General features: G+C 63.9%; 53 protein-coding genes, 1 other RNA gene and 1 pseudogene (1 of these 55 cut by a window edge). 17 read left to right on the forward strand and 38 right to left on the reverse strand.

Annotated elements, in window-relative coordinates; all coding sequences use genetic code 11:
- The 3 genes and pseudogenes from VJS90_RS00780 to VJS90_RS00790 form a co-directional block, all read right to left on the reverse strand.
- Positions 1-220, reverse strand: a pseudogene (locus VJS90_RS00780) (spermidine/putrescine ABC transporter substrate-binding protein PotF); the annotation flags it as partial.
- A gap of 170 nt (positions 221-390) precedes the next feature.
- A complete protein-coding gene (locus tag VJS90_RS00785; protein WP_324118151.1) occupies positions 391-1,752 on the reverse strand; it encodes an aspartate aminotransferase family protein in 1,362 nt (453 codons plus the stop codon).
- A 48-nt stretch (positions 1,753-1,800) separates the two neighbouring features.
- A complete protein-coding gene (locus VJS90_RS00790; RefSeq protein WP_324118152.1) occupies positions 1,801-3,159 on the reverse strand; it encodes a glutamine synthetase family protein in 1,359 nt (452 codons plus the stop codon).
- 577 nt (positions 3,160-3,736) lie between these two features.
- On the opposite strand from VJS90_RS00790, the gene VJS90_RS00795 reads away from it, so the two are divergent.
- A complete protein-coding gene (locus VJS90_RS00795; protein WP_324118153.1) occupies positions 3,737-5,113 on the forward strand; it encodes a glutamine synthetase family protein in 1,377 nt (458 codons plus the stop codon).
- A 50-nt stretch (positions 5,114-5,163) separates the two neighbouring features.
- Here the strand turns inward: VJS90_RS00795 and argA are convergent, their stop codons facing one another.
- Both argA and argE read right to left on the reverse strand, forming a co-directional pair.
- A complete protein-coding gene (gene argA, locus VJS90_RS00800; RefSeq protein WP_324118154.1) occupies positions 5,164-6,462 on the reverse strand; it encodes an amino-acid N-acetyltransferase in 1,299 nt (432 codons plus the stop codon).
- A gap of 113 nt (positions 6,463-6,575) precedes the next feature.
- A complete protein-coding gene (gene argE / locus VJS90_RS00805; protein ID WP_324118155.1) occupies positions 6,576-7,733 on the reverse strand; it encodes an acetylornithine deacetylase in 1,158 nt (385 codons plus the stop codon).
- A gap of 127 nt (positions 7,734-7,860) precedes the next feature.
- Between argE and VJS90_RS00810 the strand changes: the two genes are divergently transcribed.
- A complete protein-coding gene (locus tag VJS90_RS00810) occupies positions 7,861-9,240 on the forward strand; it encodes an inorganic triphosphatase (protein WP_324118156.1) in 1,380 nt (459 codons plus the stop codon).
- Here the strand turns inward: VJS90_RS00810 and VJS90_RS00815 are convergent.
- Entirely contained in the window at positions 9,229-9,699 is a 471-nt protein-coding gene (locus VJS90_RS00815; RefSeq protein WP_324118157.1) for an Lrp/AsnC family transcriptional regulator, read from the reverse strand. The two genes, VJS90_RS00810 and VJS90_RS00815, sit on opposite strands and share 12 nt — an antisense overlap.
- A 126-nt stretch (positions 9,700-9,825) precedes the next feature.
- Here VJS90_RS00815 and VJS90_RS00820 point away from each other — a divergent pair, with 126 nt between their 5' ends.
- From VJS90_RS00820 to VJS90_RS00830, 3 genes are all read left to right on the forward strand, one after another.
- Entirely contained in the window at positions 9,826-10,161 is a 336-nt protein-coding gene (locus VJS90_RS00820) for a hypothetical protein (RefSeq protein WP_324118158.1), read from the forward strand.
- Between the two features lie 136 nt (positions 10,162-10,297).
- The gene (locus VJS90_RS00825) at positions 10,298-11,947 is read left to right on the forward strand and encodes a GspE/PulE family protein (RefSeq protein WP_324118159.1); all 1,650 of its coding nucleotides are present in this window, start codon (positions 10,298-10,300) and stop codon (positions 11,945-11,947) included.
- A 68-nt stretch (positions 11,948-12,015) separates the two neighbouring features.
- Positions 12,016-12,330 (forward strand): DUF2388 domain-containing protein, encoded by a 315-nt coding sequence (locus tag VJS90_RS00830; protein ID WP_324118160.1) that lies wholly within the window; start codon positions 12,016-12,018, stop codon positions 12,328-12,330.
- Positions 12,331-12,533: 203 nt separating this feature from the next.
- On the opposite strand, the gene gcvP is transcribed toward VJS90_RS00830, so the two are convergent.
- The 9 genes from gcvP to VJS90_RS00875 form a co-directional block, all read right to left on the reverse strand.
- A complete protein-coding gene (gcvP, locus tag VJS90_RS00835; RefSeq protein ID WP_324118161.1) occupies positions 12,534-15,407 on the reverse strand; it encodes an aminomethyl-transferring glycine dehydrogenase in 2,874 nt (957 codons plus the stop codon).
- Positions 15,408-15,485: 78 nt separating this feature from the next.
- The gene (gene gcvH / locus VJS90_RS00840; RefSeq protein WP_324118162.1) at positions 15,486-15,869 is read right to left on the reverse strand and encodes a glycine cleavage system protein GcvH; all 384 of its coding nucleotides are present in this window, start codon (positions 15,867-15,869) and stop codon (positions 15,486-15,488) included.
- A gap of 46 nt (positions 15,870-15,915) precedes the next feature.
- Positions 15,916-16,998, reverse strand: a complete 1,083-nt coding sequence (gene gcvT, locus VJS90_RS00845) for a glycine cleavage system aminomethyltransferase GcvT (RefSeq protein ID WP_324118163.1) — start codon at positions 16,996-16,998, stop codon at positions 15,916-15,918.
- A 124-nt stretch (positions 16,999-17,122) separates the two neighbouring features.
- Positions 17,123-18,640 (reverse strand): iron ABC transporter permease, encoded by a 1,518-nt coding sequence (locus VJS90_RS00850; protein ID WP_324118200.1) that lies wholly within the window; start codon positions 18,638-18,640, stop codon positions 17,123-17,125.
- A gap of 101 nt (positions 18,641-18,741) precedes the next feature.
- Positions 18,742-19,743, reverse strand: a complete 1,002-nt coding sequence (locus VJS90_RS00855; RefSeq protein WP_324118164.1) for an extracellular solute-binding protein — start codon at positions 19,741-19,743, stop codon at positions 18,742-18,744.
- 105 nt (positions 19,744-19,848) lie between these two features.
- On the reverse strand, positions 19,849-21,066 hold the full coding sequence (locus tag VJS90_RS00860) for a 2-octaprenyl-3-methyl-6-methoxy-1,4-benzoquinol hydroxylase (RefSeq protein ID WP_324118201.1): 1,218 nt from the start codon (positions 21,064-21,066) through the stop codon (positions 19,849-19,851).
- A 9-nt stretch (positions 21,067-21,075) separates the two neighbouring features.
- Complete coding sequence (gene ubiH, locus VJS90_RS00865) at positions 21,076-22,314, reverse strand: 2-octaprenyl-6-methoxyphenyl hydroxylase (RefSeq protein WP_324118165.1); 1,239 nt, start codon at positions 22,312-22,314, stop codon at positions 21,076-21,078.
- Complete coding sequence (pepP, locus tag VJS90_RS00870) at positions 22,311-23,645, reverse strand: Xaa-Pro aminopeptidase (protein ID WP_324118166.1); 1,335 nt, start codon at positions 23,643-23,645, stop codon at positions 22,311-22,313. The genes ubiH and pepP overlap by 4 nt, the downstream gene beginning before the upstream one ends.
- A gap of 20 nt (positions 23,646-23,665) precedes the next feature.
- Entirely contained in the window at positions 23,666-24,220 is a 555-nt protein-coding gene (locus VJS90_RS00875) for a YecA family protein (RefSeq protein ID WP_324118167.1), read from the reverse strand.
- A 167-nt stretch (positions 24,221-24,387) separates the two neighbouring features.
- Here VJS90_RS00875 and VJS90_RS00880 point away from each other — a divergent pair, with 167 nt between their 5' ends.
- The 4 genes from VJS90_RS00880 to VJS90_RS00895 all read left to right on the forward strand — a co-directional run bounded on the left by VJS90_RS00880 (position 24,388) and on the right by VJS90_RS00895 (position 25,799).
- Positions 24,388-24,597 (forward strand): TIGR02449 family protein, encoded by a 210-nt coding sequence (locus VJS90_RS00880; RefSeq protein WP_324118168.1) that lies wholly within the window; start codon positions 24,388-24,390, stop codon positions 24,595-24,597.
- Positions 24,594-24,911, forward strand: coding sequence for a cell division protein ZapA (locus VJS90_RS00885; RefSeq protein ID WP_158461549.1), 318 nt, complete (start codon positions 24,594-24,596; stop codon positions 24,909-24,911). The genes VJS90_RS00880 and VJS90_RS00885 overlap by 4 nt, the downstream gene beginning before the upstream one ends.
- An 18-nt stretch (positions 24,912-24,929) precedes the next feature.
- Positions 24,930-25,108: non-coding RNA, 6S RNA (gene ssrS, locus VJS90_RS00890), on the forward strand.
- Positions 25,109-25,190: 82 nt separating this feature from the next.
- On the forward strand, positions 25,191-25,799 hold the full coding sequence (locus VJS90_RS00895) for a 5-formyltetrahydrofolate cyclo-ligase (protein ID WP_324118169.1): 609 nt from the start codon (positions 25,191-25,193) through the stop codon (positions 25,797-25,799).
- A gap of 19 nt (positions 25,800-25,818) precedes the next feature.
- Here VJS90_RS00895 and VJS90_RS00900 read toward each other — a convergent pair whose 3' ends face one another.
- Complete coding sequence (locus tag VJS90_RS00900; RefSeq protein ID WP_324118170.1) at positions 25,819-25,965, reverse strand: hypothetical protein; 147 nt, start codon at positions 25,963-25,965, stop codon at positions 25,819-25,821.
- A gap of 183 nt (positions 25,966-26,148) precedes the next feature.
- On the opposite strand from VJS90_RS00900, the gene VJS90_RS00905 reads away from it, so the two are divergent.
- Together VJS90_RS00905 and VJS90_RS00910 are read left to right on the forward strand one after the other, a co-directional pair.
- A complete protein-coding gene (locus VJS90_RS00905) occupies positions 26,149-26,601 on the forward strand; it encodes an EVE domain-containing protein (protein ID WP_324118171.1) in 453 nt (150 codons plus the stop codon).
- Between the two features lie 192 nt (positions 26,602-26,793).
- The gene (locus tag VJS90_RS00910; RefSeq protein WP_324118172.1) at positions 26,794-26,970 is read left to right on the forward strand and encodes an MbcA/ParS/Xre antitoxin family protein; all 177 of its coding nucleotides are present in this window, start codon (positions 26,794-26,796) and stop codon (positions 26,968-26,970) included.
- 18 nt (positions 26,971-26,988) lie between these two features.
- Here VJS90_RS00910 and VJS90_RS00915 read toward each other — a convergent pair whose 3' ends face one another.
- From VJS90_RS00915 to trxA, 6 genes are all read right to left on the reverse strand, one after another.
- Positions 26,989-27,396 (reverse strand): flagellar basal body-associated protein FliL, encoded by a 408-nt coding sequence (locus tag VJS90_RS00915; protein WP_324118173.1) that lies wholly within the window; start codon positions 27,394-27,396, stop codon positions 26,989-26,991.
- A gap of 103 nt (positions 27,397-27,499) precedes the next feature.
- On the reverse strand, positions 27,500-28,150 hold the full coding sequence (locus VJS90_RS00920; RefSeq protein ID WP_324118174.1) for a gamma-glutamylcyclotransferase: 651 nt from the start codon (positions 28,148-28,150) through the stop codon (positions 27,500-27,502).
- Positions 28,151-28,414: 264 nt separating this feature from the next.
- Positions 28,415-29,383 carry a CDP-6-deoxy-delta-3,4-glucoseen reductase gene (locus VJS90_RS00925; protein ID WP_324118175.1) on the reverse strand — a complete coding sequence of 323 codons (969 nt, stop codon included), beginning with the start codon at positions 29,381-29,383 and terminating at the stop codon, positions 28,415-28,417.
- Complete coding sequence (gene ubiD, locus VJS90_RS00930) at positions 29,383-30,849, reverse strand: 4-hydroxy-3-polyprenylbenzoate decarboxylase (protein WP_324118176.1); 1,467 nt, start codon at positions 30,847-30,849, stop codon at positions 29,383-29,385. The genes VJS90_RS00925 and ubiD overlap by 1 nt, the downstream gene beginning before the upstream one ends.
- A 121-nt stretch (positions 30,850-30,970) precedes the next feature.
- Positions 30,971-32,230, reverse strand: coding sequence for a transcription termination factor Rho (rho, locus tag VJS90_RS00935; protein WP_023532437.1), 1,260 nt, complete (start codon positions 32,228-32,230; stop codon positions 30,971-30,973).
- Between the two features lie 229 nt (positions 32,231-32,459).
- A complete protein-coding gene (gene trxA, locus VJS90_RS00940) occupies positions 32,460-32,789 on the reverse strand; it encodes a thioredoxin TrxA (protein WP_324118177.1) in 330 nt (109 codons plus the stop codon).
- A 244-nt stretch (positions 32,790-33,033) separates the two neighbouring features.
- On the opposite strand from trxA, the gene ppx reads away from it, so the two are divergent.
- Positions 33,034-34,536 carry an exopolyphosphatase gene (ppx, locus tag VJS90_RS00945; RefSeq protein WP_324118178.1) on the forward strand — a complete coding sequence of 501 codons (1,503 nt, stop codon included), beginning with the start codon at positions 33,034-33,036 and terminating at the stop codon, positions 34,534-34,536.
- Here ppx and ppk1 read toward each other — a convergent pair.
- Together ppk1 and hemB are read right to left on the reverse strand one after the other, a co-directional pair.
- Positions 34,523-36,754, reverse strand: a complete 2,232-nt coding sequence (ppk1, locus tag VJS90_RS00950) for a polyphosphate kinase 1 (RefSeq protein ID WP_324118179.1) — start codon at positions 36,752-36,754, stop codon at positions 34,523-34,525. The genes ppx and ppk1 overlap by 14 nt on opposite strands.
- 19 nt (positions 36,755-36,773) lie before the next feature.
- Positions 36,774-37,784 (reverse strand): porphobilinogen synthase, encoded by a 1,011-nt coding sequence (gene hemB / locus VJS90_RS00955; protein WP_324118180.1) that lies wholly within the window; start codon positions 37,782-37,784, stop codon positions 36,774-36,776.
- Positions 37,785-37,990: 206 nt separating this feature from the next.
- On the opposite strand from hemB, the gene VJS90_RS00960 reads away from it, so the two are divergent.
- Together VJS90_RS00960 and elbB are read left to right on the forward strand one after the other, a co-directional pair.
- On the forward strand, positions 37,991-38,632 hold the full coding sequence (locus VJS90_RS00960) for a DedA family protein (protein ID WP_324118181.1): 642 nt from the start codon (positions 37,991-37,993) through the stop codon (positions 38,630-38,632).
- Positions 38,633-38,717: 85 nt separating this feature from the next.
- A complete protein-coding gene (gene elbB, locus VJS90_RS00965; protein ID WP_324118182.1) occupies positions 38,718-39,386 on the forward strand; it encodes an isoprenoid biosynthesis glyoxalase ElbB in 669 nt (222 codons plus the stop codon).
- A gap of 209 nt (positions 39,387-39,595) precedes the next feature.
- On the opposite strand, the gene VJS90_RS00970 is transcribed toward elbB, so the two are convergent.
- The 3 genes from VJS90_RS00970 to VJS90_RS00980 all read right to left on the reverse strand — a co-directional run bounded on the left by VJS90_RS00970 (position 39,596) and on the right by VJS90_RS00980 (position 41,079).
- Positions 39,596-40,057, reverse strand: a complete 462-nt coding sequence (locus tag VJS90_RS00970; protein WP_324118183.1) for a YaiI/YqxD family protein — start codon at positions 40,055-40,057, stop codon at positions 39,596-39,598.
- A gap of 499 nt (positions 40,058-40,556) precedes the next feature.
- Positions 40,557-40,808 carry a DUF3077 domain-containing protein gene (locus VJS90_RS00975; protein ID WP_324118184.1) on the reverse strand — a complete coding sequence of 84 codons (252 nt, stop codon included), beginning with the start codon at positions 40,806-40,808 and terminating at the stop codon, positions 40,557-40,559.
- Positions 40,809-40,833: 25 nt separating this feature from the next.
- Entirely contained in the window at positions 40,834-41,079 is a 246-nt protein-coding gene (locus VJS90_RS00980; protein ID WP_324118185.1) for a hypothetical protein, read from the reverse strand.
- A 958-nt stretch (positions 41,080-42,037) separates the two neighbouring features.
- On the opposite strand from VJS90_RS00980, the gene VJS90_RS00985 reads away from it, so the two are divergent.
- Together VJS90_RS00985 and VJS90_RS00990 are read left to right on the forward strand one after the other, a co-directional pair.
- Positions 42,038-43,027, forward strand: a complete 990-nt coding sequence (locus VJS90_RS00985) for an RHS repeat-associated core domain-containing protein (protein WP_324118186.1) — start codon at positions 42,038-42,040, stop codon at positions 43,025-43,027.
- 47 nt (positions 43,028-43,074) lie between these two features.
- Entirely contained in the window at positions 43,075-44,016 is a 942-nt protein-coding gene (locus VJS90_RS00990) for an RHS repeat-associated core domain-containing protein (RefSeq protein ID WP_324118187.1), read from the forward strand.
- Positions 44,017-44,038: 22 nt separating this feature from the next.
- Here the strand turns inward: VJS90_RS00990 and VJS90_RS00995 are convergent, their stop codons facing one another.
- The 6 genes from VJS90_RS00995 to VJS90_RS01020 form a co-directional block, all read right to left on the reverse strand.
- Positions 44,039-45,454 (reverse strand): TolC family protein, encoded by a 1,416-nt coding sequence (locus VJS90_RS00995; RefSeq protein WP_324118188.1) that lies wholly within the window; start codon positions 45,452-45,454, stop codon positions 44,039-44,041.
- A complete protein-coding gene (locus tag VJS90_RS01000; RefSeq protein WP_324118189.1) occupies positions 45,451-46,326 on the reverse strand; it encodes an HlyD family secretion protein in 876 nt (291 codons plus the stop codon). The genes VJS90_RS00995 and VJS90_RS01000 overlap by 4 nt, the downstream gene beginning before the upstream one ends.
- On the reverse strand, positions 46,323-46,535 hold the full coding sequence (locus VJS90_RS01005) for a DUF1656 domain-containing protein (protein ID WP_324118190.1): 213 nt from the start codon (positions 46,533-46,535) through the stop codon (positions 46,323-46,325). Before VJS90_RS01005 ends, VJS90_RS01000 begins: the two co-directional genes overlap by 4 nt.
- A complete protein-coding gene (locus tag VJS90_RS01010) occupies positions 46,532-48,622 on the reverse strand; it encodes an FUSC family protein (protein ID WP_324118191.1) in 2,091 nt (696 codons plus the stop codon). Before VJS90_RS01010 ends, VJS90_RS01005 begins: the two co-directional genes overlap by 4 nt.
- On the reverse strand, positions 48,619-49,071 hold the full coding sequence (locus VJS90_RS01015) for a MarR family winged helix-turn-helix transcriptional regulator (protein WP_324118192.1): 453 nt from the start codon (positions 49,069-49,071) through the stop codon (positions 48,619-48,621). Before VJS90_RS01015 ends, VJS90_RS01010 begins: the two co-directional genes overlap by 4 nt.
- A gap of 125 nt (positions 49,072-49,196) precedes the next feature.
- Entirely contained in the window at positions 49,197-50,009 is an 813-nt protein-coding gene (locus VJS90_RS01020) for a tetratricopeptide repeat protein (RefSeq protein WP_324118193.1), read from the reverse strand.
- A gap of 207 nt (positions 50,010-50,216) precedes the next feature.
- On the opposite strand from VJS90_RS01020, the gene VJS90_RS01025 reads away from it, so the two are divergent.
- On the forward strand, positions 50,217-50,774 hold the full coding sequence (locus tag VJS90_RS01025) for a WYL domain-containing protein (protein ID WP_324118194.1): 558 nt from the start codon (positions 50,217-50,219) through the stop codon (positions 50,772-50,774).
- Here VJS90_RS01025 and VJS90_RS01030 read toward each other — a convergent pair.
- The 5 genes from VJS90_RS01030 to VJS90_RS01050 form a co-directional block, all read right to left on the reverse strand.
- Positions 50,771-51,634 (reverse strand): ABC transporter permease, encoded by an 864-nt coding sequence (locus VJS90_RS01030; RefSeq protein WP_324118195.1) that lies wholly within the window; start codon positions 51,632-51,634, stop codon positions 50,771-50,773. The genes VJS90_RS01025 and VJS90_RS01030 overlap by 4 nt on opposite strands.
- A 15-nt stretch (positions 51,635-51,649) precedes the next feature.
- Entirely contained in the window at positions 51,650-52,513 is an 864-nt protein-coding gene (locus VJS90_RS01035) for an ABC transporter ATP-binding protein (RefSeq protein ID WP_324118196.1), read from the reverse strand.
- A gap of 5 nt (positions 52,514-52,518) precedes the next feature.
- Complete coding sequence (locus VJS90_RS01040; RefSeq protein WP_324118197.1) at positions 52,519-53,538, reverse strand: ABC transporter substrate-binding protein; 1,020 nt, start codon at positions 53,536-53,538, stop codon at positions 52,519-52,521.
- An 18-nt stretch (positions 53,539-53,556) separates the two neighbouring features.
- The gene (locus VJS90_RS01045; RefSeq protein WP_324118198.1) at positions 53,557-54,456 is read right to left on the reverse strand and encodes a TauD/TfdA family dioxygenase; all 900 of its coding nucleotides are present in this window, start codon (positions 54,454-54,456) and stop codon (positions 53,557-53,559) included.
- A 484-nt stretch (positions 54,457-54,940) separates the two neighbouring features.
- Positions 54,941-55,750, reverse strand: partial view of an immunoglobulin-like domain-containing protein gene (locus VJS90_RS01050; protein ID WP_324118199.1) — the 3' end only. 3,849 nt of this gene lie beyond the right edge of the window; only the last 810 of its 4,659 coding nucleotides appear in the window; its start codon lies off the right edge, out of view; its stop codon occupies positions 54,941-54,943.

The following is a 55,750-nucleotide window of genomic DNA, read 5'->3' on the forward strand; positions in this document are numbered from 1 at the left end:
CGGACTTGCCTGCCAGCAGCTTGGCCTCGAGGGTTTCGTTGCTGTCGAAGACGTCGTAGACCACCTTGATCCCGGTCTGCTTCTCGAACTTGGCCACGGTGTCGGCGGCGATATAGTCAGACCAGTTGTAGACGTGCAGCACCTTGTCATCCGCCTGAGCTGCGGTGGCCAGGCCCCCGATCAGGGCCGCGGCCAGCAACGTCTTGCCCATTTTCATCATGCGTCATGCTCCAGAATTTTTTGATTAGCCCTCTGCTCAGCAGCCAAGGCCCGCGGTACACGCCTCGAGCGACTGAAACAGCCGCGTAGTCTGGCAAGTTACAAGGCGCTGTTTCAAGGAAAGCAGGGCCTTGTAACCGCTTAATGTCACAACGCTAGCCTAGCAGGCGGTCAACGGACCGCTTCGAGGGTCAGGTCCAGGCATTTGCGAGCCTTTTCAACCAGCTCGTCGATCTCCTCGAAACTGATCACCAGCGGCGGCGCGATGATCATCGTGTCGCCTACCGCGCGCATCACCAGCCCGTTTTCGAAGCAGAAGTTGCGGCAGATCATGCCCGCGCCCTTGCCCTCGAAGCGGCTGCGGCTTGCCTTGTCCTTCACCAGCTCGATCGCGCCGAGCAGGCCCAGGCCACGTACCTCACCCACCAGCGGGTGATCGCTGAGCTCGCGCAGACGCTTTTGCAAGTATGGTGCCGTTTCAGTGCGGGCCTTCTCGACGATCTTCTCGTCCCGCAGGATGCGCAGGTTTTCAAGGCCCACCGCCGCTGCCACCGGGTGGCCGGAGTAGGTGAAGCCATGGTTGAAGTCACCGCCTTCGCTGAGCACCTTGGCCACGGTGTCACGAACGATCACGCCGCCCATGGGGATGTAACCGGAAGTCAGCCCCTTGGCGATCGTCATCAGGTCGGGCTCAAGGCCGTAGTAGTCGGAGCCGAACCACTCGCCGGTGCGGCCAAACCCGCAGATCACTTCGTCGGCGACAAAGAGAATGTCGTACTTGGCCAGGATCGCCTTGATCCGCGGCCAGTAGGTGTCTGGCGGGATGATCACCCCGCCCGCGCCCTGGATCGGTTCGGCAATGAACGCCGCGACCTGGTCCTCGCCGACTTCGAGAATCTTCTTCTCCAGCTGATCGGCCGCCCAGACACCGAACTCATCCGGGGTCATGTCGCCGCCTTCACCAAACCAGTAGGGCTGCGGGATATGCACGATGCCCGGGATCGGCAGGCCGCCCTGCTCGTGCATGCCGCTCATGCCGCCAAGACTCGCGCCCGCCACGGTGGAGCCGTGGTAGCCGTTGACCCGGCCGATCAGTGTCTGCTTGCCCGGCTTGCCCTTGAGCGCCCAGTAGTGACGCACCATGCGCAGCACGGTGTCGTTGCCTTCGGAGCCGGAGCCGGTGAAGAACACATGGCTCATGCCCTCGGGCGCGACCTGGGTGATGGCCTTGGCCAGCTCCAGCGCCGGCGGGTGCGCGGTCTGGAAGAACAGGTTGTAGTAGGGCAGCTCGCGCATCTGCTTTTCGGCCGCCTGCACCAGCTCTTCGCGGCCATAGCCCACCGCCACGCACCACAGCCCGGCCATGCCGTCGAGGATCTTGTGGCCCTCGCTGTCCCACAAATGCACGCCCTGGGCCTTGGTGATGATGCGCGGGCCTTTTTCCTTCAGCTGCTTGTAGTCGCTGAAAGGTGCCAGGTGGTGCTCGCCGCTCAGGGCTTGCCATTCACGGGTTTGCGGGTTGGTGGCGCTCATGTGCTTCTCCGGTTTCGGACGGCCGCGCTTGCGCGGCGTGGGGATTGCTCAGACGGCGAACAGCAGGAACTCGCGTTCCCAGGAACTGATGACCCGTTTGAAGTTTTCATGCTCGGCACGCTTGGTCGCGACATAGCCTGCGATGAATTTCTTGCCCAGGTATTTCTCCAGGGACCGGCAGTTTTCCATGCGCTCCAGGGCATCCTCGAGGGTCAGCGGCAGGCGCAGGTTGCGGCGCTCGTAGCCACGCCCCTGTACCGGCGCGCTCGGATTGAGTCCCTCGACCATGCCGATGTAGCCGCACAGCAGGCTCGCGGCGATGGCCAGGTAAGGGTTGGCGTCGGCGCCCGGCAGGCGGTTCTCGACGCGGCGGTTCTGCGGGCCGGCATCGGGCACGCGCAGGCCGACGGTGCGGTTTTCCTCGCCCCACTCCACGTTCACCGGCGCCGAGGTGTCGGGCAGGAAGCGGCGGAACGAATTGACGTTGGGGGCGAACAGCGGCAGGACTTCGGGGATGAACTTCTGCAGGCCGCCGACATGGTGCAGGAACAGTTCGCTCATGCCGCCGTCTTCGTTGGAGAAGATGTTCTTGCCGGTGTTCACGTCGATGATGCTCTGGTGCAGATGCATGGCACTGCCCGGCTCACCGGTCATGGGCTTGGCCATGAAGGTGGCGGCGACGTTGTGCTTGAGCGCGGCCTCGCGCATGGTGCGCTTGAACACCAGGATCTGGTCGGCCAGGTGCAGGGCGTTGCCGTGACGGAAGTTGATCTCCATCTGCGCCGTGCCGTCCTCGTGGATCAGGGTGTCGAGGTCCAGGTTCTGCAGTTCGCACCAGTCGTAGACGTCCTCGAACAGCGGATCGAATTCGTTGGCGGCCTCGATGGAGAACGACTGGCGGCCGGTCTCGGGCCGGCCGGAGCGGCCAATCGGCGGCTGCAGCGGGAAGTCCGGGTCTTCGCAACGCTTGGTCAGGTAGAACTCCATCTCTGGCGCGACGATCGGCTGCCAGCCCTTCTCGGCATAGAGCTTGAGCACCTTCTTGAGCACGTTGCGCGGCGACAGCTCGACCGGGTTGCCCATCTTGTCGTAGGTGTCGTGGATCACCTGCGCGGTCGGCTCGATGGCCCAGGGGACGAGATACACCGCGTTCTCGTCAGGCCGGCAGATCATGTCGATGTCGGCCGGGTCGAGCAGTTCGTAATAGATGTCGTCGTCGACGTAGTCGCCGGTCACGGTCTGCAGCAGCACGCTTTCAGGCAGCCGCATGCCCTTTTCGGCGATGAACTTGTTGGTCGGCGAGATCTTGCCACGGGTGATACCGGTCAGGTCGCTGATCAGGCACTCGACTTCGGTGATCTTGTGTTCTTTCAACCAATCGGTGAGCTGGTCGAGGTTGCTACTCATAAATACCTCAGGAGGTAATACCCTAGCCCGGTCGGGTTCAGGCGCTGTGCGCCGCGATTGCAGCGCGTTGTACCGCCCACAGGGCAGTGCCTGTCATTCTGGCCGCCATTGCGGTCCCGTGGCAAAGGCTCAGGGACAACAAAATACGACCTTCGGCAGTCACGCTATATTGAAGAGGCAGGCATTGAACAGAAGGGATGGAAAGCGGTGCGCCCGGGCCGTCAATTATTGCGGCCAGGCTGGACATTTTTGCCGGCCAGAGGCTGGCGGCAGCGCCGATCGATGACGGGCGAGGCATGTAACCCCCGATATTCTTATGCTGTTCTGGGTTGCTACCGAGCTTAGCCTTGTTCATTTTTTTTCACAACACCCCTGTAAAAAATAAAAGACGGCCTGCCTGGATAGCCCTTTTCAGACAAAATAGCGGATAATGGCTTGCCCTGATTTGCAGCAAAAAGGCCGTAGCAGTGCCATTTCGGGGCATCAATGGGCTGACTTGACTTCACGAGGCCTTTCCGATTGACTGGCACTGCAAGCCCCCCTTGATTGATATTTTTAACAACAAAGGTGTTGCATCATGTCGGTACCCCCGCGTGCCGTTCAGCTTAACGAAGCGAACGCGTTCCTTAAGGAACATCCTGAGGTTCTCTACGTTGACCTTCTGATTGCAGATATGAATGGTGTGGTGCGTGGCAAACGCATCGAACGGACCAGCCTCCACAAGGTTTACGAGAAAGGCATCAACCTGCCGGCCTCCCTTTTCGCCCTCGACATCAACGGCTCGACCGTCGAAAGCACAGGCCTGGGCCTGGACATCGGCGATGCCGACCGCATCTGCTACCCGATCCCGGACACCCTCTCCAACGAGCCTTGGCAGAAGCGCCCCACCGCGCAGCTGCTGATGACCATGCACGAAATCGAGGGCGAGCCGTTTTTCGCCGATCCGCGTGAAGTGCTGCGCCAGGTGGTGAGCAAGTTCGACGACATGGGCCTGACCATCTGCGCCGCGTTCGAGCTGGAGTTCTACCTGATCGACCAGGAGAACGTGAATGGCCGTCCGCAGCCGCCGCGCTCGCCGATCTCGGGCAAGCGCCCGCAGTCGACCCAGGTCTACCTCATCGATGACCTCGACGAATACGTCGACTGCCTCCAGGACATCCTCGAAGGCGCCAAGGAGCAGGGCATCCCTGCCGATGCCATCGTCAAGGAAAGCGCCCCGGCGCAGTTCGAGGTCAACCTGCACCACGTCGCCGACCCGCTCAAGGCCTGTGACTATGCGGTGTTGCTCAAGCGCCTGATCAAGAACATCGCCTACGACCATGAGATGGACACCACCTTCATGGCCAAGCCCTACCCGGGCCAGGCAGGCAATGGGTTGCACGTACACATTTCCATCCTGGACAAAGATGGCAAGAACATCTTCACCAGCGAGGATCCCGAGCAGAACGCCGCGCTACGTCACGCGGTCGGCGGTGTGCTCGAGACCCTGCCCGCCTCGATGGCGTTCCTGTGCCCGAACGTCAACTCGTACCGCCGTTTCGGTGCTCAGTTCTATGTGCCGAACGCCCAGAGCTGGGGCCTGGACAACCGTACCGTGGCCGTGCGCGTGCCCACCGGCACGCCGGACGCCGTGCGCCTTGAGCACCGTGTGGCTGGCGCCGATGCCAACCCCTACCTGCTGATGGCGGCGGTGCTGGCCGGCGTGCATCATGGCCTGACCAACAAGGTCGAGCCTGGCGCGCCGATCGAAGGCAACGCCTACGAGCAGCTGGACCAGAGCCTGCCGAACAACCTGCGCGATGCCCTGCGCGAGCTGGACGACAGCGAGATCCTCAACAAGTACATCGATCCGAAGTACATCGACATCTTTGTCGCGTGCAAGGAAAGTGAGCTGGAGGAGTTCGAGCACTCGATCTCGGATCTTGAGTACAACTGGTATCTGCATACCGTGTAAGCCAGAGCAGGCTAGCCCGCTCCCACAAGGTGGCGGGCTACACCAGCAGACTAGATGCTCTTCTCGAAGATCTTCGAGTTGCGCTGGTAGTTGTACATCGAGGCCCGTGCTGCCGGCAGCCGCTCGACACCACTAGGCGCGAACCCGCGCTCGCGGAACCAGTGCGCCGTGCGGGTGGTGAGCACGAACAGGGTGTTCAATCCCATCCCCCGCGCCCGCGTCTCGATGCGCTCGAGCAGGTCGTCCCCGCGCCCCCCATGACGGTACTCCGGGTTCACCGCCAAGCACGCCAGCTCACCCGCCTGTGACTCGGCGATCGGGTACAGCGCCGCGCAGGCGATGATCATGCCGTCGCGCTCGACGACGCTGAACTGTTCGATTTCTCGCTCAAGCACCTCGCGCGAACGCCGCACCAGAATGCCCTGCTCTTCCAGCGGGCTGATCAGCTGCAGCAGGCCGCCAACATCTTCGATGGTCGCCTCGCGGACGATTTCGAATTGCTCCTGGGCCACCAGGGTGCCGCCACCATCACGGGTAAACAGCTCGGTCAGCAGAGCGCCATCCTCGGCGTAGCTGACGATATGGCTGCGCGCCACGCCACCCTTGCAGGCCTCGGCCGCGGCATCCAGCAGTTCGCCCTGGTAGTCGCTGCCCAGGCGCTGCAGATGCGCGGGCACCTGCTGCGGACGCAGTTCGCGCACCAGCCGACCCTGCTCGTCGAGCAGGCCGGACTCGGCGCCGAACAGCAGCAACTTGTCGGCGCCCAGCTCGATGGCGGCGCGGGTCGCGACGTCTTCGCAGGCCAGGTTGAAGATCTCGCCCGTAGGCGAATAGCCCAGCGGCGAGAGCAGCACGATGGTGCGTTCGTCGAGCAGGCGGTTGATGCCCTTGCGGTCGATGCGGCGCACTTCACCGGTGTGGTGGTAGTCAACGCCTTCGAGCACGCCGATCGGCCGTGCGGTGACCAGGTTGCCGGACGCCACCCGCAGGCGCGAGCCCTGCATGGGAGACGCGGCCATGTCCATCGACAGGCGCGCCTCGATGGCGACGCGCAAGCTGCCGACCGCATCGATCACGCAGTCCAGGGTCGGCGCGTCGGTGATGCGCAGGCCGCGATGGTAGCGCGGGGTGATGTCACGGGCGGCCAGGCGGGTTTCGATCTGCGGACGCGAGCCATGCACCAGCACCAGGCGCACGCCCAGGCTGTGCAGCAGCACCAGGTCGTGGACGATGTTGCCGAAGTTGGGATGTTCGACGCCATCGCCTGGCAGCATGACCACGAAGGTGCAGTCGCGATGGGCATTGATGTAGGGGGACGCATGACGCAGCCAATTGACGTATTCGGGCATAACCGGAGCCTGTATGAAAAGTGAACAAAAAGCGAGAAAGGCACAGCGCTCTGAGGGTTATCGTCGGTTCAGGCTTGGCGTCACGCGCAGTCTCCTTCTGGGTACGTTTCGATTCAGCGGGCCATCGCCGGGCTGAGGCAATAGTGTTCGATCATGTCACGCAATAGACGCACGGTAGGCTCGATGCGTGACATTTCGAGGTATTCGCCGGGCTGGTGGGCACACGCGATATCGCCCGGCCCCAGCACCAGTGTCTCGCAGCCCAGGCGCTGGAAATACGGCGCTTCGGTGGCAAAGGCCACCGCCTCGGCGCGATGACCGGTAAGACGCTCGGCAAGCCGCACCAGTTCCGCATCGGCGGCCTGCTCGAAGGCCGGCGCCTCGGGAAACAGCGGCGCATAGTCGATCTGTACCTGGTGCTGCTCGGCCAGCGGCGTCAGCTTCTGGCGGATGGCCGCGCGCAGCTGCTCGGCGTCCATGCCCGGCAGCGGGCGCAGGTCGAATTCCAGGGCACACTGGCCACAGATGCGGTTAGGGTTGTCACCGCCGTGGATGCAGCCAAAGTTCAGGGTGGGTTGCGGCACCGTGAACTGCGGGTTGCGGTAGGCCTCCTGCCATTGCCGGCGCAGCCCCATCAGCTCGCCCATCACCGCATGCATGGCTTCCATGGCGCTATGGCCGAGGCTTGGGTCCGACGAGTGGCCGCTGCGCCCAAGGATGTCGATGCGCTCCATGAGGATCCCCTTGTGCATGCGGATCGGCCGCAGCCCGGTCGGCTCGCCGATCACCGCGGCCCGGCCCAGTGGCCGTCCAGCCTCGGCCAGGGCGCGGGCGCCGGCCATCGAGCTTTCTTCATCGCAGGTCGCGAGAATCAGCAACGGCTGCTTGAAGTCATGCGCCAGCAAGGGCTCCACGGCCTCGATGATCAAGGCGAAAAAACCCTTCATGTCGCAGCTGCCCAGGCCCACCCAGCGGTCGCCGACTTCGGTCAACTGCAACGGATCGGTGGTCCACAACTCTGGATCATAGGGCACGGTGTCGCTGTGACCGGCCAGCACCAGGCCGCCAGGGCCGCTGCCGTGGCTGGCCAGCAGGTTGAACTTGCCGGGAGACACCTGCTGGATCTCGCAGGTAAAGCCAAGGTCGCCCAGCCAGCCGGCGAGCAGGTCGATGACCGCGCGGTTGGACTGGTCGAGCGCGGGCTGGGTGCAACTCACCGAAGGCGTGGCGATCAGGGCGGCGAACTGGTCTTTCAGCGACGGCAAGGTCATGCGCGTTCTCCTCGGATTCGTCTTCCCATAGTAGAGCCATCCGGCACCGGGAATAAACCGTTGACGGTCGACTGCTGTACACTGCCGGGCCAAGACGCCCTGTCCTCAAAGCCCGGATCACCCAGCAATGCCTAAAGAAACCGAACTCAAGCTGCGGGCCAGCCGCGAGACCCTCGCCGCCCTGCGCGAGCACCCGCTGCTCAAGAAACGCAACAAATCCGGCTGGCAGACCCGCGAACTGCTCAACCAGTACTTCGACACCCCCGAGCGCGAGCTGTCGGCTGCCAAGGTTGCCCTGCGCCTGCGCCGTGACGGCGATGCGGTCATCCAGACCCTGAAGTGCTGTGGCCAGAGCGTGGCCGGTCTTTCGGAGCGCAACGAGTACGAGTGGCCGCTGGAAAAAGCCAAGCTCGACCTGAAGAAGCTCGATGACAGCTGCTGGCCAGCGCAACTGGCCGAGCTCGACAAAAAGACCATCAAGCCGCTGTTCACCACCGATTTCACCCGCGAATTCGCCGAGATCGCCTGGGGCCGTGGCAAGGCCAAGGTGGTGATCGAGGCGGCCCTCGACCTGGGTACCGTCACCGCCGGCAAGCGCAAGGAAGAGATCTGCGAACTCGAGCTCGAGTTGCGCGAAGGCGCGCCCGAAGCGCTGCTGGAGCTGGCCGCGGAGCTGTCCGCGACCCTCGCGCTGATGCCGTGCGATATCAGCAAGGCCGAGCGCGGCTACCGCCTGCTCGACGAAGGCAGCTATGACCTGGGCCTGCCCAGCGTCGACCTCGCCCCTGAAATGCCGGTCGACGACGCGTTCGCCGTCCTCGCCTGGCAACTGCTGGGCAGCAGCCAGCGCCTGGCCGAGCAGTACCGCCACACGGGCCATTGGCGCCTGCTGCAGGACTGGGTCCAGTGCCTGGCCGAACTGCGCGCCCTGGCCAGCAGCCTGGGCCAGGCCGCGCCACGCGCCACCACCCGCGCTTTGCGCAGCAGCCTCGACGCCCTGCTCGAAGACTGGCGCCCGCTGGTACTGGCCGGCAATGACGACGAAGACGTCCGCCGCGCCGCGCCCGAGCAGTTCGCCGAAGAGTTGCTGGACCCTCGCTGGGGCCAGTTCTCGCTGGAGACCTCGCGCTGGCTGCTGGCCCGTGGCTGGACCGTTGAGCGCACCAAGCGTGGCGATCGCCAAGGCAGCGCGCAGCTGGCCAACTGGCTGGCGCACCTGCTGTTCGAGGAAGCCCGTACCTTGCAACTGCCGCTGTACCAGCAGCAGCCAGAGGATCTTGCCGAGCAACTGCCGCGCATCGAGCGGCTGCTGGCCTGGCTGCACCATGCCCGCCAGGTGCTCGAGTCACCCGAGCTCGATCGCCTGTACGGCGAGCTGAACAAGCTGCACGACCTGGCCAACCAGCCGATCAGCGACGAAGTGCTTGAAGCACGCGTGCAGCAAGCCATGACAGTGTTCCAGGGCCGTGCCTGGAAACACCTGCTCAAGTCGCCTTCAGCGCGATAAGGGCAGACTGGTCGTGGACTTGATTTCGGACAAGGCCACGATCGAGTTGACCTCCTGGATCCCCGGCACCATCGACAGCTTTTCGAAGAAGAAACGCTCGTAGGCTTCGATGTCCGGGGTGACAATGCGCAGCAGGAAGTCGACCGATCCCATCAACACATAGCACTCCAGCACTTCAGGGAAACCGCGGATCGCTTCGGTGAACTCGGTGAAGTTCGAGCGCCCGTGGGCGTTGAGTTTTACCTCGGCAAAGATCTGCGTGTTGAGCCCGACCTTCTTGCGGTCGAGCAAGGTGACCTGGCCACGGATCACCCCTTCTTCCTTCAGGCGTTGAATACGCCGCCAGCACGGCGACTGGGACAGCCCCACGTGTTCGGCGATCTGGGCGCTGGACAACGACGCGTCCTCTTGAAGCAGCGCCAGAATGCGCCGGTCATAAGTGTCCAGCTCTATGGACATGATTTTTCCTGTTTTCCCGTATTTGACGAATTGATCAATCTGCCTTGACGGCAAAATCGTTCAATCATAGAGAAAAAATGCCGCTCCCGGCGTGTGAAACTTTCGCCATCGATTCCGGAGACCGCCATGAACGCACTCGAACGCTCAGATGCGCCCTATCGCACCGACACCTGGGCCGCCAGCGCCGCCCAGTGCAGCGTGAGCTACCGGCTAGAGGCCGAGGCAGAGCCGGACACCCTCTGCCGGGTACTCAACCTGTTCGCCCTGCAGTTCCTCACCCCACACCAGGTGCAGGTCTACCAGCAGGATGATCTGCTGTGCATCGAGATCGGTGTCGCCGGGCTGAGCTGGCACCGTGCCGAGGTCATCGGGCAGAAATTGCGCAACCTGGTGTGCGTCGGCGAGGTGAGCCTGGAAACAATGGCGCACTTGCACGAGGTGAGTCAGGCCCAGGCCCTCTAGAGAAAGCGTGCGCGATTCCTGTGGGAGCCTTGTGCCGCGATCGGCCGCTGCAAGATCCGGTAACCCTTGGATGAGGCGTGACAGCAATTGCAGGGCTAGCCTTTGCGGTCTTCACAAGCCCGGCATGGATGCCCCAATGTACGCTCGCCCCGACCATACTCTTGATCCTTACCTGCTGATCGACGCCCTGCAGGCCGAGCAACGCCTCGATGCCGAGCAGGCCAGCGCGCTGCGTCAGCGTGCGGCGGCCCACCCTGAAATCCACCCACTGGAGCTGCTGGCGAGCCAACGTCTGGACCTGGACACCCTCTGCCAGTGGCTGGCCGACAAGGTTGGCCAGCCGTACCAGCGCATCGACCCGCTGCAGGTCGACGTGGCCGAGGCGACCGGGCTCATGTCCGCTGCCTTTGCCCAGCGTCACGGCATCCTGGCGCTCGGTGCGGATGCTCAAGGAGTGACAGTGGCCAGCGCGCAACCCTACGCCCGCGCCTGGGAAGCCGACCTTGCCCAGAGCCTTGGCAAGCCGGTGCTACGGGTGCTGGCCAGCCCGGTGCAGATCCGCCAGCTCAGCCAGGCATTTTTCAGGCTGGCCCATTCGGTGCACGGCGCCCGTGATGAACAGACGCCGGGACTGAGCGAGCTAGAGCAACTGCTTGAACTGGGCCGCGGCCAGGCCAGCGCCAGCGCCGACGACGCCCATATCGTGCATATCGTCGACTGGGTGCTGCAGTACGCCTTCGAGCAACGCGCCAGCGACATCCACCTCGAGCCCAGGCGTGACCAAGGGCGTCTGCGCTTTCGCATCGATGGGCTGTTGCATCCGGTCTACGCCTTTCCGGCGAGCGTGACCTTGGCGCTGGTCAGCCGCCTAAAGCACCTGGGCCGCATGAACGTCGCCGAGAAGCGCCGGCCGCAGGACGGACGCCTGAAAAGCCGGCTGCCCAACGGCGAGGATGTGGAATTGCGTCTCTCGACCCTGCCTACGCCATTCGGGGAAAAGCTGGTGCTGCGCCTGTTCGATCCCCAGCAGTTGCAACAGGGCTTTGCCCAGCTCGGCCTGGAGGGTGACTCGCTGGCACGCTGGCAAAACCTGCTGCGACGGCGCCAAGGCATGCTGCTGGTCACCGGCCCCACGGGCTCTGGCAAGAGCAGCACGCTGTACGCCAGCCTGCAGCAACTGGCCACGCCGCAGGTCAATCTGTGCACCATCGAGGACCCGATCGAGCGGCTCGACCCGGCGTTCAACCAGCTGCAGGTCCAGGCGGGTATCGACCTGGGGTTCGCCAACGGCGTGCGGGCGCTGCTGCGGCAAGACCCGGACATCATCATGATCGGTGAGATCCGCGACCAGGAGACCGCCCAAGTAGCGATCCAGGCGGCGCTGACCGGTCATCTGGTGCTCTCGACCCTGCACACCGACGATGCCTGCAGCGCCATTACCCGCCTGCAGGAGCTGGGGATTGCTGACTACCTGATCAAGGCCACGTTGCTTGGAGTAATGGCCCAGCGGCTGGTGCGCACGCGTTGTCCCTCCTGCAGAGGGCCGTCCGACGCCGGGTCCGGGTGCCGTATTTGCCGCGACACGGGATACCACGGGCGGACTGGCCTGTTCGAGCTGCTGCCCCTTAGCGACGGCTTGCGGGCCCGCATACAGCCCGCCACCGACCTGGGAGAAGTGCGCCGCCAGGCCCTGGCCGAAGGCTTTTGCGACCTGCGCCGCTGTGGCGCGCAAAAAGTCGAGAGAGGCCTGACCACCGAGGCCGAAGTCCTGCGCGTCTGCGCCTGAGGCCTGGGAACTTGATCATGCTGGCCAGGATCAAAGCGGGCATACCCCACAAACAAGAGTGTACCACCATGCGTCTCAAATCAGCCGTCGCCGCTGTTGCCCTGATGTCCCTGCCCATGGGTTATGCCATGGCGGATGGTTTCTGGCGTGACGTGATTTCCTCCGGTGCCACCACCGCGTCCACCTACCTGACCTTCAAAGACCACAAGCTGATCGTCGCGGCGCAAGATGATGCCGGCAGCTATGTGGCCAGCGAAGGCTCGATCCGCGGACCCTATCTGGAGGCAGCGATGCAGAAGGTGCGTGCGGACAATCCTGGGCTCGAGGCCAGTGACATGGACCTGGCGAATGCGATTCTGGCGAAGAATGCGGTGGCCGAATAAGCCATTTGGAGACACCCCAGAGATTGCTTTAAACCATAAAATCTCCCACAAGAGCTGGCGAGGCCAGCTCGGTTATCGGTGCCCTGCCCGGCGCAGCCAGGGCATTTGTGGGAGCGCGCCTTGTGCCGCGATCGAGGGCAAGGCCCTCGCCGGGCCACAGAATTACCGGTCCACGCGATGATCGCAGGGAACACATCCCAGAATCACCGGTACTCCCCCACCGGCACGCAAGCACAGAACAGATTCCGGTCCCCATACACATTGTCCACCCGGTTCACCGCCGGCCAGTACTTGTGCTGGCGCACATGCGCGCTGGGCGCGACACCCTGCTCGATGCCATACGGCCGCTCCCAGACCCCGAGCACATCGGCCAGGGTGTGAGGCGCATGCTTGAGCGGATTATCCTCGGCAGGCCAGCTGCCTTCCTGCACCTGGGCGATCTCCGCGCGAATGGCCAGCATGGCCTCGACAAACCGGTCCAGCTCGGCCTTGGACTCGCTTTCGGTCGGCTCGACCATCAGCGTCCCGGGCACCGGAAATGACATGGTCGGAGCGTGGAAGCCGTAGTCCATCAGGCGCTTGGCCACATCCTCCTCGGTGATGCCGGTCTGTGCCTTCAACGGCCGCAAGTCAAGAATGCACTCGTGCGCCACGCGCCGGTTGCGCCCTCGATACAGCACCGGGAAGGCACCGGACAGCTGGCTGGCCAGGTAATTGGCGCCAAGGATCGCCACTTCGCTGGCATCGGCCAGCTGCGGCCCCATCATGGCGATATACATCCAGCTAATCGGCAGAATGCTGGCACTGCCCCAGGGCGCGGCACTGATCGCGGTGTTCTGCGGGTCGGGCCCGGGCACCGGGACCACCGGATGGCTGGCGACGAAGGGCGCAAGGTGCGCGCGCACGCCGATCGGCCCCATGCCCGGACCGCCACCGCCATGCGGAATGCAGAAGGTCTTGTGCAGGTTCATGTGCGAGACATCGGCACCGATGTCGGCCGGCCGCGCCAGGCCGACCTGAGCGTTGAGGTTGGCGCCGTCCATGTACACCTGGCCGCCCTGCTGGTGCACCACGTCGCAGATTTCGCGGATGCCTTCCTCATAGACGCCGTGGGTCGAGGGGTAGGTGACCATCAGGCAGGACAGCCGCGGGCCCGCTGACTGTGCCTTGGCCTTGAGGTCCTCGAGGTCGATGTTGCCGTCCTGGTCGCACTCGACGATCACCACCTCCATGCCGGCCATCTGCGCCGAAGCGGGATTGGTACCATGGGCCGATGAGGGGATCAGGCAAAGGGTACGTTCCGCCTGCTGACGGCTGCGATGGTAGGCGGTGATCGCCATGAGCCCGGCATACTCGCCCTGTGCGCCGGAGTTGGGCTGCATGCAGATCGCGTCGAAGCCCGTGATCGCGCACAACCAGGCTTCGAGTTCTTCGATCATCGCCCTGTAGCCCTGGACCTGGGCGGCCGGGGCAAAGGGATGGAGCAGCGCGAAGCCCGGCCAGGTGATGGGAATCATCTCGCTGGTGGCGTTGAGCTTCATGGTGCAGGAGCCCAGCGGGATCATCGACTGGTTGAGCGCCAGGTCCTTGTTCTCCAGCTGTTTGAGATAGCGCAGCATCTCGGTTTCGCTGTGGTGCAAATTGAATACCGGGTGCGTCAGGAACGACGTGCTGCGTACCAGCCCGTCTGGAATGGCGGCGGGCAAGTCCTGGCCGTCGAGGGCATCGATGTCCAGCCCATGGTCGACGCCTGCGAAGATGTCGAACAGGCGCAGCACCGTCGCCTCGCTGCAGGTTTCATCCAGGCTCACGCCCAGATGCCCGCGGCCAAGGATTCGCAGGTTGATCTGCGCCGCCTCGGCGCTTTCGATGATGGCCGTCTGGCTGCCGCCCACCTCCAGTGTCAGGGTGTCGAAGAAGTGCGTATTGATGCGCTTGATGCCCTTGGCCTCCAGGCCCGCCGCGAGAATAACGGTCAGCCGGTGCACGCGCTGGGCAATGCGCAGGAGCCCTTCGGGGCCATGGTAGACAGCGTAGAAGCCGGCGATATTGGCCAGCAGCACCTGGGCGGTGCAGATGTTGGAGTTGGCCTTCTCGCGACGGATGTGCTGCTCGCGGGTCTGCAAGGCCATGCGCAGCGCGGTGTTGCCCCGGGCATCGCGCGACACGCCGATGATGCGCCCAGGCATGGCGCGCTTGAACTCATCGCGACAGGCAAAGTAGGCCGCATGAGGTCCACCGTAGCCCATGGGCACGCCGAAACGCTGGGTCGAGCCCAGCACCACATCGGCGCCCTGCTCGCCTGGCGGTGCGAGCACCACCAGGCTGAGGAGATCGGCGGCGACGCAGGCCAGGGCCTGCTGGTCATGCAACCGTTCGATCAGCGGGCGCAGGTCGCGGACCTCGCCATGGGTATCGGGGTACTGCAGCAAGGCGCCGAAAACCGTGTGGTTGCCCAGGTTGTCCACAGCGTCGATCACCAGCTCGAAGCCAAAGCCTTCAGCGCGGGTCTTGAGCACCGACAGGGTTTGCGGGTGACAGTGCTCGTCGACGAAAAACGCGTTGCTCTTGCTCTTGGCCATGCGCTTGGCCAGGGCCATGGCTTCGGCGGCGGCGGTTGCCTCGTCGAGCAGCGATGCGTTGGCCAGTGGCAAGCCGGTGAGGTCGATGACCATCTGCTGGAAATTCAGCAAGGCCTCCAGGCGACCCTGAGCGATCTCTGGCTGGTAGGGGGTGTAGGCGGTGTACCAGCCCGGATTTTCAAGCACATTGCGCAAGATCACCGTGGGTGTCAGGGTGCCGTGGTAGCCCATGCCGATCAGGCTGGTCCACACCTGGTTCTGTTGCGCGTAACCTGCGAGCCTGGCCAGGGCGGCCTGCTCGTCAAGGGCGGGCGGCAGGTCCAGCGCGCGGTTGAAGCGGATGCCAGGCGGTACCGTCTGCTCGATCAACTCACTGCGGCTGGCGACACCCAGTACATCGAGCATGGCCTGCTGCTCCGAGGCATCGGGCCCCAGGTGACGGCGCAGGAAGGGGTTGGGGTCTTGCAGTTGACGCAGGGGTGGCGACTGGGACATGACGACGCTCTCTTCCTGGACCAGGTCTCATGGAGACTTACAAGTCTAGGAAGGGATCGCCGTTCATGCGGGGAAAACTTACTCGCCGATGGCGGCCTTGTAGGCGGCGGCGTCCTGCAGCTTGTCGAGCTCGGCCGCGTCGTTCGGCTTGAGCTTGAAGATCCAGGCGCCATACGGGTCATCGTTGAGCTGCTCCGGGCTGTCGGCCAGGCCGTCGTTGACCGCGATCACTTCGCCGCCTACTGGCGAATAGATGTCGGAGGCAGCCTTGACCGATTCGACCACGCCAGCCGCGTCGCCAGCGGCAAACACCTTGCCGACCTCGGCCAGTTCAACGAACACCACGTCACCCAGGGCTTCCTGGGCGTGGTCGCTGATACCGACGGTCACGCTGCCATCGGCTTCCAGGCGCGCCCACTCGTGGCTTTCGGCGTAACGCAGTTCGGCGGGGATATTGCTCATCGTGTTGTCCTCGATTGGGTCAGCGGTTGGCCCGCCAGAAAAATGTTCAGATCAGAATCTTGCCATGGCGCACGAAGGTCGGCTTGACCACCCGCACCGGGTACCACTTGCCGCGGATTTCCACCTCGGCGCGGTCGCCGGTCGCCATCGGCACACGGGCCAAGGCAATGGACTTGCTCAGCGTAGGAGAGAAACTACCACTGGTGATCTCCCCTTCGCCAATCCCGGCAACACGCACCACCTGATGGGCACGCAGCACGCCCCGCTCTTCCAGCACCAGGCCGACCAGTTTTTCCTGCACGCCGTGCTCGATTTCCGCCAGCAGGCCGCCGCGGCCGATGAAGTCGCGGTCGGCAGGCTCCCAGGCCACGCTCCAGCCAAGGTTGGAGGTCAGGGGCGTGTGGGCTTCGTCGATGTCCTGGCCGTACAGGTTCATGCCGGCCTCAAGGCGCAAGGTGTCGCGGGCGCCCAGACCGCTGGGGGCGATGCCCGCGCCGACCAGGTCGTTGAAGAAGGCGGGGGCCTGCTCGGCCGGCATGATCATCTCCAGGCCGTCCTCGCCGGTGTAGCCGGTCCGGGCAATGAACCAGTCACCCTCGGCCACGCCTTCGAAGCTGCGCAGGGTGCGCACCACCGCGGCACGTGACGCGCTGAGCAGTTCGGCGACCTTGTCGCGGGCATGCGGGCCTTGCACGGCCAGGATGGCCAGTTCTGGCCGCTCCTTGATGCCGACGTCGAAACCGGCGCTGTAGCCGCGCAGCCAGCCGATCACCTTTTCGCGGGTGGCCGCGTTGACCACCAGGCGATAGCCCTCGGCGCAGCGGTAGACGATCATGTCGTCCACCACGCCGCCCAGTTCGTTGAGCATGGGGCTGTACAACGCCTTTCCAGGGCCCTCCAGCCGCGTGACATCGTTGGCCAGCAACCGCTGCAGCCAGGGCGTGGCGGCGCTGCCGTCGATGTCGATGACGGTCATGTGGGAGACATCGAAGACGCCGCAGTCGCTGCGCACCTGATGGTGCTCCTCGACTTGCGAGCCGTAGTGCAGAGGCATGTCCCAACCGCCAAAATCGACCATCTTGGCGCCCAGCGCCAAGTGCAGGTCATACAGAGGCGTACGCTGTCCCATGGGTTTCTCCTTCCGGGCGTGGCGAAGCGGCGGCGGTCGGCAGCGTCTACCGGCTACCAGGTCTCGTAGGACCCGCCGCAGCGAATGCCGCGCATTGTAGCCGCAAGGGCGCGGACTGGCATCCTCAGTGACTGTGACCGGGGCGCCGTGCCGAACGGCGTATCAGCCCGATGACCGGCAGCAGGCCGACAAGCACCAGGGTCAGGGCCGGCAGCGACGCTCGTGACCACTCGCCTTCGCTGGTCATTTCGAAGACGCGCACGGCCAGGGTATCCCAGCCGAAGGGGCGCATGAGCAGGGTGGCGGGCATTTCCTTGAGCACATCGACGAACACCAGCAGCGCGGCGCTCAAGGCGCCCGGCACCAGCAACGGCAGATACACCCTGAAAAACAATCGTGGCCCGCTGACGCCGAGGCTGCGAGAGGCCTCGGGCAAGGAAGGACGGATCCGCTCGAGGCTGCTCTCCAGGGGGCCGTACGCCACCGCAATGAAGCGCACCAGGTAGGCCAGCAGCAACGCTGCCAGGCTACCCAGCAGCAGTGGCCGTCCCGCGCCGCCCAGCCAGGTCGACAGCGGCACCACCAGCTGGTTGTCCAGGTAACTGAAGGCCAGCATGATCGACACCGCCAGCACCGAGCCCGGCAGCGCGTAGCCCAGGTTCGCAAGCCCCACGCCAGCGCGGATGCCCTGGGTCGGCGCCTGCCGGCGGGCGAAGGCCAGCAGCAACGCCACGCACACGGTGATCAACGCGGCCATGGCGCCCAGGTAGAGCGTGTGCAGGATCAAGCCGGCGTAGCGCTCGTCAAGGTCGAAACGGCCGCGTTTCCAGAACCACACCAGCAATTGCAGCATGGGGATGACGAAGGCGCAGGCAAACACCAGCAGGCACCAGCCGCTGGCTGCCACGGCCTTGATCCCGCGCAGGTGGTACAGCGCCCGGACGCGCGGGCGCTCGTGGCCCGTGCGCGACGCACCCCGGGCACGCCGTTCGCCGTAGAGCACCAGCATCACCACCAGCAACAGCAGGCTGGCCAGCTGCGCCGCGCTCGACAGGCTGAAGAAGCCGTACCAGGTCTTGTAGATGGCGGTGGTGAAGGTGTCGAAATTGAACACCGCCACCGCGCCGAAATCGGCCAGGGTTTCCATCAGTGCCAGGGCGATGCCGGCGCCAATGGCCGGGCGCGCCATGGGCAGCGCCACGCGCCAGAACGCCTGCAACGGCGACAGGCCAAGTACCCGCGCCGCTTCCATCAGGCCCTTGCCCTGCGCCATGAACGCGGTACGCGCCAGCAGATAGACGTAGGGATAGAACACCAGCACCAGCACCGTGATCACCCCGCCGGTGGAACGCACCCGCGGCAGCCGCATGGGCCCGAACACCTCGCGCAACGCGCTCTGAACCGGGCCTGCGAAGTCCAGCAGGCCGACAAAGACAAACGCCAGCACATAGGCCGGGATCGCGAACGGCAGCATCAGTGCCCAGTCGAGCCAGCGCCGCCCGGGAAACTCGCAGAGGCTGGTCAGCCAGGCCAGGCTCACGCCCAGCACGGTCACGCCGGCTCCGACGCCCAGCACCAGGGTCAGGGTGTTGCCGAGCAGGCGGCTCATCTGGGTGTCGAGCAGGTGCGACCAGATCTGCATGTCGATCGACTGCCACGAGAGCAGCAGGACACTCAGGGGCAGGAGCACCAGGGCGGCGATGAACAGAACCGGGGGGTACCAATGACGGTGTGACAAGACTGTCAGTTCCAGCCAGCGCGATCCATCAACCGGATCGCCTCGGCCTGGCGCTTGCCGGCCACTTCCACCGGAATGCTGTCGGCCTTGAACTCACCCCACGCCGCCACTTCGGCCGACGGCTTGACCTTGGGATTGGCGGGGAATTCCTGGTTGGTGTCGGCAAACAGCTTCTGCGCCTCTTCACTGGTCATCCACTCGACCAGCTTGATGGCCGCTTCAGGATGCGGCGCATGCCGAGTCAGGCCGATGCCCGACAGGTTGACGTGCACGCCACGATCGCCCTGGTTCGGCCAGAACAGCCTGATCGGCAGGCTCGGCTGCTCCTTGTGCAGGCGACCGTAGTAGTAGCTGTTGACGATGCCGACGTCGCACTGCCCTGCCTCGATGGCCTGCAGCACGGCGATGTCGTCGGAGAACACATCGGTGGACAGGTTGTTGACCCAGCCCTTGATGATCTCCTCGGTCTTCTGCTCACCATGGTTCTCGATCAGCGTGGCGGTCAGCGACTGGTTGTAGACCTTCTTGGCGGTGCGCAGGCACAGGCGGCCTTCCCATTGCGCATCGGCCAGCGCTTCGTAGGTGCTCAGTTCCTCGGGTTTGACCCGGTCACTGGCGTAGGCAATGGTGCGCGCGCGCAGGCTCAGGCCGGTCCATTGGTGGGCCGAGGAGCGGTACTGGGGAGGAATGTTCTGGTCGATGATGGTCGACTGGATCGGCTGCAGGATACCCATGTGCTCGGCCTGCCACAGGTTGCCGGCATCGACGGTCAGCAGCAGGTCGGCGGTGGCGTTCTGCCCTTCGGCCTTGATGCGCTGCATCAACGGCGCTTCCTTGTCGGTGATGAACTTGACCTTCACGCCAGTCTTGGCGGTATAGGCGTCGAACACCGGCTTGATCAGCTCGTCGATGCGCGAGGAGTACACCACGACTTCGTCCGCGGCCTGGGCGGCGGTGCCGGCCAGGGTCAGGGCCAGGGCGGCCAGTAGGTGCTTGCGTGACGACATGCTGCAGTCCTCGAAGGATTCGGAAGGGGCCAAATGGTAGTGAATCACATTTGCCATCTCAAACCGATCATGGACCGCAGGAGTTACCGGATGTTGCAGCGCCTCTCAGGCACGCGCCAGCTCAGGCAGGTCGCCGGACAGGCCGAGGGCTTGGCGCACGAACAGCGCCTTCGCCTCGCGTATCTGCTCGACCAGTTTCAGGCCACTGTTGCGCAGCCAGCGCAGGGGCAGCGGATCGGCCTGGAACACCCGTTCGAAGCTTTCCATGGCGGCCATCAGGGCCAGGTTGTGCGGCATGCGCCGGCGCTCGTAGCGGCTCAGCACACGCTCGTCGGCCAGCCGCTCGCCGCGGTCGCAGGCATGCTGCAGCTCTTCGGCGAGCACCGCGGCATCGAGAAAACCCAGGTTGACACCCTGGCCCGCCAGCGGGTGGATGGTATGCGCCGCATCACCGATCAAGGCCAGGCCTTCGGCCACATACCGCTTGGCATGGCGCTGGCGCAGCGGCACGCAGACGCGTGGGTCGGCTTGCAGCACGTGGCCCAGGCGCCCTTCGAAGGCACGCTCAAGCGCCTGGCAGAAGGCCTGGTCGTCCATTGCCATGGCCTTCTCGGCCTGCTCCGGAGTGGTCGACCAGACGATCGAGCACCAGTCCTGCCGGCCATCGCGCAGCAGCGGCAGGAAGGCCAGCGGCCCGTGGTCGGTGAAGCGCTGCCAGGCCGTGGCCTGGTGCGGCTGGCTGCAACGCACGCTGGTGACGATGGCGTGGTGCAAATAATCCCACTCACGTGTTTCGCACCCGGTCAGGCGGCGTACCGCCGATTGCGCGCCGTCGGCGGCAACCACCAGCGGGGCGCGAAGGCTGCGCCCGTCGGCCAGGGTCAGCAGCCACTCATCGCCCGAGCGGCGCATCTGCTCCAGGCGGGCGTTGGCCAGCAGGCCGACATCACTGTCGTGCAGGCGCTCGAGCAACGCGTCCTGGATCACCCGGTTCTCGACAATATGGCCCAGGACCTGGGCGTGCACGCTGGCCGCCGAGAAATGGATCTGGCCAGTGCCGCTGCCGTCCCAGACGCGCATGTCCGAATAGGGACTCAGGCGCCGCTGACTGATGCCCTGCCACGCGCCCAGGCGATCGAGAATGCGCTGGCTGGCGGCCGACAGGGCGCTGACCCGCGGCTCGAACGGCGCATGGGGATCATGGGGCTTGACGGTCATCGGGCCGCCGTCGAGCAGGAGAATTTCCAGGCCGCTGTGGTGCAGGGCCAGGGCCAGGGCGCTACCGACCATACCGGCACCGACAATCAACACATCTGCGCGCATTTCCATGCCTTAGGGCTGCCTCGTTCGCGGGTCGACCCGCACAGGGGGGAATTCTTCAACTCGCGGATCAGGGCGGGTGCCCAGGCCCATGGCCTGGCGAGCGAACCAGCGCTTGGCCGGCGGCAGCAGGTCGAGGCCCAGCAGGCCAAGGTTTCGCCCTGCCGCGAGCACGGGATGACCCGCGCCGAACAACCGCGTGACCTGATCGGAAAAACCGATGGTCAGGGCCTGGTCGAGGCGCTGACGCTGGCGGTAGGCCTGCAAGGTGGCCAGGTCGCCTGGCTGCTGCGGCCCGGCGAGCAAGGCATCGGCCAGCGACTGCACGTCCCGCAGCGACAGGTTGAAGCCCTGCCCTGCGATCGGATGCAGGCTGTGCGCGGCGTTGCCCAGCACTACCAGACTGGCCCGCACCTGCTCCTGGGACTCGGTCAGGGACAACGGATACACATGGCGCACGCCGACCTGGCGCAAGGCGCCCAGGCGGTAGCCGAACACGCCTTGCAGCTCTTTCAGGAAGCTGCGCTCGTCCAGTTCGACCAAGCGCCTGGCGTCCATTCCGCGTCGGGTCCAGACCAGCGCGCAGCGGTTTTCGGGCAACGGCAGCAAGGCCATGGGACCGTCTTCGGTGAAGCGTTCGAAGGCCTGCCCGCAATGGGCTTCGCCCGGGGTGATGTTGGCGATCACCGCGCTCTGGTCATAGGGACGCTCGCGCACGTGAATCCCCAGTTGCTCACGCAGGCCCGAGCGGCCGCCATCGGCGAGCACCGCCAGGTCGCATTCGACCAGGGTGTCGTCATCGAGCTGCAGACGATAGCCGCCGGCCACGGCCTGCATGGCCTTGACCTCGGCCGGGCAGCGCCAGCTGACCACTTCGGCGTCCAGGTGATGCCACAGGCATTGGCCGAGCCAGGCGTTCTCGACCACGTAGCCCAGGGCCGGCACGCCTTCCTCGAGGGCGCCCAGCCGGGTCGCGCCGAAGCGGCCGCGGTCGGACACCTGGATCTGGCTGATCGGCGCGGCGCGGCGGCTGATGGCCTGCCAGACACCCAGCTGTTCGTAGATCTGCCGGGTACCGTACGACAGCGCCGAGGAGCGTGCGTCATAGCTGGGCTGGAAGCTGTCGCCGGGCGCGAACGGCTCGATCAGCAGGATCTTCCAGCCGCGCGCCTTGGCGCCAGCCTGCAGGGCCAGCGCCAGGCTCGCGCCGACCAGGCCGCCGCCGATGATCGCCAGGTTGACGCGGCTCATGCCGCCTCACTGCGCGCAGCGGCCATCAGCGCCTCGATCTCGGGGAGGGTCCTTGGCACGCCCGTGGAGAGGATTTCACACCCTTGCCGGGTCACCACCACGTCGTCCTCGATGCGAATGCCGATACCACGCCACTTTTTCGCGACGTTCTGGTTATCGGCAGCGATGTAGATGCCGGGCTCGACGGTCAGGGTCATCCCTGGCTCGAGCTCACGCCACTGGCCATCGACCTTGTAGTCGCCCACGTCATGCACATCCATGCCCAGCCAGTGCCCGGCACGGTGCATGTAGAAGGCACGATGGGCTTCGCTGTCGATCAGCGCCTGCACATCGCCCTTGAGCAGCCCGAGCTCCACCAGGCCCTCGGTGATCACCTGCACGGTGGCCTCGTGGGCATGGTTCCAGTGCTTGCCCGGCGCGATCGCTGCGAACGCCGCCTCCTGGGCCTTGAGCACCAGCTCGTAGATGGCTTTCTGCTCGGGCGAGAAACGCCCGCTGACCGGGAAGGTGCGGGTAATGTCGCTGGCGTAGCAGTCGATTTCACAGCCCGCGTCGATCAGGACCAGGTCGCCGTCCTTGAGCAGGGCGTCGTTCTGCTGGTAATGCAGGATGCAGCCATTGCGCCCGGCGGCGACGATCGAGCCGTATGCCGGCATGCGCGCCCCGCCCTTGCGAAACTCGTAGTCGAGCTCGGCTTCCAGGCTGTACTCGCGCAACCCCGCGCGGCAGGCCTGCATGGCCCGCACGTGGGCACGCGACGAAATGGCCGCGGCCTCGCGCATCACCTTGATTTCCGCCGCCGACTTGTACAGGCGCATGTCATGCAGCAGATGATCCAGGGCGACGAATTCCTTCGGCGGCTGGGCACCGAGGCGCGCCTTGGAACGGATGACGTTGATCCAGTCCATCAGGTGGCGGTCGAACTCGGGGTTGCTGCCCATCGCCGAGTAGACCCGCTCGCGCCCTTCGATCAGGCCCGGCAGGATCTCGTCGATGTCGGTGATGGGAAAGGCATCGTCGGCGCCAAACTCGAGGACCGCGCCTTCCTGGCCGGCGCGCAGGCCATCCCATTGCTCACGCTCGGCATTGCGCTCGCGGCAGAACAGCACGTACTCGCCATGCTCGCGCCCGGGGATCAGGGCGATCACCGCTTCAGGCTCGGGGAACCCGCTCAGGTACTGGAAGTCGCTGTCCTGGCGGTAGACGTGCTCGACATCGCGGTTGCGGATGGCGACGGCGGCGGCCGGCAGGATGGCGATGCTGTTGGGGACCATCTGCTCCATCAGCGCCTTGCGCCGACGGGCGTATTCCGCCTTGGGTATGTGGCTCATGGGCAAAGGTCCCCTGTCTGTCAGTGCAGCGATGGCTTGGCCGCAGGCTCGACCGGCTTGGCAAGTTCGGTGAAGAGCAGAAAGGGCGCCACGCGCAGGTATTCCATGACTTCCATGTAGTCGCTCTCGCCGTCCTCGGACTCTTCGAGCGCGTCCTGGACCTGGGAGATGGCGACCAGGTCCTGCAGGACCTCCTTGGCTTCGGTGCTCAGCTCCAGGCCACCGGCGTTCTGCCCGAAGCCGGCCAGGAAGCCCTGGCACCACTGGCCCAGTGCGACGGCGCGTTCGGCCAGCGGGGTTTCATCGCCCGGCAGCAGCAGGACGATGGTGATGTCCTCGCCGGTGAGCTCGCCCTTGACCATGTCCTGCAGGCCGATCAGGGCGTTGCGAACGTTCTCCACGGGCTCGACCTCGAGCAGCTGGGCAGCATCGGCCAGCCACGCCTCGGCGTCGAACGCGGCACCGGTGCAGCAGCGCCCGAGCAGCAGGCCGTGGAGTTCGGCCGGGGAGACAGGATGGCCGTTGCTCGACAGCAGGGTGGCAAAGGCGGTGTACGGGGAATTGGTATTAGGCATGGGCAACTAGGCGCCAGGCGGCGCAATGACTAGAATGAAGACCTCGTATCCTAGCACCGGCAGGCGCGCCAAGACCATCGGCACTGGCCGTTGCAGGCAGAGACAGGGCATGATCGCCCGGCAATCACGTCAGACCGTATCGAGTGTCACTGAATCGAGTGCAATCCATGCCAGAGAATGACCTGCAAACGCTGATGAGCCGGTTCGAGCTGCTGATCGAGCGAGTCGAGCAACTTAAGCGGCAAAACGCACTCCTAGTACGTCAGGAAAGATCCTGGCGCGAGGAGCGCGCCCACCTCATCGAAAAGAACGAGATCGCCCGACGCAAGGTCGAGTCAATGATTTTGCGCCTCAAGGCCCTGGAGCAAGACTCATGAGTTCAAGCAATAGCGTCACCGTCCAGATTCTCGACAAGGAATACTCGATCATCTGCCCGCCCGAGGAGCGCAGCAACCTGGTCAGCGCCGCGCGCTACCTGGATGGCAAGATGCGCGAGATCCGCAGCAGCGGCAAGGTGATCGGTGCCGACCGCATTGCAGTGATGGCCGCGCTGAACATCACTCACGACCTGTTGCACAACCAGGACCGGCCCGACGTGCAGGCCAGCGGCACCACGCGCGAACAGGTGCGTGACCTGCTCGATCGGGTCGATCAGGCATTGGTCGACGAGACGGATTCAAAAATCGGTTGAGCATGCGTATACTGGCGCCACTCCCTGGAGTGCGCGCCAGTCGGTCATGTCCCTGAGCCGATACGCACAACCACGGGGGTTGCACGCTGGGGCCGGTGTGCATGTCCGCTCGACGGAAAGCCTTAACGCCCCCTGCAATCTCCACCTTGAACTTTCGGGTTCAAGGGCTACACCGACAGCGGTACGTCGGGGAGCCTGAATTCTGTTCTTGCCCGCCCTCCATGGCGGGCATTTGCTTTGCCGTGTACCGCGGCAAGCACACCTGGGACCGCCCGTGCCATGACCGACACCGCGCCGCTCACCCGCCCCCAGCTTCGCCGCCTGCTGCGCAACGCCCGCCGCGCCCTCACGCCGGCCGAGCAGCGCCAGGCCGCCCACGGCCTGTACCGCCAGCTGGCTCAGCATCCGCTGTTTCGCAAGGCGCGGCATATCGCCCTCTACCTGCCCAATGACAGTGAGATCGACCCGCGCTTCCTGCTGCGCGAGGCGCAACGGCGTGGCAAGCACACCTATCTGCCGGTGCTGCATGCCTGGCCTCGCACGCGCATGGCCTTTCAGCGCTTCGAACAGGGCGAGACCCTACGCCGCAACCGTTTTCGCATTCCGGAGCCTGTGATCAACCGCAAGCGCCAGCGCCCGGTGTGGTCGCTGGACCTGATCCTGCTGCCGCTGGTGGGGTTCGATGAAGTGGGCGGCCGGCTGGGCATGGGCGGCGGGTTCTACGATCGTAGCCTGGCCTATCAGGCGCGCCGCAAGGCCTGGAAAAAACCGCTGCTGGTAGGGCTGGCCCATGAGTGCCAGAAGGTCGAGCGGCTGGCACAGGCCAGTTGGGATGTGCCATTGCGGGGAACGGTCTCGGACCGTGGCTGGTACCTGGCGGCGGACTGAGCCGCGCCAATGAAGGCGATCAGCGTTTTTGCGGCACCGGCTGTACCTGAGTCTGGTAGGACTCGTCGACCTTGCGCTCGAGCAAGCTCTGCGCGTACCCGGTGGTGACCACGCCCAGACCGAAAATGAACACCAGGATCCAGAGCACGTCCGGTTTGCGATTCATCGATTGCCCTCCTCGGGCACACTGATTACGCCGACAGCCATCCCTTCGCTGGGATCGCGGCAACGTCTGACCTTGAAAATCGGCGCATTCTCCGACAACACGGGTCGACACGCAAACGATGACGTCAACCGACTGTCGGTTTCGTGCAACTAACTATTTCAACGTTTGTCAGGAGCAGCATCCATGGCCTATTGGCTGATGAAATCAGAGCCCGACGAGCTCTCCATCGAAGCCTTGGCGCGCTTGGGCCAGACGCGTTGGGACGGGGTGCGTAACTATCAGGCGCGCAACTTCCTGAGGACAATGAGCTTAGGTGACGAATTCTTCTTCTACCACTCCAGTTGTCCGGAACCCGGCATCGCCGGGATCGCCCGCATCACGGCGGCGGCCTACCCTGACCTCACGGCACTCGACCCAGAAAGTCATTACTTCGACGCCAAGGCCACCGCGGACAAGAACCCGTGGAGCGCGGTGGATGTGGAGCATGTGCGCACGTTCGGGCGGGTAGTTCAGCTCGGCTACCTGAAGCAGCAGGCAGCGCTGGCCGAATTGCCGCTGGTGCAGAAGGGCAGCCGGCTGTCGGTGATGCCGGTTACGGCAGAGCAGTGGGATGCGATCAGGGCATTGGTGAGTTAAACGGGTTCTTTACAGAGCCGTCGTGCAGCGACCCAGCCCACCTACGACTTAATTACTCACACATCTGCACCTTGCAAGGGCCACCCTGGTAGCTGCATAATTTCTTCCAACAACTAACCCTCATGACCGGCGTGGCTCGACCATCTGGTTAGAGGGGGAAAAAGCCGGCGCAAGCCGGTTTTTTCGTTTCCGGTGTCTGAAAATGCAAGGACTACCTGGCATGGAACCGCTACGGACCCGCGTCTATGGCTCGAGACACCCAATCAATTCCTGGGCTGCCGACGCCCTATCGACCTGGTGGAAACAGCCAACGGCGCGCAAGAAGTCATGGAATACATCCACAAGTGGCTAGCGAGTCAAGACCACTAGCCCTGCCATAACCTTCAATCACTGCACGATCAGGTTATTGAACAGCAGGTCCTCGACCATCGGCTTGCCTTCCTCGGTCTCCAGCACTTGCTGGACCTGCTTGAGTGCCTCCTGGCGCAGCTTTTCTTTGGCTTCGACGCTGCTCAGGTTCTCCAGGCCTTGCTGGGTGAACAAGGCGACCAGCTGGTTACGGATCAGCGGTTCGTGGTGTTTGACCGCCGCGGCGGCGGCATCGCCGGTCACGCGCAGGGCGACGTCGGCCTTGAACACGCGCAGCTTCGGGCCACCATCGAGGGCGTAGTTGCCGACGAAAGGCGGGCTCAGGGAAATATAGGAAACCTTGGGCTCCCCTTCCTTTGCTTCCTCGGCGGCCAGCGCCGTCACTGGCAGCATCAAGGCCAGTACCATCAAGATCCACGCTTTCACGAATTCGCTCCTCACTCAGTTGGCGCCAGCATACCTGACCTGTCTTCCCTTATCGGCCATTGCACGAAAAGGAATAGCCCGACGGTGCTGTTGCCCCGCCCGGTCAGACCTTGCGCAGGTCGTGACAGCGCCTGAACCGGGCTTCGAGGTTGCGATCGGGCATCTGATGGCTGCGCAGCGCCAGCAGCGTCTGCTCGACGTACTCGCGGGTGCTGCCGTAGCGGCCAGTGGCATTGGCGAGGATCTGGCTCAGCAGGGTATCCGGCAGATTGCCCGCGTAGCACGGCAGGTGCCGCTCCAGCACAAAACCCAAGGCCTGGATCCGGGAGCCATCGGCAAGCCGGCAGTTGAGCCAGTGCGGCCGGTAGGCGGGAAAGGGCATCTCGCGCTGCCAGAGCGCCAGCAAGGCCTTGTCCAGGTCAGCTTCGTCGAGCCGGTAGGCGAAGCCGCTGCACGAGCCTCCACGGTCCAGGCCGAACACCAGCCCAGGCTGCTCGGGCGTGCCGCGATGCTCGTGGGACCAAAGGTAGAGGCCACGATGATAGCCATGCACCCGCGCACGCTGGCGTTCGACCGACTCGCACTCGGGCCGCCAGATCAGCGAGCCATAGGCGAACAGCCAGACGGGCCCACCCTGGTGCTGTTCCATGGTCCGGCGCACTGAGCTGAGAAGTTGCTCACGGGTATGTTGCTGCCCAAAGTCGAGCGAAGGAGGATACGTAAACTTCCAGGACGAACTTTCATCTGCCAACATAGTTGCCGCCATCGTTTCCCGTGATTAAACGAAGGGAACCACTCTACCCTGATCGACTGCGCTGTTATTGACCGTATAGCAGAAACCGTCAAGCCGGCAACCGGCCACGCAGCCCGCGCCATCCGCCGGGCCCAGCAAATTCGGGAATCGTCCGAACTTTCAGTAAGGTCGTTATGAAAAGGTGTGATAACAACTTGCTTATTACCACCGCGGACAACGTCGGTTATTAACAGGCACGCCCTTGCAGCGTGCCTGGGTCATTCATTAACCGCGCGGCGCGTAGGCAAATACATCGGCACGCATCTGGTGCGCATCCATGCCGGCCTCGACCAGCGCGTCCAAGGTGGCATAGACCATGTTCGGCGAGCCGCTGGCATAGACATGCACGCTGTTGAGATCGGCGATGTCTTCGCAGACCGCCTCATGGAGCATCCCGCAACGCCCTTCCCATCCGCACAGGTCACTGACAACCCGGTGCAGGAACAGGTTCGGCAGTCGCTGCCATTCGGCCCAGTGCTCGATCTGGTAGAAATCCTCGGGCCGGCGCACGCCCCAGTACAGATGGACCGGGTACTTGAAGCCCTGAGCGCGGCAATGCTCGACCAGGCTGTGCATCTGGCCCATGCCGGTGCCCGCGGCAATCAGCACCAGCGGGCCGTCTGGCAGCTCGGCAAGGTGCGCGTCGCCAAACGGCAGCTCGACCCGCGCCATCCGGTTGCGCTGCAACTGGGCGATCAACTCGCGTGCGCTGGGCTCGCGGGCGAGCACGTGCAGCTCGATATCGCGTCCGGCATGGGGTGCCGAGGCGATGGAGAAGGCCGCCTTGTCGGCGCCCTCGCGCTCGATCATCAGGTACTGGCCGGCATGGTAGCGTGGCAGCTTGCCCGCCGGCGCACGCAGGCGCACGCGCCAGACATCACCGCCCACCTCGACGCATTCGCTGAGCGTGCATGCCAGCTTGCGCACCGGCAGCTCGCCCAGGGCCAGCACGCCGTCCCACAGCAGCACGCAGTCTTCCAGCGGCTCGGCGATGCAGGTGAACAGCTCACCGTGATCGCGTACCTCGCCGTCCTGGCGCACGCGGCCTTCGACCAGCAACGCCGCGCAGACATGACAATTACCATTGCGGCAACTCTGCGGGCATTCATAGCCCAGTCGCCGCGCCGCATCCAGAATCCGTTCTCCGGGCTCGACGGCGAGCACCGCCCCGGACGGCTGCAAGGTTACCTGCATCACTCTATTCCCAACTGATCCCACAACTCATCGATACGCCGGGTCACGGCATCGTCCTTGACGATGGCTCGCCCCCATTCGCGTGAGGTTTCGCCCGGCCATTTGTTGGTCGCATCCAGGCCCATCTTCGACCCCAGCCCCGACACCGGCGACGCGAAGTCGAGGTAGTCGATCGGGGTGTTGTCGATCATCACCGTATCACGCTTGGGGTCCATGCGCGTGGTGATGGCCCAGATCACATCATTCCAGTCACGGGCATTGATGTCATCGTCGGTGACGATAACAAACTTGGTGTACATGAACTGTCGCAGGAACGACCACACCCCCAGCATCACCCGCTTGGCGTGGCCCGGGTACTGCTTCTTGATGGTCACGACCGCCATGCGGTACGAGCAGCCTTCGGGCGGCAGGTAGAAATCGACGATCTCCGGGAACTGCTTCTGCAGGATGGGCACGAACACTTCGTTCAGCGCCACACCGAGAATCGCCGGCTCATCCGGCGGCCGGCCAGTGTAGGTGCTGTGATAGATCGGCTTTTGCCGGTGGGTGATGCGCTCGACGGTGAACACCGGGAAGCTGTCCACCTCGTTGTAATAGCCGGTGTGGTCGCCGTAAGGGCCTTCGGGGGCCATTTCGCCGGGGTGGATCACGCCTTCGAGGATGATCTCGGCGGTCGCCGGCACCTGCAGGTCGTTGCCCCGGCACTTGACCAGCTCGGTCCGGTTGCCACGCAGCAGGCCGGCGAAGGCATATTCGGAGAGCGAATCCGGCACCGGCGTCACAGCGCCCAGGATGGTCGCCGGGTCCGCGCCCAGGGCAACGGCCACCGGGAACGGTTGCCCCGGGTGCTTCTCGCACCACTCGCGGTAATCGAGCGCGCCGCCACGATGGCTGAGCCAGCGCATGATGACCTTGTTGCGGCCGATCACCTGCTGGCGATAGATGCCCAGGTTCTGCCGCTCCTTGTTGGGGCCGCGGGTCACGGTCAGGCCCCAGGTGATCAGAGGCGCGACGTCGCCCGGCCAGCAGTGCTGGACCGGGAGCAGGCCGAGGTCGACGTCTTCGCCTTCGATGACCACCTCGTGGCACGCCGCGTCCTTGACCACCTTGGGCGCCATCGAGATGACTTTCTTGAAGATCGGCAGCTTCGACCAGGCATCCTTGAGCCCCTTGGGCGGCTCGGGCTCCTTGAGGAACGCCAGCAGCTTGCCGATTTCACGCAGTTCGCTGACCGACTCGGCGCCCATGCCCATGGCCACGCGCTCGGGGGTGCCGAACAGGTTGCCCAGCACAGGAATATCAAACCCGGTGGGCTTTTCGAACAACAGGGCCGGGCCCTTGGCCCGCAAGGTGCGGTCGCAGACTTCGGTCATTTCCAGGACGGGAGAAATCGGAACCTGGATGCGCTTGAGTTCGCCGCGCTGTTCCAGGCCGCGGATAAAGTCGCGCAAATCGCGATACTGCATGCGTAAGCCTCGTGTTGGCCGTATCGGTCGGGCTGCAGAGTTTAGCGCCGAACCGCGGGAAATTGGCAAAGTCCAGACAGCAAAAAGCCGGGTCGCCCCGGCTCTTGCGTACACGCAGGTGTTACTTGCGCTTCATCGACAGGAAGAACTCGTCGTTGGTCTTGGTCTGCTTGAGCTTGTCGACCAGGAACTCGATGGCGGCGATCTCGTCCATCGGGTGCAGCAGCTTGCGCAGGATCCACATGCGCTGCAGTTCGTCATCGGCGGTCAGCAGCTCTTCGCGGCGAGTACCGGAGCGGTTGATGTTGATGGCCGGGAACACACGCTTTTCGGCGATGCGGCGGTCCAGCGGCAGCTCCATGTTGCCGGTGCCCTTGAACTCTTCGTAGATGACTTCGTCCATCTTCGAGCCGGTCTCGACCAGCGCGGTGGCGATGATGGTCAGCGAACCGCCTTCCTCGATGTTACGCGCGGCACCGAAGAAACGCTTCGGCTTCTCGAGGGCATGGGCGTCGACACCACCGGTGAGTACCTTGCCGGAGCTCGGGATCACGGTGTTGTAGGCACGGGCCAGACGGGTGATCGAGTCCAGCAGGATGACCACGTCCTTCTTGTGCTCGACCAGGCGCTTGGCCTTCTCGATGACCATCTCGGCCACTTGCACGTGACGGGTCGGCGGCTCGTCGAAGGTGGAGGCAACCACTTCGCCGCGCACGGTGCGCTGCATTTCGGTCACTTCTTCCGGGCGCTCGTCGATCAGCAGGACGATCAGGTGGCACTCGGGATTGTTACGGGTGATGTTGGCCGCGATGTTCTGCAGCATAATGGTCTTGCCCGCTTTTGGCGGGGCGACGATCAGGCCACGCTGGCCTTTGCCGATCGGGGCGCACAGGTCGATCACACGACCGGTGAGGTCTTCGGTGGAACCGTTGCCGGCTTCCATCTTCAGGCGCTTGTTCGGGAACAGCGGCGTCAGGTTTTCGAAGAGGATCTTGTTCTTCGCGTTTTCCGGACGGTCGAAGTTGATGGTATCGACCTTGAGCAGAGCGAAGTAACGCTCGCCTTCCTTTGGAGGGCGGATCTTGCCAACGATGGTGTCACCGGTGCGCAGGTTGAAGCGACGGATCTGGCTTGGGGAGACGTAGATATCGTCAGGGCCGGCCAGGTAGGAGGCATCCGCCGAGCGCAGGAAACCGAAACCGTCCTGGAGAATCTCCAGCACGCCGTCACCGGAGATCTCCTCGCCGCTTTTGGCATGCTTTTTCAACAGGGAGAAAATCACATCTTGCTTGCGCGAACGGGCCATATTTTCTATGCCCATCTGTTCGGCCATTTCGAGCAGATCGGTAATCGGCTTTTGCTTGAGTTCAGTTAGGTTCATATGGGAAGTGACGTAATCATGTAAGAAGGGAGAATTAAGCTTTTGGCTTAATGAAGCCGCGCCGCAGAGAAGGCGAAAGGATCGCGTGCTGATTCTAATTGGGGGTGCGTCGGCGACGGCGTGCAGGGGGCACTGGAGAAGCAGTGCGAGGCCGAATGTAACACCTGCTTTTTCTGGCGTCTAGTCACCAGATAAAGAAAAGCCCCGGCGAATGCGGGGCTTTTTTTGCTCAGATATTGGCGTCCAGGAAGGCCGCCAGCTGAGACTTGGACAGTGCGCCGACCTTGGTGGCCTCGACGTTGCCGTTCTTGAACAGCATCAGCGTCGGGATGCCACGCACGCCGTGCTTGGCCGGGGTTTCCTGGTTTTCGTCGATGTTCAGCTTGGCGACGGTCAGTTTACCCTGGTAGGTGCTGGCGATATCGTCCAGTACAGGCGCGATCATCTTGCATGGGCCGCACCATTCAGCCCAGTAGTCGACCAGCACCGGGCCTTCGGCCTTCAGTACGTCGGCTTCGAAGCTGGCGTCGGTGACGTGTTTGATAAGATCGCTGCTCATGGAAGTCTCCAGGTCGTAAGCATAAAAAACGTTGCCCATCATAGCGGCACCCGCGTCCTACAGGAAGTCAGGACCGATTGAGTGTAACTATAGTTGTGCATGACGTTCCAAATCGAGGCCTGTCACATGAATGTCACAAGCCTGACCGCCACTTGCCCAGAATCAAGCCTTGTGACGCTGCGCGTTGGCGTGCGCGATGGAACATGGCACGATTGCCAGGTAATCGACCGAGAACATCGAGATCATGCCGCATACCTCCGCGAAGAACCTGTCCCTGATCGCTGCCATCGACCTTGGCTCCAACAGCTTCCACATGGTGGTGGCCAAGGCCCACCACACCGAGATCCGCATCCTCGAGCGGCTGGGGGAAAAGGTTCAGCTGGCTGCCGGCATAAATGAAGAGCGCCAGCTCAGCGAAGACTCCATGCAGCGCGGCCTGGACTGCCTCAAGCGGTTTGCCCAGCTCATCAACGGCATGCCGCCGGGCTCGGTGCGCATCGTCGGCACCAACGCCCTGCGCGAGGCGCGCAACCGCGGCGAGTTCATCCGCCGCGCCGAGGCCGTGCTCGGCCATCCGGTGGAGGTGATCTCCGGTCGCGAAGAGGCCCGCCTGATCTACCTTGGTGTCTCCCACACCCTGGCGGACACCCCCGGCAAGCGCCTGGTGGCCGACATTGGCGGTGGCAGTACCGAGTTCATCATCGGCCAGCGCTTCGAGCCGCTGCTGCGCGAGAGCCTGCAGATGGGCTGCGTGAGCTTCACCCAGCGTTATTTCCGTGACGGCAAGATCACCCCGGCGCGCTACGCCCAGGCCTACACCGCCGCGCGTCTCGAGCTGATGAGCATCGAAAACGCCCTGCACCGCCTTGGTTGGGACGAGGCGATCGGCTCGTCCGGCACCATTCGCGCCATCGGCCAGGCGCTGAAGTCCGGCGGCATGGGCAATGGCGAGGTCAATGCCGAGGGCCTGGCCTGGCTCAAGCGCAAGCTGTTCAAGCTTGGCGAGACCGACAAGATCGACTTCGACGGGGTCAAGCCCGACCGCCGCGCCATCTTCCCCGCGGGCCTGGCGATCCTCGAGGCGATCTTCGACGCGCTGGAGCCTGCGCGCATGGATCACTGCGACGGCGCCCTGCGCGAAGGTGTGCTGTACGACCTGCTGGGCCGCCATCACCACGAGGATGTGCGCGAGCGCACGCTGTCGTCGCTGATGGAGCGCTACCACGTCGACCAGGGCCAGGCGGCCCGGGTCGAACGCAAGGCGCTGCACGCCTTCGACCAGGTGGCCAAGGACTGGGACCTCGAGGAGGGGATCTGGCGCGAGCTGCTGGGCTGGGCCGCCAAGGTGCATGAAGTGGGCCTGGACATCGCCCACTACCATTACCACAAGCACGGCGCCTACCTGATCGAGCATTCCGACCTGTCCGGTTTCTCCCGGGAAGACCAGCAGATGCTGGCGCTACTGGTGCGCGGTCACCGGCGCAACATCCCCAAGGACAAGTTCGCCGACTTCGGCGACGACGGGGTCAAGCTGATCCGCCTGTGCGTGCTGCTGCGCTTCGCCATCCTGTTCCACCACATCCGTGGCACCCAGGAAATGCCCGCGGTGGTGCTGCATGCCGCCGACGGCAGCCTGGACGTGGAATTCCCGGCGGGCTGGCTGGAACAGAACCAGCTGACCCAGGCCGACTTCGCCATCGAGGCGGAGTGGCTGGCCCGGGTCGGCTTCGTCCTCAGCGTACGCTGAGCACCGGGTTGCTCAGGCGCTCGAGCAGAGTGGCCTGGGCACTGCGGGGGTTCTGGTTGCCGGTCGGCGTGCTGCGCACATAGCGGCCATCGGACTGCAGGATCCACGAGTGGGTGTTGTCGGTCAGGTAGCTTTCCAGCTCCTTCTTGACCCGCAGCAGCAGCTTCTTGCCATCGACCGGGAAGCAGGTCTCGACGCGCTTGTCGAGGTTGCGCTCCATCCAGTCGGCGCTGGACAGGTAGATCTGCTCTTCACCGCCATTGAGGAAGTAGAACGCCCGGGTGTGCTCCAGGAAGCGGCCGATGATCGAGCGCACCTGGATATTGTGCGACACCCCGGCAATGCCCGGCCGCAGGCAGCACATGCCACGCACGATCAGGTCGATGCGCACGCCCGACTGGCTGGCCTTGTACAACGCGCGAATGATCTTGGCATCGGTCAGCGAGTTGAACTTGGCGATGATGTGCGCCGGCTTGCCGTCCAGGGCGAACTGGGTCTCCCGGGCGATCATGTCGAGCATCCCCTTCTTCAGGGTGAACGGCGCGTGCAGCAGCTTCTTCATGCGCAAGGTCTTGCCCATGCCGATCAACTGGCTGAACAGCTTGCCGACGTCCTCGCAGAGCGCATCGTCCGAGGTGAGCAGGCTGTAGTCGGTGTACAGGCGCGCGTTGCCGGCGTGGTAGTTGCCGGTGCCGACGTGCGCGTAACGGACAATCTCGCCGGCTTCGCGACGCAGGATCAGCATCATCTTGGCGTGGGTCTTGAAGCCCACCACGCCATAGATGACCACTGCGCCCGCGGCTTGCAGGCGGCTGGCCATCTGCAGGTTGGACTCTTCGTCGAAACGCGCGCGCAGCTCGATCACCGCGGTGACTTCCTTGCCGTTACGCGCGGCGTCCACCAGGGCGTCGACGATCTCCGAGTTGGCGCCGCTGCGGTAGAGGGTCTGGCGCACGGCAAGCACGTGCGGGTCCTTGGCGGCCTGGCGCAGCAGGTCGATCACCGGGGTGAAGGACTCGAAGGGGTGCATCAGCAGGATGTCCTGCTTGCTCACCACGCTGAAGATGTTGTCGGCGTTCTGCAGCAGCTTGGGGATATGCGGGGTGAACGGCGTGTACTGCAGCTCCGGGTGGCTGTCGAGCCCGGTGATGCTGAACAGACGGGTCAGGTTGACCGGACCGTTGACCTGATACAGCTCGCTCTCGCTCAGGTTGAACTGCTTGAGCAGGTAGTCCGACAGGTGTTTCGGGCAGGTGTCGGCCACCTCCAGGCGTACCGCGTCGCCGTAACGCCGCGAGAACAGCTCGCCGCGCAGGGCGCGGGCGAGGTCTTCGACGTCCTCGGAATCCAGCGCCAGGTCGGCGTTACGGGTCAGGCGGAACTGGTAGCAGCCTTTTACCTTCATGCCCTGGAACAGGTCGTCGGCGTGGGCGTGGATCATCGACGACAGGAACACGAAATTGTCGCCAGGGCCGCCCACTTCCTCCGGCACGCGGATGACCCGCGGCAGCAGGCGGGGTGCCGGGATGATCGCCAGGCCCGAGTCGCGGCCGAAGGCATCGACGCCTTCGAGCTCGACGATGAAGTTCAGGCTTTTGTTGACCAGCAGCGGGAACGGGTGCGTCGGGTCGAGGCCGATCGGGGTGATGATCGGCGCGATCTCGTCGCGGAAGTAGCGGCGCACCCAGGTCTTGAGCTTCTGCGTCCAGTGACGGCGACGGATGAAGCGGATCTGGTGCTTTTCAAGCTCTGGCAGCAGGACATCATTGAGGATCGCGTACTGGCGATCGACCTCGATGTGCACCAGGTCGCTGATCCGCGCCAGCGCCTGGTGCGGCTGCAGGCCGTCGGCGCCGGCCTGTTCACGGGCGAAGGTGATCTGTTTCTTCAGGCCCGCCACACGAATCTCGAAGAACTCGTCCAGGTTGCTGGAGAAGATCAGCAGGAATTTCAGGCGCTCGAGCAGTGGATAGCTTTCGTCGAGGGCCTGTTCGAGCACGCGGATGTTGAACTGCAGCTGCGACAGTTCGCGATGAATGTACAGGCTGTTGTCGTCCAGGCTCGGGATGGCGATCGCCGGCGCGGGCAACGGGGCAGGCGCGGGCGTCTCGACCAGCGGCTCGGCAACCGGCGGCAGGTCGGGAGGCGTCTGCACCAGCTGCTCGGTCACCGGCTGGGCGTCCTTGAGCTCGACAGGGGTTAGCACTTCGTTATTCATCTGGCGGTCCTGAAGGGCGTTACTGCCCTCTCATCAATTGAGCGGCACGAACGGCGAAATAGGTGAGGATGCCATCGGCCCCCGCGCGTTTGAACGCGGTGAGGGATTCGAGGATGACGGCCTCGCTGAGCCAGCCATTCTGGATGGCGGCCATGTGCATGGCGTATTCGCCGCTCACCTGGTAGACAAAGGTCGGGACCTTGAACTCGGTCTTCACCCGATGGACGATGTCCAGGTAAGGCATGCCCGGCTTGACCATGACCATGTCGGCGCCTTCGGCGAGGTCGGTGGCCACTTCGTGCAGGGCTTCGTCGCCGTTGGCCGGGTCCATCTGGTAGGAGGCCTTGTTGGCCTTGCCCAGGTTGAGCGCCGAGCCGACGGCATCGCGGAACGGGCCGTAGTAGGCGCTGGCGTACTTGGCCGAGTAGGCCATGATGCGCACGTTGACGTGCCCGGCCAGCTCCAGCGCTTCACGGATGGCCTGCAGGCGGCCGTCCATCATGTCCGAGGGTGCGATCACCTGAGCACCAGCGTCGGCGTGCGACAGGGCCTGGCGCACCAGTGCATCGACGGTGATGTCGTTCTGCACGTAACCCTCTTCATCGAGGATCCCGTCCTGGCCATGGGTGGTGAACGGGTCGAGGGCGACGTCGGTGATCACGCCAAGCTCGGGGAAGCGGTCGCGCAGGGCACGGGTGGCACGCTGGGCGATACCGTCCGGATTCCACGCTTCGGCGCCGTCGAGGGTCTTTTTCTCGACCGGGGTAACCGGGAACAGCGCCAGCGCAGGGATACCCAGCTCGACCCATTCTTGCGCGGCTTCGAGCAGCAGGTCGATGGACAGGCGCTCAACGCCCGGCATCGACGGCACTTCCTCGCGGCGGTTTTCGCCGTCCAGCACGAACACCGGGAGGATCAGGTCATCGACGGTCAGTACGTTCTCGCGAACCAGGCGACGGGAAAAATCGTCACGACGGTTGCGACGCAGGCGGGTGGCAGGAAACAAACGGTTAGCGGGGGTAAAGCTCACGGCAGACTCCTGAGCTCGCGCGGACAGGCGAGCGCGACAGTTATAAGCGGCCATTATGACGCCTGTGTGACAGGCAAGGGCAACCCTGCGACTTGTGGACGCAGCATTGTCCTCGTAGGAATTGTTCACGTCGAGACACATTTGGACACTTTCCCCGGCGCGCGCGAAGGGGTAGGCTGCGCGTTCATTTCGCCAGCACCCTCAACATGCTTCAACAATTCCTGCAAGATTTTGGCTACTTTGCCCTTTTTCTCGGCACGTTTTTTGAAGGCGAGACCATCCTTGTTCTCGCAGGCTTTCTTGCGTTCCGTGGATACATGGACATCAACTTTGTCGTGCTGGTGGCATTCTTCGGCAGCTACGCCGGGGATCAGCTCTGGTACTTCATGGGGCGTCGTCACGGCCGTGCCTTGCTGGCGCGCAAACCGCGCTGGCAGTTGATGGGGGACCGTGCCCTGGAGCACATCCGCCGTCACCCCGACATCTGGGTACTGAGCTTCCGCTTTGTCTATGGCCTGCGCACGGTCATGCCCGTGGCGATCGGTTTGTCCGGCTATCCCCCGCGGCGCTACCTGCTGCTCAACGGCATCGGCGCGGCGGTCTGGGCCCTGGCGCTGGGCGCCGCGGCCTATCACTTCGGCGCCATTCTCGAAGGGCTGCTGGGCAATGTGAAGAAATACGAGCTTTGGGTGCTTGGCGGTCTGTTGCTGCTGGGCGGCCTGCTGTGGCTGCGCCGACGCTTCAAGGCCGCCCGCGTGGCGCGCAAGGAAGCCGCGGACGCCCAGGCTGAAAAAGCCCGGGTGGATGCCGAGCCGCGCGACGCCCAGGAAGGGCAAGACCGCCCCTGATCGCCCCTTTGTTTGAACACGTCTCTATAGTTGCGCTCAAAGTACACAGAGCGCATCCGATGCCTCGACATGGGAGTTAGTGAGCATGACCAAGAAAAAAGTCGCGGTGATTCTTTCAGGCTGCGGCGTCTATGACGGCGCCGAAATCCACGAGAGCGTGATTACCCTGCTGCGCCTCGACCAGCGTGGTGCCCAGGTTCAGTGCTTCGCGCCGAACATTGCGCAGATGCATGTGATCGATCACCTGACCGGTGAAGAAATGCCCGAGTCGCGCAATGTGCTGGTCGAATCGGCGCGCATTGCCCGTGGCGACATCAAGGACCTGCGTGAAGCCGATGCGAAGGACTTCGATGCCCTGATCGTCCCGGGTGGGTTCGGCTCGGCCAAGAACCTTTCCAACTTCGCGGTCGAGGGCGCCAACTGCAGCGTGCATCCCGATGTCCTGGCGCTTGCCGAAGCCTTCGCCGAGGCGGGCAAGCCAGTCGGCCTGATCTGTATTTCGCCGGCCATTGCGGCCAAGATCTACGGGCCGGGCGTGGTCTGCACCATTGGCAGCGATGCCGATACCAGCGCCGCCGTGGTGAAGATGGGCGGTACCCATGAAGAGTGCGACGTGCATGACATCGTCGAGGATACCCAGCGCAAGCTGGTGAGCACGCCGGCGTATATGCTGGCACAGTCGATCAGTGAAGCGGCGGGCGGGATCTACAAACTGGTGGATCGCGTGCTGGAACTGACCCACGAGAACGACTGATTCCGGAAGGGCCCGCTGTACCGTGTTGGCCGCTTCGCTGGCAAGCCAGCTCCCACAGGTTCGGCGCCGTGCTCAAGGGCAGCGTTGTACCTGTGGGGTTTGCCATGCACCCTGGAATCGCCCACAGGTTCGGCGGCGACTCCGGGGCTGACGCTGTACCTGTGGGAGCTGGCTTGCCAGCGAAGAAGCCACCACAATATGGGGCGATGTCAGGAGTGGGCTTGTCGCGCCAACCGCGTCAGTATCCGGTCCAGGCTATTGGCAAACGCCTGCTTCTCCTTGTCCCCATAAGGCGCCTGCCCTCCTCCAACCTGCCCCTGCTCACGCAGCTCGGTAAACAGGTTTCGCACCGCAAGCCGATCCCCCATGTTGCGCTCATCGAACTCCCGCCCGCGCGGGTCGAGCGCCGCGACGCCCTTCTTGATCAGCCGGTCGGCCAACGGCACATCGCTGCAGATCACCAGCTCACCCGGCATCGCGTGCTCGACCAGATAATCATCCGCGGCATCAGGCCCTGCCGGAACCACAATCAGCTTCACGCAAGCAAATCCCGGCTTGATCTGCGCCTGACCGGCCACCAGCAGCACCTCGAGCTGACGCTTGAGCGCAAATTTGACCACCTGGTCCTTGGCCTGCTTGGGGCAGGCGTCGGCATCGATCCATACGCGCATGGCTTTTTTCTGCTTAAAGAGAATCGGGCCGCCATTATCACTGGCAGCCCGCCTGGCTTCAAACGACGCGCGACGCCCTGAAGGCGGCGAAACTCACATTTTGCTTCGCGCGTGCCTCAGCAGTACTTGCGCAGCCTCTGTCGACTCATGGGCCGAACCTAGCGCGGACCGTGTTTCATCGGACGGCGTTCGGCAATAGGCGCCGGTTGCCTCGTAGACTTTCTGGATCAACGCACTGGCCTGGGACAAGGCTTCGGTCGCGCTGAGGTCGCTTGGAAGGGCATTGCGGGAAAGCGGAAGATCAACAGGATTTTTCATGGCACTGCTCCCGATTCAGATGAACCCAGGACGTTAGGCGTGGGGTATTTCCCCGGCAATGCGAAAATTCCGAAGGAGTTGTAGGAATGTTCCCAAGCTGGCCAGCCTTTCCGGAATTCATCGAGCAGACAGCCTGACAGGAGTGAGCCTCGCTCACTCCTGTCGTAGCTTGCGCGGTGGTTCAGCGCTGCCTGGACCTCCCTCGTTCCATGTCGTTGATCAGCGCCTTGGCGAAGTCGCTCAGGATGCGCGCGGCGCTGCCCGCCTGGCGGTCGCCCTCCATTTCCGCCTCACGGGTGAGGTGCCTGATGCAGCCCAGTAGCACCGACAGCTCTTCGAAGGCGTGATCGAAGGGAATGTCGGGCCGGATCTGGAACAACTCCAGGAAGGTCTCGCCACCGGCCGTGGTGGCCCCGTTGGTTTCATCGCTCATTTCATCACTCCTTGACCTGTCAGGTTCAGAGCCGGTTCAGCGCATGCTCGATCAACGACCTGGCCGTTTCGGCCGAATGCGACGCGTTGGACAGCATGCCCAGGCCACCCTCGCCCGCTCGCGAGCGGCAGTGTTCGTCGATGGTCTGCGTGACACCGCGCAGCAGCTCGCTGGCCAGGGCCAGGGCGTCGGGCGGGATCAGGTCGCTGTGGATGGAGAAATAAGGGCTGGTGATGAGCTTGAAGGGTGGATCGGGGACGATTTTCTTCATTGCGGAGCTCCCGTATGCAAATTGAGAACTGCCTTCCTCCTCGTCTCACGGAATTGGGTGGCAGTCGTACGCGGGGTGAGACCCGGGTCATACGGGTAAACCCGGCCAGGCCGAAACCTGCCCGCGCACGACCGCCATAAAGGGGGCTACCGTATTGAACCGGGTGTCTCACGCCCGATCGCCCATATAGGCGACCCGACGACCTTAGTCCTGAGACATTTGCCGGACAACGGGACGTTTCCGAAGAGCGTGTAGGATACTTCCGAGGCGTCATTCAGAAAAAGACCTGGGGCCCTAGCTTCCGAAAAGGCCTACATCCTTCGCAGATTGTGCCCATGAGTACCTGAATCAGTTTGGTGTTCCCTGCCAGCAACGCATAACGCGATATCCCTGCGCCCCGGCGAGGGCTTCGCCCTCGTTTCGCGGCACAAGGCACGCTCCCACAGGGCCCGGCGATGCCGGGCCGGGGGTTGTGATTACCTCGGCAGAAGACAGTTCCCCACAGGCCCGGCGATGCCGGGCCGGGGACTGTGGCTACTTCGGTACAAGACAGTTGCTCCCACAGAGCCCGGCGTTGCCGGGCTGAGGGCTGTGAGGTATCTGCTACGTGTAGCGCCAGCAAGCGTCCTCAAAAACCGCTGCGCAAGCTTTGTATCCGGGATCGCGAAGCGATCCCTTGTGGGAGCGCGCCTTGTGCCGCGATCGAGGGCGAAGCCCTCGCCGGGGCGCAAGATTACAAGATTGCGCGATCCTGGCAGGGAACAACACAGCCGGTCCCACAGGACCTGGCTACCGGGCAGAGAGGTTGCCATGCACCATCCTCTGCACCTGGCCCGCCTCCTCCAGCACTCTCCCTGTCGCCTGTCACTTCTACCAGTTGTACCTCCCCCCGGTTGAGTCCGACGCTGTAGGCGAGCCGCTGCGCAAAGCAGCGTCGTCACACGAAAGGATGCCAACGATGAACAAGCACACAGAAACAATCCTGCACTTCTACCAAGGCGACCAGTTGCATACCGCGCTGGGGGCAGCTTCCAGCCGTACCTTGCTGCGCACTCAGGAGCAGCCTCTGGCAGAGCAAGAGCACCAGCCGGGGAGGAGCAACACAAAACTTCTAACTACCGATGCGCAAGGCTCAGTACTGCAGACCCACGCCGGGCACGACGCGGCGTCATTCAGCTATACGGCTTTTGGGCATAGTCCACGCGACGAAGCTGCGAACGCATTGGCGGGCTTCAACGGAGAAAACTGCGACCCTCAGACGGGTTGCTATCTATTAGGCAATGGTTATCGCGCCTACAACCCGATAATTAAACGGTTTAATTCACCTGACAACTTGAGCCCCTTTGGCGAGGGTGGAATAAACGCGTTTACCTACTGCGCAGGGGACCCGGTAAATTACACGGACCCTACAGGCCACATGATTTACTACAGAGGCGCAGGCCGATATTCCCCTTATCCTGGCGCGAACAGGCTAGTGCCAGAGTCGATGAGTCTTTCCAGGTCTCCCGCGCCTCCCAGCACGCCAAGGCCCCAGCCATCGGCCGTCACGCCCAGACCATATACCCCCGCCACGTCGAGTACGATGCTTGTGGCGCATGCTTCCAGTCACACCGCCCGCAAAGCAACGACTTCTCAAAGTCCCTCAGCCATCCCTCCAGTGCCTTCAACCCAACCCGCTACCAGAGCAAAAAACAGCTCTTGGAAAGCGCTGGCCAATGAGCTTGGATGGAAAAACAAATATGATATCGAGGAATTCCTGAATACCCGAAAGCTAAGCCCCAAGAGCATGCATAAAGACCAGTTCACACGAGAAATGGTTGATTATATTGATTGGCAGATACAGTACCCTGACGCCATGCAGAGAAATATTAGAAAAGAGATCACCAAAGCAAGTCAAAGCCTGCGCGCGAGGCTGTCTAAAGAATATGAATCCCGTATACAAAAGTGAGCCACCGAGCAAGAGAGATACCTCTTCAACACTAAAGGACCTCGCACATGAGCAAAGACACCAATTTGCACTTCTACCAAGGCGACCAACTGCACACCGCGCTGGGCTCATCCTCAAGCCGCACCCTGATGCGCAATCAGAATCAGCTTCTGGCGGAGCAAGAGCGCCAGGCAGGAAAAGACAGCGCGAAGCTTCTGGCGAGCGACTCACAAAGCTCGGTACTGCAAGCCAAAGCGGGAGAGGACTCGGCATCGTTCAGCTACACGCCCTTTGGGTTTAGCCCGAGCGAGAATGTGACGGACACACTGGCAGGCTTCAATGGGGAAACCCGGGATCCGCGAACGGGGTGCTATCTGTTAGGCAATGGCTACCGAGCCTTCAGTCCCGTCACGATGCGATTCGATTCCCCTGACAGCTACAGCCCGTTTGGAGAAGGTGGCATCAATACCTACATGTACTGCGCGGGAGACCCCATCAACCGTAATGACCCAACCGGCCACATGTTCAGGCCATGGGTAACGCCCCCTCGGAGGAATTCCATTACAACCCCGCCGCCTCAAAACCCAGTGATGCGCACCTCCCGTACTACCCCGCACAGGCACGATCCGATCGCTCAAGCGGGGCGCCCCCGCCAGCCCGGCGCCGGAGTGAGTGCGACCATCGCCAATGCACCTCAAGCCGCCGCTGTGCCTGTGCCTGTAGCAGGCCCATCCACACGCAACGCAATGCCATCGACTCACGAAAACGATGCCCCACGTGACCCTAGGTCTGCCTATACCCGGGTGAATCAAGGCCATCACAAATCAGATCACCCTGAGTATCGGGCATTCATAGAGGACAGTATCCAGCAGTTGGCGCAGTTGAGAAAAACGATGCAGCCCATGGACGCTATCAGGACGTTCACGGGCGGGTTACCCGATAAACTGTCAGACAAGGCCTATAACGAGATCCGTCAGAAATCGTTGAATCGGCTCAACAAGAAGAAATGACCCCTCGGGTGGTATTGGCTGGTCATTGCGCAGGCCTCTCCCACCCCCCACCCAACGCCAGAAACAACCCCACCTGCCCCATCGCCACCTGGGTATTCGCCGCCGCCAGCTGTCCACGCATGTCGGTGTATACCCGGGTCGCCTGCAGGTCCGCCAGGAACGACTCACGTCCCGCCTGGTAGAACCGGTGCGTCTGCTCGGCCGCTTCCTTGGCCGAGCGCTCGGCTTCGGCCAGTGCGTCACGGCGGTCCAGCAGCGCCGAGTACTGGGCCAGCCGCGTCTGGGTCTCGCGGATGGCGTTGAGCACCACACCGTCGAAATGCGCCAGCGCGGCCTGGGTCGAGGCTTCGGCCTCGCGGATGCGCGCGCGGCTGCCGTTGGTGGGGACGGTCCAGCTGAGCATGGGCCCGAAGCCCCAGCGGTTGGTCGAGGGCTTGCCGAGGTTGTCGAGGATGCCGATGGTGCCCACTTGGGCGCCGATGCTGATGTCGGGGTACAGCTGGCCGGTGGCGACGCCAATGCTGGCGGTCGCGGCAGCAAGGCTGCGCTCGGCCTGGCGGATGTCGGGGCGGCGCTTGAGCAAGGCTGCGCCATCACCAACGGGGATGACCTGGGCGATGTGCGGCAGCTCGGCGCAGTCGGCGGTGCCTGAGGGGAGCTGGTCGACCGGCTTGGCCAGCAGCATCGACAGGGTGTAGAGGCCCGCTTCGCGTTCGGCCTGGAAGCGCGGCAGCTCGGCGCCCAGGGACTTGAACTGGGTCTGCGAGCGGGTGACCTGGGTTTCGTCACCACGACCGGCATCGCGCAGGCGCTGGGTCAGCTTGACGCCCTGCTCTTGCAGGTCCAGCGACTCGCGGGCGATGTGGTATTCCTCGTTGGCCGAGCACACCTGGGTGTAGGCCTTGACCACGTCGGCCACCAAGGTGATACGCGCGGTATCGGCGGCGGCCTGCACGGCATCGGCATTGGCCTGGGCCGACTCGACGCCACGCTTGAGCGTGCCCCACAGGTCGAACTGGTACGAGGCGCTGAGAATGGCCTCGCCGATGTTGGCGACCGGGACTTTGTCGGGCTGCAAGAATGCTTCGCCCGACTCCTGCAGGCGCTGTCCCGCAAGCTTCACGCCGCCGTTGAAGCCGCCCTGGGCCTGGGCTTCCTCGACCTGGGCGCGGGCCTTGGCGATATTGGCCGCAGCCACGCGCAGCTCGGTGTTGGCACTGAGGGCCTGGCGCACCAGTGCATCGAGACGCTGGTCCTGGTACAGCTGCCACCAGTTCTCGGGCACCGGCGCCGACACCACGCTATCGGCGTCCTGGCGCAGCGCGCCGTTCAGGTCGCTGCGCTGGACAGCGGCCTGGTCTGGCACCTTGTAATCCGGGCCGACCATCTGGCAAGCACCCAGCGACAGGCTCAGCCCCAATAGCATCAGGCGTTTCATGGGCGCTGGCCCTCGATGATCGAAACCGTCGCGGTACGCCCGGCGATCATCTGGAAATCACCCGGCACCTCATCAAAGGCGATCCGCACCGGGATTCGCTGGGCCAGGCGCACCCAGCTGAACGCAGGGTTGACGTTGGGCAGCAGGTTGGCGCCGCTGCTGCGGTCACGATCTTCGATGCCGGCGGCCATGCTCTGCACGTGACCGCGCAGGCGGGTGTTGTCGCCCATCACGCGAATGTCCACGGCATCGCCGACGCGGATACCGCCCAGCTTGGTTTCTTCGAAATAGCCATCGACGTGGTACGACGCGCTGTCGACCACCGACAGCACCGCGCGCCCGGCGGTGACGAACTCGTGGGCACGCGGGGCGCGGTCGTTGAGGTAACCGTCGACCGGGCTGCGGATCACCGAGCGGTCGAGGTTGAGCTGGGCTGCGTCGACCGCCACCTGCGCCTCGTTCATCGCCGAGCGGGCGCGGGCCTCGCGGGACTGGCTCTCTTCGAGCTGCTCGGCGGCCACCAGGTTGCCGAGCTTGCGGTTACGCCGGGTCTCGCGCTGGGCCTGGGCCAGGGTTTCCTGGCGCTCGGCCAGGGTCGCCTGGGCATGGCGCAGGGCAAGGCTGAAGCGGTCCTGATCAATGGTGAAGAGCACGTCGCCGCGCTTGATCACCTGGTTGTCGCGCACCTCGACCTTCTGGATCAGGCCGGACACGTCCGGGGCGATCTGGATCACGTCGGCGCGGATGTGGCCGTCGCGGGTCCAGGGGGCGAACAGGTAGTAGACGACCATCTGCCAGACGAGCACGGCCGCCAGGCTTACCACCAACAACGTCAGGACCACGCGGCCCAGGGTCAACAAAGGTTTTTTCATGGCAGCATCAGGCTTCGGCAAAAGTGATCGACCACGCCCAGCATCACGGCGTAGAGAGCAACGTTGAACAACGCCCGGTGCCAGACCAGGCGATAGAAATGCACGCGGGTAAGCACCGCGTGCACACACAGGAACAGCAGGTAGGTGAAGACCATCATCACCAGCAGCGTGGGCAGGAACACCCCGCTGATATCCAGATCACCGATCACAGAGGCGCTCCGTCGATGCCATGGGGCAGTTGCGGGGGTTGGTCGGCTGGCTCCAGCACCACTTCGACACCCGGCAGCAGCGCCAGGCGCAGGCCGCTGAGGGCATGCAGCAGGTGCACCCGTGCTTCGCCGCGGTCCGTCATGTCGCTCATCGCCAGGGCCTGGCGAGCGCGCTCCATGTTGCGCAGCAGCGCCGCTGGCGCATGCAGGCGCTCGCCAGCGCGCAGGCAGGCGGCGTAGTGCTCGCCCACCTCGGCGACCACCGTCTCCAGCCGCTCGCGCGCCTGCTGCCCGGCGCGTGGGGTGTAGGCCAGCAGGTCGAGCAGATTCAGTCCCACGCGCAGGTCGCGCAGGGCCACGCCGCTGTCCTGGCCGGTCATGGCCAGCCGAGGCACGTGCTGCATCAGGCGGTCGAGCATCTGCACGCCGACCTGGCGGTGCTCGGCCAGGGTCGCGGACTGGGTCATCTCGACGATGTCGCGCCAGCAGAAGCGGGTCAGGCGCTTGGCCGCGAGCTCCACGCCGAAGGGCCGCAACAGCAGCGTCCAGATGAACGCGAACAGCAACCCCACCGGGCCAGCCAGGTTGGCGTTGATGAAGGTGAGGAAATCCGCGTCGTAGGCGCCCTGGATGCTGACGAAGGTCGCGGTGTTGACGATGGTCAGCAAGGTGCCCAGGTAGAATCGCGGCTGCACCGTCAGGGTACCGACGCAGATGAACGGCACGGCGAAGGCCAGCACCAGCATGGGGAAGTCATGCAGGTTGGGCAGCACGAAAAACAGGTACAGGCTGGCGAAGATGACCGACAGCAGGGTCCAGAAGAAGAACCGGTAGATCTGCGGGGCGGGGTCGTCCATGGCCGCGAAGAAGCTGCAGGCCACCGCGGCAAGGATCACCGCGCTGCCGCCGTCGTTCCAGCCAAGCAGTATCCACAGGCCGCTGGCAACGATGATGGCGGTGACAGTGGAAAATACCGAGTAGAGCAGCAGGCCGCGGTCGAAGAACGGCGTCAGCCGGCCCAGGCGCCAGTGGCGGTAGACCGCGCGCCAAGGCGCGGGGTCGTCGGTACGCAGGCTGTGCTGCAGCGCGCAGCAATCCTGCCAGAGGTCGACCCACTCAGTCAGCCGGTACAGGGCGTTGGACAGCAGCAGCTCGGCACGCTCGTCCAGCGCAGCGGCGCTGGGTTGCTGGTGGTCAAGTTGCTCGCGCAGCGCCGTCCAGCGGGCGACCGGGGCATCCGCTGCGGTGCCCTGCAGCCAGTCGCGGGCCTGGTCGAGCATTGGCTGCAGGCGTGCGTACTGGGCCGGCGCGCGGGTTTCGAGGGCTTGCAGAGCATCGTCCAGAGCATCGACCACCGGCAGCAGGTGGATCATGCGACCGCGCAACTCACGGGCGTTCTTCACCGTCTGCGGGCCGGCGCCTTCGTGGGCGATCTGGCCGATCATCGCTTCAAGCGAGTTGAAGAGAGTAACCATCGAGGCGCGCAGGCCACCGACCTGGTCGGCCGACGCCTGGCGAGCAAGGTACGTATCGCTGTAGCGTATGGCCTCGGCAAACCAGTTACCCGTCGCGCCGACCACCACCGGTGCCAGACGCCGCGGCCAGAAGATCGCCCCGACCACGGCCGCGCAGACGATGCCCAGGCAGATCTCCTGCGCCCGCGATGAGGCCACATCGAATACCGCCAGCGGGTTGTCGACCACGGCCAGGGCGATCATCGGCAAGGTATAGCCGGCGAGCATCAGGATATAGCTGTTGGCGGTGCGCAGGTTGAGCGACAAAAAAAGTAACGTGCCGGTCCACAGGGCGATCGCGATGCTCAGCAGCAACGGCGATTGCACCAGGAGCGGCACCAGGAAGATCGCCCCTCCCGCGCCAAGCAAAGTGCCCAGCACGCGATAGAGCGCCTTGGAGCTGGTCGGGCCGACGAAGGGGCTGGAGACGATATAGACCGTCGCCATCGCCCAATAGGGGCGCGGCAGCTGCATGAGCAGGGCGATGTACAATGCGATCATGGAGGCGGCGAAGGTGCGCACGCCATAGAACCAGTCGCGTGCAGGGGGCATCGAGCTGAAGAAGCCGTTCATGCGAGCCCGCCTGGGGCGCGCTGCACGGCGTCCTCGAAGGCGCGGATCACCCGCAGGGCCGCTTCAAGGTCGGCGGGGGCAATGTCCTGCAGCACTTCGCGGCGCAGGCGTACCAGCTCTACTTCGATCGACTCGGCCAGGTCGCGGCCCTTGGCCGTGAGGCTCAGGGCCTTGGCGCGGCGGTCGAGCGGGTCTTCGCTGCGGCACACCAGGCCAGCCTTGCACAACTGGTCGAGCAGCCGCACCAGCGACGGGCTTTCCAGGCCAGCGGCCTGGGCCACCGCCACCTGGTGCACGCCGTCGCCCAGGCGCACGATCATCAGCAAAGGCACTGCGCAGGCCTCGGAGATACCGTAGCGGGTCAGGGTCGCCTGGCAGATCCGCCGCCAGTGCCGGGCGGCCGTGACCATGCCGCTGCTGGTATTCAGTTGCAATGCATCAAGGGTCATCTGGAGAACCGGTGATATTCATAGTTTGCTAACTATCAATAGTACTGCCTCCCCTCCCCCTGTCGTCAACTGCGTACGACGGACGTGACGTGTCACGGTCCCCGGCAGGCGCGCACGCAAGGGACTCAGCGCTGAAGCTGGTCTTCCATCTTCATGGTCAGTGCCAAGGTGCTGCCCAGGTTGATGGCCTGATCGCGCCAGTGCAGGTAGCGCTGGGAATCCACGGCACTGAAGTGCACCGCAAGCTCTTCGGCCGCCTGCATGACGCCGGCAACGGCTGCGAGCTCCAGCCAGTAAGGCGCAGCCTTGTCGTCGACGTCGACGTGCAGGCCATGCAACAAGCGATAGCCAACTTCGAAACGGCAGCGGGCATCGCCCCGTTGCGCCCCACGCAAGAACCACTGGTAGGCTTCGGCCGGATCGACCTGCCAGCCATCGCCCGGCTCGACCACTTCTTCCTCGAACAGGTCGCCCAGCGCCGCGGCCGCGTGGGCCATGCCGCGCTCGAAGGCGTGGCGATAGGACTCTGCCGCCTTGCTGTAGGAAATACCCACACCCTTGCCAAAGTAATGCTGCTGCCCGAGGTTGAACCAGGCGGCCGAGCTGCCCTGCAATGCGGCCATGCGCAGCAGGTGGCTGGCCAGCAGCGGATCGGCCCGCCAGTACTTGCCATTGAGCCAGATCCAGCCAAGGTCATTGAGCGCCGCCACACTGCCGCTCAACGCCTGGCCGCGCAGGTCGAGGTACACCTGCTGCAGGTCGCTGGCTTCATCGAGCCGGTCCAGCAGGCTGAAGCGCTCACCCAGGGTGGCCTGCTGGCTGGGCATGCCGACACCTGCGAACAGCCGTTCCCGCTGCCGGGGGCGCGTGGTCAGCGCGACGATCCGCTCGGGTAGCAGGCGCTCAAGCAGCGAAACTACATTGCTGGCAGCAGACATGTTCATCCTCATTGAACGACCCGCAGCCCCATGACTGGTTGCGATGAGGCGTAATTCTGCGCGAGGCGACGACAAAACCCGTCGCGAACGATTCTGTTGAAGGCAACCAAATGCGAGTTCCTTGATCTGAACTGACAAGTGGCTATTTGCCATGCATTGCCACTGCCGCCATGCTATTGCGGCAAGCCTAGACAAGGACGCTGCCTTTTGCCTTCTGCTACCACCCGCGCCACCCTCAGCCGTCAATGGGCACTGCTTCGCCAATTGCCCAGCCGTTCTCCTGGCATCACCAGCTCCGAACTGGTCTGGCGCTTGCGCGATGTGGGCTTTGTCATCAGCAAACGTACGATCGAACGCGATCTCAACGAGTTATCGCTGATTTTTCCGCTTGAGCGCAACGACAAGAGTATTCCGTTTGGCTGGCACTGGACCGCCAACGCGCTGGGTGACCTGCGGGGCAACTTCGACCTGCAGGGTTACCTGCGCAATGAGGCGGTATCGCCGGGACACGGAGGTGGCGTCGAATTGCAAGCCTGGATCAGCGACGAGCTGGCGCGCCAGTTACGTGAGACGCCGCTGTCTCCGGACATGCAGCTCACCGCGCTGGACCAGGGCCACCGGGTCAGGGCCAGCGTCAGCGACAGCGTGGCGCTGCGCTGGTGGTTGCTGGGCCAGGGCGGCAACCTGGTGGTCGAGCAACCGATGCCGCTACGCGAGGAAATCGCCCGTACCCTGAATCTCGCCGCCGCCCAGTACCAGCTTTAACGCTGCATGCCCCAACGGCGCACTGTCACGCGCTCCAGGGTATTGAAGACAAGGCTCTCCACCAGCAATCCGATGAGGATCACCACGGCAAGGCCGGCGAAGACCTTGTCGGTGTAGAGCTCGTTGCGGTTCTGGAAGATGTACCAGCCCAGGCCGCCCTTGCCGCTGCTGGCACCGAACACCAGTTCGGCGGCGATCAGGGTCCGCCAGGCGAACGCCCAGCCGATCTTCAGGCCCGACAGAATCGATGGCAGCGCTGCCGGCACCAGCACGTGCAATACCAGCCGCAAGCCGCGCAGGCCGTAGTTGCGGCCAGCCATGCGCAGGGTTTCGGAGACGCCCAGAAAGCCCGCGTAGGTATTGAGCGCCAGTGCCCACAGCACCGAATGCACCAGCACGAAGATCAGGCTGTTGTCGCCCAGGCCGAACCACAGCAGCGCCAGGGGCAGCAGAGCAATGGCGGGCAAGGGGTTGAACATCGACGTCAGGGTGCCGAGCAGGTCGCGCCCGAACTGGGTCGAGACCGCCAGGCTGGTGAGACCAAAGGCCAGGACGATGCCCAGTACATAGCCTTTGAGCAGGATCACCAGCGATACCCCGACCTTGTCGAGGATCTCGCCGGTGATCAGCCCGTCCCCGAGGGCCGCGGCCGTTTGCAGGAAGCCCGGCAGCAGCAGGTCGTTGTCGGTGTAGCGGGCGATCCCTTCCCACACCACGGCCAGTAGTAGCAGGATCACTGCCTTGCGCAGCCAGCCTTGCTGCCACAGGCGCTGGGCCAGGGGTAATTGGCGCTCGAGCGGTATGCTGAGCAAGGGTTCTAGCTGAACCTCGTATTCCTGTCGTGCAGGCGTGGTCGTCATGGCACAAGCTCCGGTTCAGTAGGCAATACGGATGTTGCTGAAATCCAGCTTCGGCGCCTGCGCAGGCTCCGGTCCCTCATCGAACAGCAGGCGATGGATTCGCTGGGCGCTGGCCTGGAAATCGCTCGCGCCCAGGCTGCCCAGATCGTACTGGTGGCTGTGCACTTCGGCGCGCACGCGGCCTGGATGCGGCGAGAGCAGCAGGATGCGGTTGCCCACCACCAGTGCTTCCTCGATGGAGTGGGTAACGAACAGCAGCGTGAACCGCACCTCCTCCCACAACAACAGCAGCTCTTCCTGCATCTTGCGCCGGGTCAGCGCGTCGAGGGCAGCGAAGGGCTCATCCATCAGCAGGATCTTGGGCTGGGTCGCCAGTGCGCGGGCAATGGCGACGCGGGCTTTCATGCCGCCAGACAAGGTATGCGGGTATGCATCGGCAAAGGCCGCCAAGCCGACCTTGTCGAGATAGTGCAAGGCCCGCTGCTCGGCCTCGGCGCGCTTGAGCTTGCCGGACACCAGCAGCGGGAACATGACGTTCTGCTTCACGGTTTTCCAGGGCGGCAGCTGGTCGAACTCCTGGAACACCACGATGCGGTCAGGGCCTGGGCTCTTGACCTTCTGGCCTTCAAGCAGGATCTGCCCTTCACTGGGCTCGATGAAGCCGCCTACGGCCTTGAGCAAGGTCGACTTGCCGCAGCCCGAGGGCCCAAGCAGCACGAAGCGGTCCGAGCGGTCCACTTCGAAGCTGACCTGGTGGGTGGCCCGCACCACGTGTTGCCCGGTGCGGTATTCCAGGCTGAGGTTGTCTACCTGCAGCAGCGGTGAGGTATCGACACGGCTCAGGTTGCTGGCCGTGTGGCCTGGCAATGGGGCGGTCATGGGCATCAGCTCCCCTGCAGCGGGCGTTCATCCTGGAAGAAGTAATCCTTCCACGACTCAGGCTTGTGTTTGATGGCGCCAACCCGGTAGAGGAATTCGGCCAATGGGTAGGTGTTCTTCGGCGTGATGGTGAATTCGTACTGCGGGTTGTCGATGATCTTGAGCAGCGCGGCGCGGTCGATCTTGGACTTGGTCACGCGGATATACGTATCGGCGGCCGCGCCCTTGTCGTTCTGCGCAAAGTCGGCTGCCTCGGCCAGGGCCTCGACGAACGCTTTGTAGGTCTTGGGGTTTTCCTTGCGGAACTTCTCGGTGGCGAACAGCAGGGTCGGCGAGTTGGGGCCAAGCAGCTCATAGCTGTCGAGCACCACGTGCACGTCCTTGTTGGCCAGTACCTGGTCCTGGAACGGCGGGTTGGAAAAGTGGGCGTTCAGCTCGGTGCCACCGGCCAGCAGGGCCGCGGTGGCATCCGGGTGCGGGACGGCCAGGGTGTACTTGTCGAGGCGGTTGAATTCCTTGTCGCCCCACTGCTTGGCAGCGGCGTACTGCAGGAAGCGCGACTGCACCGAGACGCCCACCGCCGGCACCGCGATGCGGTCTTTTTCGGACAGGTCGGCGATGGTCTTGACCTTGGGGTTGCTGCTGACCAGGTAGTACGGGAAGTTGCCCAGCGAGGCCACGGCCTTGACGTTCTGACGGCCCTTGGTGCGGTCCCAGACGGTCAGCAGCGGGCCGACGCCGGCGCCGGCGATGTCCACCGAGCCGGACAGCAATGCGTCGTTGATGGCCGAGCCACCCGACAGCTGTGCCCAGTCGACCTTGATGTCGAGCCCCTCTTCCTTGCCGTGTTTCTCGATCAGTTGCTGGTCACGGACCACATTGAGCAACAGGTAGACAATGCCGAACTGCTCGGCAATGCGAATTTCGCCTTCGGCCTGGGCCACGCTTGGGGCGACCAGGCTGCCGGCAACCAGGCTGGCGCCCAGGCCGATGCTTGCCGCCAGGCGGCTGATGGATTTGCGCATGGTGTTATTCCTCAGTCGTCAGAACGGGGCATCGCCCTGGATGGTGGTGCGGTAGAGCTTGCGGCGCAGGTGCGCAGGGCAGCCGGCGGCCAGGTGGATCAGCGAGCGGTTGTCCCAGAACACCATGTCGTTGGGCTGCCACTGATGGCGGTAGATGTTTTCCTCGAGCACGCTGTGGGCGTGGAGCTGCTGCAGGATCTCGCGGCTTTCGTCTTCTGGCAGACCGAGGATGCGGGTTGTGAAGCCCTCACTGACGAACAGCGCCTTGCGGCCGTTTTCCGGGTGCGTGCGCACCACCGGGTGGATCACCTCGGCCACTTGCGCCAACTGCTCGGCGGTCAAGGTCGGGCGCCAATTGCCTTCGAACTTGGTCTCGCTATAGCGGGCGGTGTAGGAGTGCGCCGCCTGGCGTCCCTCGACGGCCTTGCGCAGCGCTTCAGGCAGCGCGTCATAGGCCTTGTGCATGTCGGCGAACAGGGTATCGCCGCCTTCGCTTGGCAGCTCCTGGGCATACAGCATCGAGCCCAGGCTCGGCAGCTCCTTGTACGAGAGGTCCGAATGCCAGAACTTGCCGGCATCGCCCAGGCCGATGTTCTGGCCGTTCTCGATGATGTTGGAGACGATGAGGATTTCCGGGTGCCCTGTCAGCAGGAACTGTTTGAGCACGTGGATCTGCAGCTCGCCGAAGCGGCGGCTGAAGGCGATCTGCTGGTCGGGGGTGATGCGTTGGTCGCGGAACACCAGGACATGATGGTCGAGGTGAGCGCGATGGATACGGGTGAAATCCTCGGCGTTTACGCCCTTGGCCAGGTCGAGGCCAATGATTTCGGCCCCCACGGCGCCGGCGAACGGACGGATTTCGAAGGTTTGCGGCTGTGCGCTGTCGTTGGACGACAAGGCGTTCAAGGCGGCTGACATGATTCACTCCCACGCTGTGCACGCCAATCTCAGGGCGCGCAACGATCAGAAACTCACGGGTGTACCGTGTTCGTTCAAGTCGTGCGGCGCGCCGATTGGTCGGCAGGTACGCAGTGGGAGTGACTATAAAGTCATAAGCGGAATATTTTAAATATCGTTAAAGAATAACGATATGGAGGGATTACAGGCTTGCCGGTGCGGACCTGCCTGCGGCCACGGGTAGCCAGGACCGGCCTCATCGCGGGACAAGCCCGCTCCCACAGGGTGGATTGCCCATAGGTAGTTGGGACGCTCATCCAAGGTCTTGGGGACAGTCCAACTTTTGTGGGTTAGTTCACCAGTGTGGGAGCGGGCTTGTCCCGCGATCGGGCCCGGAGGGGCCGCAAAACCTGCCCCCCCGTTCAATCCGGCCCAACCCGGCATCAGCCCAACGCCCCGCTAAAGATATCCCCCGGCGACCACGCTGGCCGCCGGAGACCACCCATCAGCTGTTGTCGACCTTGATCATCGGATCTGCACCCGAGACCAGCGAGTTGATCGAATTGCTCGACCAGTTGACCCCGTCCAGCTTGATGGTCACATCATCACCGCCGCCGCTGTTGAACTTGCCCTGAACATTGACGTGCAGGGTGGAGGTTCCATTGTCGGTGGTGACCTTCAGGAAGTTATCAATGGTGCTGACCTTCTCGCCCTGGAGCAGGTCGCGCAGGTCGAGCCGGTCGCCTTCGCTGGCCTTGAAGTCGGTGATCTTGTCCGCGCCGAAATCACCTGCTTTCCAGACAAACAGGTCAGCACCGCTGCCGCCCGTCAGGGTGTCGTCGCCCTTGCCGCCGATGAGGATGTCGTCGCCTTCGCCGCCGAGCAGGATGTCCTTGCCGGTACCGCCGACCAGGATGTCATTGCCCTTGCCGCCATCAAGCGTGTCGTCACCACCCTGGCCGAAGAGAATGTCGTTGCCATCCCCACCGTAGAGCTTGTCGCCACCATCGTTCGTGCGTGAGACGTCGAACTCCGAGACATGCTCCGAGATGTACTTGTGCATGATCCGCGCGTCGACGTCGCCAGTAGCGACACCTAGCTTGGACGCCACATACCCCTGGATGGCATCGGTACCGGTCCCCGAAATCGATGGGAAGGTAACGATGTCGCCGAAGATGATGTCGTTGCCGTCACCGCCGTTGACCGTGTCGCTGCCTGGGTTCTTGATTTCGGTGTGGCCAAGAATGGCATCTGCCAGATCGGTTGGGTCGATGCCGGTCTGGACTTTCCCGTCGCTGTCGAACTTCTTGAGATC

The organism is Pseudomonas sp. (genome assembly GCF_035277045.1).
Classification (GTDB): domain Bacteria; phylum Pseudomonadota; class Gammaproteobacteria; order Pseudomonadales; family Pseudomonadaceae; genus Aquipseudomonas.

What these genes read in the sequence shown, in the direction of transcription:
- VJS90_RS00785 (WP_324118151.1), bottom strand. Translation starts at nt 1,752, where the DNA reads ATGAGCGCCACCAACCCGCAAACCCGTGAATGGCAAGCCCTGAGCGGC.
- VJS90_RS00790 (WP_324118152.1), bottom strand. Translation starts at nt 3,159, where the DNA reads ATGAGTAGCAACCTCGACCAGCTCACCGATTGGTTGAAAGAACACAAG.
- VJS90_RS00795 (WP_324118153.1), top strand. Translation starts at nt 3,737, where the DNA reads ATGTCGGTACCCCCGCGTGCCGTTCAGCTTAACGAAGCGAACGCGTTC.
- argA (WP_324118154.1), bottom strand. Translation starts at nt 6,462, where the DNA reads ATGCCCGAATACGTCAATTGGCTGCGTCATGCGTCCCCCTACATCAAT.
- argE (WP_324118155.1), bottom strand. Translation starts at nt 7,733, where the DNA reads ATGACCTTGCCGTCGCTGAAAGACCAGTTCGCCGCCCTGATCGCCACG.
- VJS90_RS00810 (WP_324118156.1), top strand. Translation starts at nt 7,861, where the DNA reads ATGCCTAAAGAAACCGAACTCAAGCTGCGGGCCAGCCGCGAGACCCTC.
- VJS90_RS00815 (WP_324118157.1), bottom strand. Translation starts at nt 9,699, where the DNA reads ATGTCCATAGAGCTGGACACTTATGACCGGCGCATTCTGGCGCTGCTT.
- VJS90_RS00820 (WP_324118158.1), top strand. Translation starts at nt 9,826, where the DNA reads ATGAACGCACTCGAACGCTCAGATGCGCCCTATCGCACCGACACCTGG.
- VJS90_RS00825 (WP_324118159.1), top strand. Translation starts at nt 10,298, where the DNA reads ATGTACGCTCGCCCCGACCATACTCTTGATCCTTACCTGCTGATCGAC.
- VJS90_RS00830 (WP_324118160.1), top strand. Translation starts at nt 12,016, where the DNA reads ATGCGTCTCAAATCAGCCGTCGCCGCTGTTGCCCTGATGTCCCTGCCC.
- gcvP (WP_324118161.1), bottom strand. Translation starts at nt 15,407, where the DNA reads ATGTCCCAGTCGCCACCCCTGCGTCAACTGCAAGACCCCAACCCCTTC.
- gcvH (WP_324118162.1), bottom strand. Translation starts at nt 15,869, where the DNA reads ATGAGCAATATCCCCGCCGAACTGCGTTACGCCGAAAGCCACGAGTGG.
- gcvT (WP_324118163.1), bottom strand. Translation starts at nt 16,998, where the DNA reads ATGGGACAGCGTACGCCTCTGTATGACCTGCACTTGGCGCTGGGCGCC.
- VJS90_RS00850 (WP_324118200.1), bottom strand. Translation starts at nt 18,640, where the DNA reads ATGCAGATCTGGTCGCACCTGCTCGACACCCAGATGAGCCGCCTGCTC.
- VJS90_RS00855 (WP_324118164.1), bottom strand. Translation starts at nt 19,743, where the DNA reads ATGTCGTCACGCAAGCACCTACTGGCCGCCCTGGCCCTGACCCTGGCC.
- VJS90_RS00860 (WP_324118201.1), bottom strand. Translation starts at nt 21,066, where the DNA reads ATGCGCGCAGATGTGTTGATTGTCGGTGCCGGTATGGTCGGTAGCGCC.
- ubiH (WP_324118165.1), bottom strand. Translation starts at nt 22,314, where the DNA reads ATGAGCCGCGTCAACCTGGCGATCATCGGCGGCGGCCTGGTCGGCGCG.
- pepP (WP_324118166.1), bottom strand. Translation starts at nt 23,645, where the DNA reads ATGAGCCACATACCCAAGGCGGAATACGCCCGTCGGCGCAAGGCGCTG.
- VJS90_RS00875 (WP_324118167.1), bottom strand. Translation starts at nt 24,220, where the DNA reads ATGCCTAATACCAATTCCCCGTACACCGCCTTTGCCACCCTGCTGTCG.
- VJS90_RS00880 (WP_324118168.1), top strand. Translation starts at nt 24,388, where the DNA reads ATGCCAGAGAATGACCTGCAAACGCTGATGAGCCGGTTCGAGCTGCTG.
- VJS90_RS00885 (WP_158461549.1), top strand. Translation starts at nt 24,594, where the DNA reads ATGAGTTCAAGCAATAGCGTCACCGTCCAGATTCTCGACAAGGAATAC.
- VJS90_RS00895 (WP_324118169.1), top strand. Translation starts at nt 25,191, where the DNA reads ATGACCGACACCGCGCCGCTCACCCGCCCCCAGCTTCGCCGCCTGCTG.
- VJS90_RS00900 (WP_324118170.1), bottom strand. Translation starts at nt 25,965, where the DNA reads ATGAATCGCAAACCGGACGTGCTCTGGATCCTGGTGTTCATTTTCGGT.
- VJS90_RS00905 (WP_324118171.1), top strand. Translation starts at nt 26,149, where the DNA reads ATGGCCTATTGGCTGATGAAATCAGAGCCCGACGAGCTCTCCATCGAA.
- VJS90_RS00920 (WP_324118174.1), bottom strand. Translation starts at nt 28,150, where the DNA reads ATGTTGGCAGATGAAAGTTCGTCCTGGAAGTTTACGTATCCTCCTTCG.
- VJS90_RS00925 (WP_324118175.1), bottom strand. Translation starts at nt 29,383, where the DNA reads ATGCAGGTAACCTTGCAGCCGTCCGGGGCGGTGCTCGCCGTCGAGCCC.
- ubiD (WP_324118176.1), bottom strand. Translation starts at nt 30,849, where the DNA reads ATGCAGTATCGCGATTTGCGCGACTTTATCCGCGGCCTGGAACAGCGC.
- rho (WP_023532437.1), bottom strand. Translation starts at nt 32,230, where the DNA reads ATGAACCTAACTGAACTCAAGCAAAAGCCGATTACCGATCTGCTCGAA.
- trxA (WP_324118177.1), bottom strand. Translation starts at nt 32,789, where the DNA reads ATGAGCAGCGATCTTATCAAACACGTCACCGACGCCAGCTTCGAAGCC.
- ppx (WP_324118178.1), top strand. Translation starts at nt 33,034, where the DNA reads ATGCCGCATACCTCCGCGAAGAACCTGTCCCTGATCGCTGCCATCGAC.
- ppk1 (WP_324118179.1), bottom strand. Translation starts at nt 36,754, where the DNA reads ATGAATAACGAAGTGCTAACCCCTGTCGAGCTCAAGGACGCCCAGCCG.
- VJS90_RS00960 (WP_324118181.1), top strand. Translation starts at nt 37,991, where the DNA reads ATGCTTCAACAATTCCTGCAAGATTTTGGCTACTTTGCCCTTTTTCTC.
- elbB (WP_324118182.1), top strand. Translation starts at nt 38,718, where the DNA reads ATGACCAAGAAAAAAGTCGCGGTGATTCTTTCAGGCTGCGGCGTCTAT.
- VJS90_RS00970 (WP_324118183.1), bottom strand. Translation starts at nt 40,057, where the DNA reads ATGCGCGTATGGATCGATGCCGACGCCTGCCCCAAGCAGGCCAAGGAC.
- VJS90_RS00975 (WP_324118184.1), bottom strand. Translation starts at nt 40,808, where the DNA reads ATGAGCGATGAAACCAACGGGGCCACCACGGCCGGTGGCGAGACCTTC.
- VJS90_RS00980 (WP_324118185.1), bottom strand. Translation starts at nt 41,079, where the DNA reads ATGAAGAAAATCGTCCCCGATCCACCCTTCAAGCTCATCACCAGCCCT.
- VJS90_RS00985 (WP_324118186.1), top strand. Translation starts at nt 42,038, where the DNA reads ATGAACAAGCACACAGAAACAATCCTGCACTTCTACCAAGGCGACCAG.
- VJS90_RS00990 (WP_324118187.1), top strand. Translation starts at nt 43,075, where the DNA reads ATGAGCAAAGACACCAATTTGCACTTCTACCAAGGCGACCAACTGCAC.
- VJS90_RS00995 (WP_324118188.1), bottom strand. Translation starts at nt 45,454, where the DNA reads ATGAAACGCCTGATGCTATTGGGGCTGAGCCTGTCGCTGGGTGCTTGC.
- VJS90_RS01000 (WP_324118189.1), bottom strand. Translation starts at nt 46,326, where the DNA reads ATGAAAAAACCTTTGTTGACCCTGGGCCGCGTGGTCCTGACGTTGTTG.
- VJS90_RS01010 (WP_324118191.1), bottom strand. Translation starts at nt 48,622, where the DNA reads ATGAACGGCTTCTTCAGCTCGATGCCCCCTGCACGCGACTGGTTCTAT.
- VJS90_RS01015 (WP_324118192.1), bottom strand. Translation starts at nt 49,071, where the DNA reads ATGACCCTTGATGCATTGCAACTGAATACCAGCAGCGGCATGGTCACG.
- VJS90_RS01020 (WP_324118193.1), bottom strand. Translation starts at nt 50,009, where the DNA reads ATGTCTGCTGCCAGCAATGTAGTTTCGCTGCTTGAGCGCCTGCTACCC.
- VJS90_RS01030 (WP_324118195.1), bottom strand. Translation starts at nt 51,634, where the DNA reads ATGACGACCACGCCTGCACGACAGGAATACGAGGTTCAGCTAGAACCC.
- VJS90_RS01035 (WP_324118196.1), bottom strand. Translation starts at nt 52,513, where the DNA reads ATGACCGCCCCATTGCCAGGCCACACGGCCAGCAACCTGAGCCGTGTC.
- VJS90_RS01040 (WP_324118197.1), bottom strand. Translation starts at nt 53,538, where the DNA reads ATGCGCAAATCCATCAGCCGCCTGGCGGCAAGCATCGGCCTGGGCGCC.
- VJS90_RS01045 (WP_324118198.1), bottom strand. Translation starts at nt 54,456, where the DNA reads ATGTCAGCCGCCTTGAACGCCTTGTCGTCCAACGACAGCGCACAGCCG.